Source organism: Nocardioides marmoribigeumensis (assembly GCF_031458325.1).
Taxonomy (GTDB): Bacteria; Actinomycetota; Actinomycetes; order Propionibacteriales; family Nocardioidaceae; genus Marmoricola_A; species Marmoricola_A marmoribigeumensis.
Window position 1 is genome coordinate 2,985,250 of sequence record NZ_JAVDYG010000001.1, and the last position, 55,542, is coordinate 3,040,791.

Consider the following 55,542-nt stretch of genomic DNA (forward strand, 5'->3'; position numbering starts at 1 on the left):
GACCCGCGGGAGCTTGTGCCCCACGATCCCGGGCTGGGTGGCCAGGGCGCGGGTGCCGCCCGAGGCGTCGACCAGGCGACCGCTGACGTTGCCGACGGCGGCGTGGGTGACCGTGCCCCGGTCGGGGTCGACCCGGCTCACCGCCACCGCGGCACCTCGCGTGGCGGCCAGGGCGCGGTGCATGAGCCCGACCAGCTCGACCGGGGACGTGGACGGGCTGGTCCGCAGCACGTGGGCGGCCCGGCCGGAGGCCTCGGCGGCGAGGGGGCCGTGGCCCAGCCCGTCGGCGACCGCGACCAGCCAGGTGGCGCCCACCTGCCGCCACGCGATGGCGTCGCCGCACTCGATCTCGCCGCGCAGGGGACGCAGCAGGTGCCCGACCGGTGCCCGCGGTGCCACGGGTGGCGGCCCGACCTCGGCGACGACCACGGCGCCACGTCCGACCTCGGACCACAGGTCGAGGTGGTCCGCGAGCCGGCCGACGGCGCCGAGCCCGACGCCGAGGGTGCCCGTGGTGGACACCCCGTCACGGACCAGGCCGGCCAGGTCGCGCGTGCCGGGACCGGAGTCGATCGCGAGGAGCTGGACGGTCCCCGCCGCCGTGGTCCGCAGGACGAGGTCGCCGCCGCGGCCGTGCTTGACCAGGTTGGTGGCCAGCTCGCTGGCGATGATCTCGACCTCGCCGAGGACGTCGGCAGGGAAGCCGAGCGTCGAGGCCAGCGAGGCGGCCCGCCGTCGCGCGCCGGGGACGGCCGCGGCGTCGTCCACCGCGACCCACACGGCAGCTGTCGGCGGGACCTGCGGCTCGCCCGGCAAGCTCAGCGCCGCCACTTGAGGATCCGCACGCGGGTGCCCTCGCCGGGCGCGGAGTCGATGGCGAACTCGTCGACCAGCCGCTTGGTGCCGGACAGACCCAGCCCCATCCCACCGCCCGAGGTCCAGCCGTCGGTCAGGGCCAGCTCGACGTCGGCGATGCCGGGGCCCTCGTCGCTGAACACCAGCTCCACGCCGGTGCGCCCCATCCGCTCGACGAGGGTGGCGCGCACCTCGCCGCCGCCGCCGTACACCAGGGTGTTGCGGGCCAGCTCGCTGGTCGCGGTGACCAGCTTGGTCTGGTCGACGATCGAGAGCCGGGCAGTCACGGCCAGGTCGCGCGCCACCTGCCGCACGCGCACGACGTCGGCGTCGCTGGTGACGGTGAGGGCGGTCTGGTCAGCCGCCGGCGCCGTCATCGCCCTCGACCTCGCGAAGCAGGAGCGCTGACCCGCTGGTCCGGGACGCCAGCAGCCGCAGGCCGCGGTCGACGTCGAGCGCGGTGAGGACGCCGTCGAGGGTCAGGCCGAGCTCGACCAGCGTGATCGCCACGGCCGGCTGCATGCCGACGACCACCGTCTCGGCGTCCAGGACCCGCGAGACCGCGGCGGTCGTCGAGATCATCCGGCCCACGAAGCTGTCCACGATCTCCAGCGCCGAGATGTCGATCAGCACGCCCTTGGCGCCGGTCTCGACGATGCGCTGGCTCAGGTCGTCCTGGAGCTGGACGGCGATGTGGTCCTGCAGGTCGACCTGGATCGAGACCAGCAGGACGTCGCCGATCCGCAGGATCGGCACGCGCTCCATCAGGACTCCCCGCGGTAGCCGACGACGTCGAGGCCGGAGCTGCGCAGCGCCGCGAGCAGCGCGTCGGCCAGGCTGGCCTTGGTCTGGATGTCGCCGAACTCGATGCCGAGGGCGACGACGGTCTGGGCGATCTGCGGGCGGATGCCGGAGATGATGCACTCCGCACCGAGCAGGCGCGCGGCCTGCACGGTCTTGAGCAGGTGCTGGGCGACCTGGGTGTCGACGGCCGCGACCCCGGTGATGTCGATGATCGCGTGCTCGGAGCCGGTGTCGACCAGCGCCTGGAGCAGAGCCTCCATCACCACCTGGGTGCGCGCGGAGTCGAGCGTGCCGACCAGCGGCAGCGCGACGATGCCCTTCCACAGCTTGACCACCGGCGTGGAGAGCTCCAGCAGGCTCTCGGCCTGCTCGGAGATCACCGACTCGCGCGTCGCGGCGTAGGTCTCGAGCATGAAGAGGCCGAGGTCGTCGACGATCCGGGACAGGTCGGCGAAGGCGCGGTAGCCCGCGGCGTCCCCGCCGTCCTCGAGGACGTCGAGCACGGCGTCCTTGAGGGCGAAGACGTTGACCGCGGTCTCGGTCGGGGTGAACCCCTGACGGGCCCGCGCGCGGCTGAGGTCGCTCAGCAGGGACCTCAGCCCGTCGTACGAGCCGCCGCGCACGTCGGTGCGGGCGCCCTGCGAGGCGCCCTCCAGCAGGGCCGCGTAGATCTCCCCGATGTCGCGCGAGGACTCGGCGCTCGTCATCCGCCCGGCCAGGGTGCGCTCGACCGTCCGGGTCCACTGGCCGACCACCGCGTCGCGGTTCGTCCTCAGCAGCTCTGGCCAGCCCTGGGTGGTGCTGTCGCTCACGCCGGGTTCTCCTTGGGATGTCGAGGTCGGGGGTGCTCGCGATGTTTCCACACGGTCGGGCGCGGGCGCCGCACTACGGGGCAACCCGGGACGTCGTCTGCCCGAAGGGTGTCGGAGGTCCCGGAAGCGGCGAGTCCCTCACCCCTGGGCCAGGACGTCCAGCGGCAGCAGCGGGTCGGCGGCGTGCGGCACCGAGAGCGTCACCCGGTCGACCAGGTCGCCGAACCGCTCGGTGAGGGCGGTGCGCACGGTCACGGGGTCGCCGCGGACCGCGAAGGTGTCGAGCACCTCGTCGTCCACCATCGCTGCGAGGTCGTCCCACTGCCCCTGCAACGTCGCGCGGTGCGCCTCCTCGTGCAGCTCACCCCAGCCGTGGTGGTCGAGCACCGGACGGTACGCCGGCGTGCTGGCGTAGAAGCCCAGCTGCCGCCGCGCGGCCGCGGTCGCCTCGGCGAGCTCCTCCTCGGTCCGCCCCACCGCGACCACGGCCATGGTGGTGACGGCCAGGTCCCCGGCCCGGTCCGACGACGCCCTGCCCGCTCGGAGCCTCGGCAGGAGCTCGTCCTGCAGGAACGAGCGCGAGACCAGCGGGTGCCCGATGAAGCCGTCCGCGACCCGGCCGGCCGTCTCGACCATCCGCGGACCGACGCCGGCCAGCCAGACCGGCGGGGCGTCGTACCCCAGCGGCCCGGGGTCGAACAGCGGCGGCATCAGCGTGTGGGAGTAGAACTCGCCGCGGAAGTCCAGTCGCTCCCCGGTCTGCCAGGCGGTGAAGATCGCGCGCAGCGCCTCGACGTACTCCGCCATGCGCGCGGCGGGGCGCGACCACGGCATCGAGTAGCGCCGGGTGATGTGCGGCTTGATCTGCGGCCCCAGCCCGAGGACGAGACGGCCCCCGCTGAGCCGGTGCACGTCGTACGCCGAGTAGGCCGTGGCCATCGGCGTGCGCGCGAAGGCGAGCGCCACCGACGTCCCCAGGCGCACGCGGCTGGTCGTGGTGGTCGCCAGCGCGAGGGCGACGAACGGGTCGTGGCTGGCCTCGGCCACCCAGACGCCGGCGTCCGGGGACCGCGGCCGCGAACGCGGGGAGCTGCTCGGGGGAACCGTGGAACGCGAGGTCGATCGGCAGGCTGGTCACCCGCCGATCCTGCCGGGTGGCGATCAGGTTCCGGTCAGGTCTCGCCGGGCAGACTGGCGGGGTCCTGCCCGTGGTGGTCCGTCGGAGGTGTCGTGATCGGTCGTCGTGCCAGGTCCACGCTCGCGGCCCTCCTGGTCGGTCCGCTCCTCGCCGCATGCTCGGGCGGTGCTCCGGCGACGCCGTCGGTGAGCCCGGGCGCTCACGCGGCCCGGGTGACCAAGCTGCTCGTCGTCGTGGTCGAGAACCACTCGCTCGACCAGATGCGCCGCGACCTGCCCTACACGTTCGGGCTGGCGAAGAAGTACGGCTACGCGACCGGCTACACCGCCCTCACGCACCCCTCGGAGCCCAACTACCTCGGCATCGTCGGCGGTGACACGTTCGGCGTCACCGACGACGGGCCGCCGTCCGAGCACGTCGTCCACGGGCGGTCGGTGTTCGGCCAGGCGCTCGCCTCCGGGCACACGGCTCGGGTCTACGCCGAGGGGATGACGAGCTCGTGCGCGCTGACGGACGGCGGCGACCGCTACGCGGTCAAGCACAACCCGTGGGCCTACTTCGTCGACGAGCGCGACGCCTGCTCGGTCGACGACGTCAGCCTCGACCAGCTGTCCCCCGACGTGGAGGCGGGCCACCTGCCCGACGCCGGCCTGCTCGTCCCCAACCTCTGCCACGACGCCCACGACGCCGACTGCGACCTCTCCGACGCCGACGCGTGGATGGAGGAGCAGCTCGGCCTGGTGATGTCCGGCCGCGACTTCGAGTCGGGTCGCCTGGCCGTCGTCGTCACCGCCGACGAGGACGACCACCACCAGGACAACAAGGTCCTCACGGCCGTCTTCCACCCCGGCCTGGACGGCAAGGTGGTCTCGACCCCGTTGACGCACTACAGCCTCACCCGGCTGTACGACGACGTGCTGGGCGTGCCCCACCTGCGCGGGGCCGCCGACGCCCCCGACCTGGCCAAGGCGTTCGGGCTCGACGTGGGTCCTGCCGGCTGAGGGGCTCCCCCCTGACCTCGCCTCCACGTCTCCACAGGATTCGAACTGGTGTGTGTATATCAGCAGGGGTGGGGTAGACTGAGGGCAGAGCCCGGAGATCTCGAGCCAGACGCCGCCGTCAGAGCGGACCACCTGCGCCATCTCGAGGGGGAGGGGCTCGAGCTGCGAGGGTCCGAATGGTGATCTTGCCCCGGAAGTGATCGGGGTCCCCGGAGTGGCGACCAGCCGATGCGCCTGCCTGCGTGTCGTGCTTCGTCGTCGATCCGTGAAGAGGAGCCCGCACCGTGACCGAGTCGTCGCTGGAGTCGTCGCCGTCTGGTGTGCCGGAGCATCCGGTGCTGGCCGCACTGGAGGCGATCGAGGGCGCGCTGGGGTCGGTCGTGCAGGTCAACCCCTCGTTCATGCGCACCGAGACCAAGGCGGAGGCCCTGACGCGGCTGGCTCGGGCCGAGGCCCGGATGGTCGAGCTGCGGATGCGGATCATGGCCGATGCCGACGACGTCGCCGCGGACGCAGCGGCCCGTGACGTCGGCGGCTGGTACGCCCACCAGACGCGCACCGACCCCGCGACCGCGAAGGTCGAGGCAGCCCTCGCCGTGGCCCTGGACCGCCGCTGGACCCAGGTCGCCGAGGCGATGCGTGCCGGGGACCTCTGCCTGGCCCAGGCCCGGGTGATCGCCCGATCGCTGACCGCGCTGGCCCCGTGGGTCGAGGCCGACGTCCTGGCCGAGGCGCAGACCGCCCTGGTGGAGCTGGCCACCGACCACGGTCCCCGCCAGCTGGCCGCCCTCGGTGCGCGGATTGTGACCGTGGTCGCCCCCGATCTCGCCGATGAGATCGAGGCCCTGCGCCTGGAGGCAGAGGAGGCCGACGTCGAGGACAAGATCAGGCTCACCGTGCGCCACCACGCCGACGGCACCATCCGCGGCAGCTTCGTCCTGGACAAGCTCGGCGGCACACGCCTCGCGGTGCTCCTCGACGCCTACACCAACCCCCGCCAGCACCACCACCGCACCGAGACCACCGAGACCACCGACGGCCCCGGCGGCCCCGGCGGCCCCGACGGCCCCTGCTCGGCAGAGGCCGGCTCGGGACAGACCGACCAGGCTGAGCCGGCCACCTCCCTGAGCGGCCCGCACCCCGACCCGGTCGAACGACTCCCACGCGGCCGCACGCTGGGCAAGGCCTTCTGTGCGCTGCTGGAGTCCCTCGACCCAGCCGCACTGCCCCGCCACGGAGGCGACCAGACCCTGCTGCAGATCACCATCGGTCTTGAGGACATCTGCAAGAAGCTCGCCGCCGGCACCATCCTGACCACCGCCGCGATCCCCGGCACCCCCAGCGCGGAGACCGCGGTCGACCGGATCTCCGCCTCCGAGGTCCGCCGTCTGGCCTGCAACGCCCGCATCCTGCCCGTCGTCCTCGGTGGGAAGTCCGAGATCCTCGACCTCGGCCGCGACCGACGGCTGTTCTCCCCCGCCCAGCAACGCGCGATGCTGCTGCGCGACCGCACCTGCCGCGCCGAGGGCTGCACCATCCCCGGCACCTGGGCAGAAGCCCACCACTGGATCCCCTGGGGCAAGCTCGGCGACAGCGACCTCGACGACGGGGTCCTGCTCTGCTCCCATCACCACCACCGCATCCACCAAGAGACCCGATGGAGAGCCGAACGACTCCCCAACGGAGACGTCCGCTTCCACCGCCGACGGTAACCCGTCAGGTCGAGCGTTGGCCCCGTCAGGTCGAGGGTCGACCTCGCAGGCGTGGCTGGCGACTAGGTTCGCTGCATGAGCCACTTCACCTGGCTTCCGGCCAACCAGGCAGCGACGGAGGACGTCGAGGCGGTCTTCGCGACCGGGGGAGCGCACAAGTGCCGGTGCCAGGCGCTGAAGGTTCCGGGCTGGATCTGGCGCGACACCACCCAGGAGGAACGGGACGCCGCCCTGCTGGAGCAGACCGCCTGCGGCACCAGCGGGCCGACGTCGGGCCTGGTCGGCTACGTCGACGGTGAGGCGGCCGGCTGGGTCGCGGTCGAGCCGCGGGAGAACTACCCCAGGCTGTGGAGCCGGAAGCAGGCGTGGATGCGGACGGACCCCGACCTCGAGCGCGTCTGGTCGGTCGTGTGCTTCGTCGTGCGCCAGGGCTGGCGCCGGACGGGACTGATGTACGAGCTCGCCGGCGCCACGGTCGAGTACGGCGAGCAGGTCGGCGCCCGCGTCCTGGAGGGCTACCCGATCGAGCCGCCGCCCGGCGGGAGGGTGATCTGGGACGAGGCCTCGGTCGGGCTGGTGCAGGTGTTCCTCGAGGCCGGCTACGAGGTGGTGGCCTGGCCCACCGTGCGGAGGAGGGTGGTGCGGCGGCAGCTGGCACCGGTCGCTCTCAGTGGCGAGGGTCGTCGGCGCGGAACCGGGCCCGGAGCCAGCTGTTGATCCCCGGTGCCAGGCCCTTGGCCTTCGGCAGGTCGGCGACGGGAGCGACGGTGAGGGCGACGCCGTCGGGCAGGGCCCACTTGAGCTCGTGGTAGACCGCCGACAGCGTGTCGTCGGAGTCCACGAAGGCCAGCCCGCCGGCGGCGACCACGACCTCCCGCCAGGGCCCGGCCAGGTCGGTGGCGGGGTCGAGCTCGTGGAGGTCGGCCGAGGTCCAGGCGACGTACACCGTCATCGCGCCAGTCTGCCCTGCGGAGCGCCGCCGCCCGGGTCAGGCCGCCGTGCGGCCGTTCGGCGTACGACGGAGGGGTGCGAACCGCCACCAGGCGACGGCGGCCAGGACCAGGAGGAGGTTCTGGAACAGGCCGACCTCGCCGGCGAACCAGCCGCTGTGCTCGGTGTCCGTGGTGAGCGGGCCGACCACGTGGTAGAGCCCGGCGTTGACCATCGCGTGCACCACCAGACCCGGCCAGATGCCCCACCGCAGCTGCATGCTCGCGAGGATCGCGCCCAGCGCGGCGGTGCCGATCGTGAACGACGTGAGGGCGAACCACAGGGGCGTCCCGGCCGGTGTGCCACCGAGGAACAGCATGAGCGGCCAGTGGAACATCCCCCAGACCAGGCCGGTGGCGAGCACGACCGTGCGCGGTCCGGCGACCTCCGCGAGGCGGGTGGTCATCAGGCCTCGCCAGCCGAGGTCCTCGCCGAGCGCGAGGACGACGTACGGCAGGCCGAGGACCGTGCAGCCGAGCACCGCCAGCAGGCCGAGCTCGCCGCCGTCGAAGCCGGCCAGTCCGAAGGTCCACACGAGGACGCCTGCCAGGACCGTCGGCAGCAGGCCGACCGCCCACGCGATCGCGAGCGTGCGGGCCGGTGGGCGACGGAAGCCGAGCGGCGCTCGTCGGCCGCGGGGCGTGGTGGCGCGGGCGACCAGGGCACCGATGGTGGGGAAGAGCGCCTGGCCGTACATCGAGAGCTGGCCCAGGGCGCTGGCGTCCTCGATGTGCCGCACGTCCACGCCCTCGGCCAGGCCGGCGGTGGTGCTGAGCGCGAGCAGGGAGAACGTCGTGCCGAGGAAGACCGCCACCTCGCGGGTGGCGTCCGAGCGCGGCGAGGCCGGCGTCTCGTGGCGGGCGGTGTCGAGCTGGGTCATGGTCGTGCCTTTCTTGTCTGTCTGATGAGAAGTGAGGAGCGGTGGGTCAGGGGAGGAGGCCTGGCAGCAGCGCGACGCGGTGCTCCTGGGCCAGGGCGAGCAGCAGGCCCGGGTCCTCGGCGGCGAGACGGTCCTCGTGCAGCAGGAGGTGCTCGGCCCCGGCGGGGGCGACGAGGACGAGGACGACGGAGTCGGTGAGCGCGCGGTAGCGGTGGCTCGTGCCGGGCGGCACGTGCAGCACCGCCGAGGCGCCGACGACCTGCTCGCCGTCGGCACCCGCGACCGCGACCTCGCCCTCGAGCACCACGTAGACGACGTCGTCGTCGGTGTGCCGGCGGGGCGGGACCTCCGCGCCCGCCGCGAGCTCGCGCACGAGCACGGCGAGACGACCTTGCGTCCGGTCGCCCGAGACCAGCAGTCGGTCGCCCGCGCGGGCCGGCCGAGCCGGATAGGGTGACCCGGCCATGCGTGGATCGGTGTCCGGGAGCCAGTTGCTCGCTGCTGCCTGCTCGTCCATGGCCCCACCGTCACGCCTCGCGCTGGGAGCCCACTGGGACGTCACTGGGACGGCGACCGGGACGGGCCGGTCGTGCTGAGCTTCGCGCTGCTCGGACCCCTCGAGGTGCGCCGCGACGGTGTCCCGGTCGACCTCGGGCCCCGCCGCCACGTCGAGCTGCTCTCCCTGCTGCTGGTGCGGCCGCGCACCGTGGTGCCGGCCGACACGCTGGTCGAGCAGCTGTGGGACGGCCGGCCGCCGGCGACGGCGGCCAACACGCTGCAGGGGTACGTCGCGGGGCTGCGTCGCGCGCTCGAGCCCGGCCGTGCGGCCAGGCAGCCCGCGCAGGTGCTGGTGACCCACCCGCTGGGCTACAGCCTCGCGGTGCCGGACGACGCCGTCGACCTCGCCGACTTCCGCCGCGGCGTCGCGGCCGCCAGGGCCTCGGGCGACCCGGCGGCGGTGCGCGAGGCCCTCACGTTGTGGCGCGGGCCCGCCCTCGCCGACGTCGCCGACGCCGCCTGGGCCGCACCCGTGCTGCGCGCCCTGGAGGAGGAGCGGCTCGCCGCGGAGGAGCTGCACGCCGACCTGGCCCTGGCGAGCGCTGAGGACCCCGCCCGCCTCGTGCCGCGGCTGCAGCGCCTCCTCGCCGACCACCCCCTGCGTGAGCGGACCGCGGCGCTGCTGATGCGTGCGCTCTACCGCAGCGGTCGCCAGGCCGAGGCGCTCGCCGTCGCCCGGGAGACCCGCCGGCACCTGGGGGAGGAGCTCGGGCTCGACCCCGGCGCCGAGCTGCGCGAGCTCGAGGTCGCGGTCCTGCGGCAGGACGACGCCCTGCTCCGGGCCGCGCCGGCGAGCCCGCTCGCGACGGCGCCCTCCGGTCCGGCGACGACAGCGACGAGCGACCCCGTGGACGCGGTGCCCGGCCGGACCGGCGAGCTGGCCGCGCTGACGGCCGCCGCCGAGCGGGCCCTCGGGGGCACGACCTCGGTCGTGCTGGTCACCGGCGAGGCCGGGATCGGCAAGACCCGGCTGGTCGAGGGGCTCCTCGGGACGCTGAGGGACGTCCGCGTGCTCACCGGCCGGTGCTCGGACCTGGAGGGGACGCCGGCGTACTGGCCCTGGCGGCAGGTGCTCTCCCGTCTCGGCGGCGCGCCGGGCCCCGCGGGCACCGGCTCCGCAGAGGTCGGCGAGTCCCGCTTCGAGCAGGCCCTGGCGCTGGCCGACCGCCTGCGTGCCGATGCGGCCCAGCAGCCCGTCGTGGTCGTGCTGGAAGACCTCCACTGGGCCGACGCGCCGTCGCTGGAGCTGCTCGAGCTCGTGCTGGCCGAGGTGCGCGGCGCCCGGGTGCTGCTCGTGCTCACCGCCCGCGGACCCTCCGTCGACGCGCGCCTGACCCGCGTGCTCGGTGCGCTCGGCCGTCACCCGCACGCCACTCGGGTCGACCTCGCGGCCCTGGACGCGGACGCCATCGCCGCGGCCGTCCGTGAGGTCGCCGGCGCCGCGCCGCCCGCGGAGGCGGTGGAGGAGATCGGGGAGCGCAGCGGCGGCAACCCGTTCCTCGCCCGCGAGCTGGCCCGGCTGCTCGACGCCGACGGGCGCCTGCGCGCGGGCGTCCCCGTGGCCGTGCGCGACGTGCTCCGGCTGCGCACCTCCGTGCTGCCCGAGCGGGCGCGGGACCTGCTCGCGGCGGGGGCCGTGCTCGGTCGCGACTTCGCCGAGCGCACCGCCGCGGCCATGGTGGACCTCGGACCGGACGAGACGGTCGCCGCGGTCGAGGCGTCCCTCTCGGCGGGGCTGCTGGTCGAGCCGCTGCCGGGTCGTCTGCGGTTCGCCCACGCGCTGACCCACGAGGCCGCCCGCGCCGACCTGTCCGGCGCACGCGCGGCCTCCCTCCACGGACGCGCTGCCGCCGCGCTGGCCGAGCGCGAGCAGCCGCCGGCCGGGGTCCTCGCCCACCACCTCCTGCGCGCCCGTGACCCCGCCGGGGTCGACGCTGCCGTGGCCGCCGCCGAGCAGGACCTCGCCGAGCTCGCCCCGCAGCCCGCCCTCGAGCTGCTCGACCACGCCGCCCTGGTGGCCTCGGGTGTGACCGTCCCGGCCGAGCTCCTCGACCGGGTGACGCTGCTGCGGGGCATCGCCCTGGCCCGGCTCGGCCGGCTCGACGAGAGCCGCGAGGTCCTCATCGCGACCGCCGAGGCCGCCGATGCGCGCGGCGACCACGCCCTGCTCGCCCGCGCCGCCCTGGCGATGGCCGCCGACGGCGAGGTCGCGGGCTACTGGACGATGCTCGCCCCGGTCACCGGTGACCCCGACCGGACGGTCCGCTGGCTCCGACGGACCCTCGATGCCCTTGCCGGCAAGACGATCGAGGGCGACGCAGCGGCTGACCTCGTGTCGCTGCGGTCGGCGCTCGCCACCCAGCTCGCCGTCACCGGGCGGCCCGACCCCGAGCTCGCGGAGCGCGCGCTGGGGGACGCCCACGGGCTCGACGCCGACCACCGCACCCGCGCGCTGACGGCCCGGTGGGCCACGCTGTGGACGCCCGCCCACGTGCCCGAGCGGCTCGCGGTCGCCCGCGAGCTGGTGTCACTGGCCGGCCGCCACGTCCAGAGTCGCCTGGCCGCTCGGCACCTGCTCGGCACGGCGTTGCTCGAGGCCGGGGACCTCGCCGGGAGCGACGCGGAGGTCGCGGCCCTCGCGGCGGAGGTCGAGCGCCTCCGCGACCCCGACTTCGCGCTGCTCGTGGTGTGGTGGCGCGCGATGCGTGCCCTGATGAGCGGCGACCTCGCCGGTGCGGAGGCCACCTCGGCCGAGCTGCAGGCCCGACTCGACGGGGCGCACGGGCAGGCGGCCGCGACCGCGATGCTCAGCCAGGGCACGGTGTCGGGCATCGTCGCGTGGGAGCGCGGGCTCCTCGGCCACGCTGCCGCGGACCTCGATGCCCAGAGCTACACACACCACCCCGGCATGCAGGTCGTGCGGGCGCTCGCCCACGCGCAGGCCGGCGACGCCGCCACGGCCCACCGCATCCTCGACGAGACGCTCGGACCCGACCTGAGCCTCATCGGTGACGACCCCATCTCGGTCTCGCCGCTCGTGCTCGCGACCGAGGTCCTCGCGGTGGCGGGGGACCGCGGACAGGCGGGTGCGCTGCTCGCGCGCCTGTCGTCGTACGCCGGAGCGGTGGTCGTCTTCGCCCCGGGGGCCGTGTGCCTGGGGGCCGGCACGCTCTACACCGGCACCGCGGCCGCGCTGGCAGGTGACCTCGACCGGGCCCGGACCGACCTCGCGGACGCGGTGGCGCGCAACCGCGCCCTCGGCGCCGTGCCGTTCCTGGTCAGGTCGCTGACCCGGCTGGCGTGGGTGCTGGAGCGTCAGGGTGACGGGGACTCGGCGGGCCTGCGCGACGAGGCGACCCGGCTCGCGGGGTCGCTCGGGCTCACGGTGGCGCGCTTCCCGGGCTGAGCGACGCGGTCAGCCCGCGGCGTGGGCGAGGCGGCGGTCGACGTACGCCGGGCTGAGGACGTGCTCGAGCGCGAGGAGCCCCGAGCCGACGAGCCCGGCCATCTCGCCGTGCGTGGACTCGAGGATCGCGAGGTCCTTGGTGGCGAAGGCGGTCGCGTTGGCGTAGAGGGTCTCGCGCAGGCCGGCGGCGAACGTGTCGTAGGCCGGCGCCATGTCGCCGCCGATCACGACGGCCGTCGGGTTGAGCAGCGTCACCGCGGTGGCGAGGACCTCGCCGACCCGGCGCCCGGCGTCGCGGACCAGCGTCCGGGCCACGGGGTCGCCCGAGCGGACCAGCGCCACGAGGTCGCGGACGTGGCCCACCGACCGGCCCTGCTCGTTCATCGTCTGCACGAGCGCCCACCCCGCCGCGACCGTCTCCAGGCAGCCGCGCTCGCCGCACCGGCAGGGGAGGTCGCCGGCTGCTGCGGAGCGGGCGTGCCCGAGCTCCCCGGCCGCGCCGCGCCCGCCGTGGAGGATGCGGCCGCCGGCGACGACGCCGACGCCGAGGCCGGTCGAGGCCTTCACCGCGATCAGGTCGGTGTGGTGTCGCAGGTGGCCGTCGCGCTCGGACAGCGCGAGCACGAGGACGTCGTTGTCGAAGACGGCGGGGACTGCGCCCAGCTCGGAGAGGTACGGCGCCAGCGCCACCCCGTCCCAGCTCGGGAGCAGCGGGGTGGCCGTGCTCGCGCCGCGGTCGCGGTCCACGATGCCCGGCATGCTGCAGCCGGTGCCGCGCAGGTCCTCGGGGGAGCGGCCGACCGAGGCGAGCACGGCCCGCAGCCGGTCGACGACGAGCGCCATCACCCGGTCGGGGCCGACCGTGACGTCGAGCGGCTCCTCGACGTGGCCGAGCAGCGTGCCGCCGAGGTCGCAGACGCCGACCTGCACCCGCGACCGGCCGAGCGCGACCGTGCCGACGACCCCTGCCGAGGTGTCGAGGGCCAGCTGCACGGGCGGCCGCCCGCCGGTCGAGGGGCCGAGCTCGCCCTCGAGCACCAGCCCGAGGTCACGGAGCGCGGCGACCCGCGCGTTGACCGCCGTGCGCGACAGGCCGGTGAGGCGGGTGACCTCGGCGCGCGTGGTCGCCTCGCCGGCACGGATGAGGGCGAGGACGGCTCCGGCGGAGGTCCCGGGGGCATCGGGCATGGAGACATCCAACCAGGGGTGGCGTGCGAACCTCGGAGGCTTCGCACAAAAAAAAGCAGAAGGGGTTACAGAATCGGTCAGAAGTCGTCTAGCGTGGGTGGCTCCACCTCCGTCACCCCTTCGGGAGACTCCGTGCAGGACCCGACCACCCCGATCTCTGCCCCGCCCCGCCCCTGCGACTTCGTCGTCATCGGTGGCACCGGCGACCTGGCGGTGCGCAAGCTGCTCCCCGCCCTCCTCCACTGCGACGACGACGACCGGCTCAGCCCCGACTCGCGCGTGGTCGGCCTCTCCCTCGCCGGCCTCGACACCGCGGCCTACCGCGCCAAGGTGCGCGGCGAGCTCGCCGACGTCGACGTCCCCGACTCGACCCTCGACCGCTTCCTCGAGCGCGTCTCCTACGCCTCCCTCGACTTCCAGGACCCCGCCGGCTGGGAGGTCGTCCGCCCGATGCTGGGCGGCGACGACGGCGACGACTCACGAGTGCGCGTGTTCTACCTGGCCATCGCCCCCGCGCTCTTCGGCCCGGTCTGCCGACGCCTGCGCGAGGCCGGCCTGGTCACCGCCGACAGCCGCGTGGTGCTCGAGAAGCCGATCGGCTCCGACCTCGCCTCGAGCCAGGACATCAACGACGCCGTCGGCGAGGTCTTCGACGAGCAGCAGATCTTCCGCATCGACCACTACCTCGGCAAGGAGAGCGTGCAGAACCTCCTCGTGACGAGGTTCGGCAACACCTTCCTCGAGCCGCTGTGGAACTCCACCTGGATCGACCACGTGCAGATCACCGTCGCCGAGACCCTCGGGGTCGGTGCGCGGGCGGGCTACTACGACTCCGCGGGCGCGCTGCGCGACATGGTGCAGAACCACCTGCTCCAGCTGCTCTGCCTGGTCGCGATGGAGCCCCCGACGTACGTCGACCGCGAGACCGTCCGCGACGAGAAGCTCAAGGTCCTGCAGGCCCTCCGCCCGCTCGACGAGGGGGACCTCGGCGGCAGCGTCGTGATCGGTCAGTACGCCGCCGGCCTGGTCGACGGCCAGGCCGTGCCGTCCTACCTCACCGAGGTCGACGACCCCTCCTCGCGCACCGAGACCTTCGTCGCGATGAAGGCCCACGTCGACAACTGGCGCTGGGCCGGCGTGCCGTTCTACCTCCGCACCGGCAAGCGGATGGACCGCGGCTGCTCGGAGATCGTGATCACCTTCAAGCCCGTGCCGCACCGGATGTTCCCCGGCAACGGCGACCCGGAACCCAACCGCCTGGTCATCCAGCTCCAGCCCGAGGAGGGCATGAAGCTGCACATCACGACCAAGGAGCCCGGCCCCGGCGGCATGCGCCTGCGTCGTGCGTCGCTCGACCTCTCCTACGCCGAGTCGTACGGCGGCCGCCTCCCGCTGGCCTATGAGCGCCTGCTCACCGACGTCGTCCGGGGGAGCACGACGCTCTTCATGCGCCGCGACGAGGTCGAGGCCGCGTGGACGTGGCTCGAGCCGCTGCTCACGGCGTGGCAGTCCCCGGGCCGCACGCGCCCCAAGTCCTACCCCGCCGGCACCCCCGGCCCCATCGCCGCGACCACGCTCATCGAGCGGGACGGCCGCGCCTGGCACGAGAGCGCCACCTCATGACCCACCACCTGCACCCCCTCGTCGAGGAGGTCACCCGGCGCGTCGTCGAGCGCTCGGCGCGTGACCGCCTGACCTACCTCGCCCGGATCCGCGACGCCGCCGACCGCGGCCCCGCGCGCGGCCGGCTCGCCTGCGCCAACCTGGCGCACGGGTTCGCCGCGTCGGAGCCGACCGAGAAGGCCGACCTGCGCGGCACCACCAAGCCCAACGTCGCGATCGTGACGTCCTACAACGACATGCTCTCGGCGCACCAGCCGTTCGAGACCTACCCGCGGCAGCTCAAGCAGGCCGTCCTCCGGGCCGGCGGCATCGCCCAGGTCGCGGGCGGCGTGCCGGCGATGTGCGACGGGATCACCCAGGGCCGCGACGGCATGCAGCTCTCGCTGTTCAGCCGCGACGTGATCGCGATGTCGACCGCGATCGCGCTGTCGCACGACATGTTCGACGGCGCGCTGATGCTCGGTGTCTGCGACAAGATCGTGCCCGGCCTGCTGATCGGCGCCCTGTCGTTCGGCCACCTGCCGACGATCCTCGTGCCGGCCGGCCCGATGGCGTCGGGCCTGCCCAACGCCGAGAAGGCGCGGGTGCGGCAGCTGTTCGCCGAGGGTCGCGCGACCCGCGAGGAGCTGCTCGAGGCCGAGGCCGCCTCCTACCACGGGCGCGGCACGTGCACCTTCTACGGCACCGCCAACTCCAACCAGCTGCTCATGGAGGTGATGGGCCTCCACCTGCCCGGGGCGAGCTTCGTGCACCCCGACACCGAGCTGCGCGGCGCCCTGACCGACGAGGCGGGTCGTCTCGTGACCCACCTGGCCGCCACGGGCGCCGCGCCCCTCGGTGAGCTGGTCGACGAGCGCACGATCGTCAACGCCTGCGTGGCCCTGCTCGCCACCGGTGGCTCGACGAACCACACGCTCCACCTGCCCGCGATCGCCCGCGCGGCCGGCATCACGCTGACCTGGCAGGACCTCTCGGACCTCTCCGCGGTCGTGCCGCTGCTGGCGCGGGTCTACCCCAACGGCAAGGCCGACATCAACCAGTTCCACGCCGCCGGCGGCGTCGGGCTCGTCGTCCGCGAGCTCCTCGACGCGGGGCTGCTGCACGAGGACGTCCTGACCGTCGCGGGTCCGGGGCTGCGCCGCTACACCGAGGAGCCGCGCCTGCTCGCGGGCGTCGAGGGGATCGACGGCACGGTGACGTACGTCGACGGGCCGCGCGGGTCGCTCGACCTGTCGGTGGTCCGCCCGGTCGCGGAGCCCTTCGCCCACGACGGCGGCCTGCAGGTGCTCGAGGGCAACCTCGGCACCGCGGTCGTCAAGACCTCGGCCGTCGCCGACGAGCACCGGGTCGTCACCGCACCGGCGCGCGTCTTCGACGACCAGGCCGACTTCCTCGCCGCGTTCCAGGCCGGGTCGCTCGACGGTGACCTCGTCGCGGTCCTGCGCTACCAGGGCCCTGCCGCCAACGGCATGCCCGAGCTGCACAAGCTGACGCCGGCGCTCGGGGTCCTGATGGACCGCGGCCACCAGGTCGCGCTGGTCACCGACGGCCGCATGTCCGGTGCGTCCGGCAAGGTCCCGGCCGCGATCCACCTCAGCCCCGAGGCCGCGCTCGGCGGCCCGCTCGCCCGGGTGCGCGACGGCGACCTGGTCACCCTCGACGCGACCAAGGGGTCGCTGCGGGTGCACGTCGACGACGAGGAGTGGGCGGCGCGACCCTCCGGCGGTCGCGCGCTGAGCGACGCCGAGTGGACGGGCACCGGTCGCGAGCTGTTCCACGGGATGCGCGCGCTGGCCGGGGGCGTGGCATGAGCCTCCTCGACCGTGACCCCGTCATCCCCGTCGTCGTGGTCGAGGACGCCGGCGACGCCGTCCCCCTCGCCCACGCCCTGCTCGCCGGTGGCGTCACCACCATCGAGGTCACCCTGCGCACCGACGCCGCCCTCGAGGCCGTACGCCGGATCGCGGCCGAGGTGCCCGACATCTGCCTGGGCGTCGGGACGGTGCTGCGACCCGAGCACGCCAAGGCCGCCGCGGAGGCGGGGGCACAGTTCCTCGTCACCCCCGGCACGACCGCATCGGTCCTGGGGGCCGTGGCGGAGACCGGCCTGCCGTGCCTGCCCGGCGCGGCGACGGTCAGCGAGGTGATGGCCCTGGTCGAGCAGGGCTTCACCGAGCTCAAGTTCTTCCCCGCCGAGGCCTCGGGCGGGCCCGCGTTCCTGCACGGCGTGGGTGGCCCGGTCCCGGAGGTGCGCTTCTGTCCCACGGGAGGCATCACCGCGGCCTCGGCGGGGAAGTACCTCGCGCTGCCCAACGTGGGTTGCGTGGGTGGCACGTGGCTCACGCCCAAGGACGCGGTCGCGGCGGGGGACTGGGCGCGGGTCTCACGCCTGGCGGCGGCGACCGCGGAGCTGCGTGGAGGGCTGGACTAGGAGGTGCGCAGCACCTTGTCCATCGGGCGGCCCTTGGCCAGCTCGTCGACGAGCTTGTCGAGGTAGCGGATCTGCTGCATCAGCGGGTCCTCGACCTCCTCGACCCGGACCCCGCAGACCGACCCGGTGATCTGCGACGCGGCCGGGTTGAGGTGCGCGTGGCCGAAGAAGTCCTCGAACGTCGTGCCGTCGGCGAGGTGCTCGCCGAGCTGCTGCTCGTCGTACCCGGTCAGCCAGGTGATCACCTCGTCGAGCTCGGCCTGCGTGCGGCCCTTGCGCTCGACCTTGGAGACGTAGTGCGGGTAGACCGCCGCGACGCTGGTGGTGAAGATCCGGTGCTGCACCCTCGCGAGCCTACGCCGACCGTCCGTCGAGCATTCACCGCGAGTTCGGACACCGCCCGGGGCCCCGATCGGCGTCTCGACCTACTGGATCGACTCGCGCCGCATCCTCGCCGCGCTGACCCGCGCACACCGTCGGGGCGTGGTCGTGCGGGTCGTGGTCGGTGGGTCTGGTCCGAGGGGCCCGCCCGGACAGCGGGTCCCGGCATCCTGCACGAGAAGACCTACCGGCTCTCGCGGGTCCGACAACTGGACCGACAGCGGCGCCGGCCACGACCAGGCGGTGCTCGGGGTCCGCGACGACCGGGTCCACGCGGACGTCGTGCAGGGGTTCGAGGACCTCGCCGTCCGGCCGGGCGGTGTCCTCGGCGAGGCGTGTCCGGCGGACCTGGACCCGTAGCTCACGCGCGCCTGCCTAGGATCCAAGCGTGCTCAACCAGTTCACCTCGTCGCGGCACGACGTGGCCGAGGTGCGCTCCTCGGTGGACGAGGTCTGGGCGCTCCTGGTGCAGCCGGCGGTGCTGGTGCGGCACACGCCGTTCCTCCACGCGATCGACGATCTCGGCGACGGTCGGTGGGTCTGGCGGGTCGGCGGCATCCGCTACCCCGGCGGCGTGTTCACCTCGTCCTTCACCGAGCGGATGACCTTCGACGAGCCGCGCTCGATCACCTTCAGCCACGAGCCGGCCTCCCGCCATGAGCACGCCGGGGCGGAGGGGCGCTACGACCTCTCGCCGGCCCGCGACGGTGGCGCCGGCGCACGGCTCGAGATCGCGCTGAGCGTGACCGCCCGCCTCCCCGCGCCCCGGGCCGGCCGGGCCCTGGTCGGCAAGGCGATGGACCTGGTGCTGGCCCAGATGGGCCGGTCCTTCGCCCACGGGCTGCTCGCGGAGCTGGGGGAACGATGAGGGTGGTCGTGGTCGGGGCCGGCCTGTCCGGTCTCGCGGCCGCCTGCCACCTGCGCGGGGCCGGCCACGACGTGGTGGTGCTCGAGCGCGAGGACCAGGTCGGGGGGCGTGCGGGCACGTTCACCGAGCAGGGCTTCCGCTTCGACACCGGCCCGGTGGTCATGACGATGCCCGACCTGCTCGCCGAGCCACTGCGGGCCGTGGGCGCGGACCCGGCGGCCGCCGTACCCCTGCGACGGGTGGACCCGTCCTACCGCGCGCACTACGCCGACGGCACGACCCTCGACGTGCACGCCGAGATGGACGCGCTGCGCAAGGAGGTCGAGCGCACGTTCTCCGCGGCCGACGCCCAGGGTCTCGACCGCCTGCTCGCGTGGCTCGAGCGGCTGCACGAGACCGAGTTCGACGCCTTCCTCGACACCAACTACGACAGCCCGTTCGACCTCGCGCGGTCGCCGCGCCGCGGCCTCGAGCTGCTGCGGCTCGGCGGCTTCCGCAGCCTCGACCGCGTGGTCTCCCAGCACCTCTCCGACGAACGGCTGCGGCGCGTCTTCTCCTTCCAGGCGCTGTACGCCGGGGTGTCGCCGCAGCAGGCGCGCGCGGTCCTCGCGGTGATCAGCTACATGGACGTCGTGCGGGGTGTGTTCTACCCCGAGGGCGGGATGCACGCCGTGCCGCGGGCCCTGGCCGACGCGCTGGTCGCCGCGGGCGGGACGGTCCGCACCGGCGTGCCGGTCGCCGAGGTGCTGCGCCGCGCCGACGGCTCGGCTGCCGGGGTGCTGCTGGAGTCGGGCGACGTGGAGCTCGCCGACGCCGTCGTCTGCACCGCCGACCTCCCGGTCGCCTACGACCGGCTGCTGCCCGGGCTGCGGCGCCCGCGGTCGCTGCGGCGCGCGGCGTACTCCCCGTCGGCGGTGGTCTGGCACGTCGGCGTCCGTGGGGGCGTGGCGCCCGGGACGGCCCACCACAACATCCACTTCGGGCACCAGTGGCCCGAGGCGTTCGAGGCCCTGGTCGGCCGGGGCGCGCTCATGCCCGACCCGTCGCGCCTGGTGACCGTGCCGTCGGTGAGCGACCCGACGGTGGCGCCCGAGGGCGACAGCGTGTTCTACGTCCTCGAGCCCGTGCCGCACCTCGGCGGCGACGTGGACTGGGCGACCGAGCGGGAGCCGATGCGCGAGCGCCTGCTGGGCTTCCTCGCCGACTCCGACTACCCGACCGACGTCGTCGTCGAGCGGCTCGTGGACCCGGTCGACTGGCGCGACCAGGGGATGGCGCTCGGGACGCCGTTCGCCCTGGCCCACACGTTTCTGCAGTCCGGGCCGTTCCGGCCGCGCAACGTCGACCGGCGGGTCCCGGGGCTGGTGTTCGCCGGCTCGGGCACCACGCCCGGTGTCGGGGTGCCGATGGTGCTGCTCAGCGGCAAGCACGCCGCGCAGCGGGTCGAGGCCCACCTGCGGGGGCGCGGGTGAACGACCACCTCGCCGCGGGCTACGCCCGCGCCCGGGCCATCACGCGGGCGCACGGCACGACGTACTACTGGGGCGCCCGGCTCCTGCCGCGCGAGTCGCGCCGCCACGTGCACGCGATCTACGCCCTGGCGCGGATCGCCGACGACCTCGTCGACTCGTCCTCGCGTGGCGGTCCCGACCGCGCCGCCGCGCTCGACGCCTTCGAGGCCGCCTTCTGGTCGGCGCTGCACAGCGGGACCTCCCCGGACCCGGTCCTGGCCGCGGCCGTGACGTCGGCACGCGAGCACCGGCTCGAGGAGGAGTGCTTCGCGCGCTTCTTCGGCGCGATGCGCACCGACCTCACCCGCACGACGTACGACACGTGGGACGACCTGCTCGGCTACATGGACGGCAGCGCCGCGGTCATCGGCGACCTCATGCTGCCCGTGCTCGGTGCGCCCGAGACGGCCCGCCCGGCCGCGCGGTCGCTCGGGCTCGCCTTCCAGCTCACCAACTTCCTGCGCGACGTCGGCGAGGACCTCGACCGCGGCCGCGTCTACGTGCCCCAGGAGGACCTGCGCTTCTTCGGCGCCGACCCGGGCCGTCGCACGGACGACGAGGCGTGGCGCGCGCTCATGCGCTTCGAGGTGGCGCGCAACCGCCGGCTCTACCGCGAGGCCGACGCCGGCGTCCCCGCGCTCCCGCTGCGGGCGCGGCGCTGCGTGGTCGCCGCGCGACTGCTCTACGCCCGCATCCTCGACGAGATCGAGGATGCCGGCCACGACGTGTTCTCCCACCGGGCGCGGGTGCCGACCTCCCGCAAGGCCGCGCTCGCGGCCCGGGTCGCGGTGAGCGGCAACCCGGCGCGTCTCCTCCCACCAGGCCCGCGCACCGCCGCGGACTGGCCCGACGACGACCGGGTGGTCCTGGTCGACGGGGTGGGCGCCGCGACCGGCGTGGCCGCCAAGTCCGAGGTCCACCACGACGCGACGCCGCGGCACCTCGGCTTCTCCTGCTACCTCCTCGACGACGACGGCCGTCTCCTGGTCACGGTGCGCGCGGAGGACAAGACCTCGTTCGGCGGCGTCGCGACCAACACCGCCTGCGGCCACCCGCGGCCCGGGGAGCGCGTCACCGACGCCGCCCGCCGCCGGCTGTCCCACGAGCTCGGGCTCGAGGTCGACCGCGTGCGGGTCGTGCTGCCCGCCTTCTCCTACGTCGCCCGCACCCCGACGCTGGTGGAGAACGAGGCGTGCCCGGTGACGGTCGCGCGCGTGTCCTCGGCCCGTCCGACGACCCATCCGACGACCCAGCCCATCCCCGACCCCACCGAGGTCGCCGAGGCGTGGTGGACCGACTGGCGCGAGTTCCGCGACGCCGCCCTCGGCCCGGGTGAGATCCGGTCACCCTCGGGCCGCACCTGGCCGTTGTCGCCGTGGAGCGTCGAGCAGGTCGCGCTGCTCGACAAGCTCGGCCCGGATCCCCTTGCCTGGCAGGCGCCTGAGGGCGAGCTGCTGCCGCCGGCCCTGCGGGTCGACGGGGTCGACGATGCCTGACCACTGGCAGTACGCCGCGCTGCTGGCCGCCTGCCTGCTCGTCACGCTGCCGCTCGAGCTGGTCCTCGGCGCGCGGGTCTGGCGCCGTCCCCGCGCCGTGGCCGCGGCCCTGCTCCCGGTGGTCGCGGTCTTCGTGGTGTGGGACCTGGTCGGCATCGCGCGCGACCACTGGTCCTACAGCGCGCGGTTCACCACCGGTCTCGACCTCGGGCCGATGCCGGTGGAGGAGCTGGCGTTCTTCTTCGTCATCCCGGTGTGCGGGCTGCTCACCTACGAGGCCGTCGGCCACGTGCTGGCCCGGCTGCGGCGGCGCTGATGCCGGAGTACACCGTCCTGGCGGTCCTGTCCGTCGTCGCGACGATCGCGGTCGAGCGCTGGTGGCTGCGCACCGGCCTGCTCCGCACGGCGCAGTACTGGCTGTCGATGGCGATCGTGGCGTTCTTCATGGTCCTGACCGACGGCTGGCTGACCAAGCTGTCCGCGCCGATCGTGCGCTACGACGAGGCCCAGACCCTCGGGGTCCGCGTGCCCTGGGACATCCCGGTGGAGGACTTCCTGTTCGGCTTCAGCATGGTGACGCTGACGATGCTGCTGTGGGTGCGGCGGACGCGTGCCGACGGGACGACTCAGGGCTCGAACCGGTAGCCCAGCCCCGGCTCGTTGAGCAGGTGGCGCGGGTGCGCCGGGTCCGGCTCGAGCTTCTTGCGCAGCTGGCCGACGTAGAGCCGCAGGTTGCCCTGCGCGGTCTCGTAGCCCGGCCCCCACACCTCGGCCAGCAGCGTGCGCTGGCTGAGCAGCTCGCCGGGGTGGCGCACGAGCACCTCGAGCAGGCGCCACTCGGTGGGTGTCAGCCGGACGTCACGGCCCTCGACGCTCACCCTCCGCGAGGCGAGGTCGACGGCCGCCCGGCCGACCCGCACCACCGGCTGGTCCTCGGCCGGCCCCGACCGGCGGCCCAGCGCCCGCAGCCGGGCGAGCAGCTCGTCCATCCCGAACGGCTTGGTGACGTAGTCGTCGGCGCCCGCGTCGAGCGCCTCGACCTTGTCGCCGCTGTCCGAGCGCCCCGACAGCACGAGGATCGGCACCGAGGTCCAGCCCCGCAGCCGGCGCACCAGCTCGGTGCCGTCGAGGTCGGGCAGGCCGAGGTCGACCACGACGAGGTCGGGCGGCTCGGCGGTCGCCGCCGCGATGGCCGCAGCGGCGCTGGGAGCCGTGCGGACGTCGTACCTCCTGGCCCGGAGGGTGATCTCCAGCGTGCGCAGCAGCTGGGGCTCGTCGTCGACGACGAGCACGAGCGGCGCGGCCGGGAGGCCGCTCACGGCGCGACCTCCAGCCGCACGACCATGGTCAGCCCGCCGCCCGGGGTCGGCATCGGCGCGAGCGTGCCGCCCATCGCCTCGGTGAGCCCGCGCGCGACGGCGAGACCGAGGCCGAGGCCCTCGGTGGTCGAGGTGTCGCCGTGGCGCTGGAACGGCGCGAACATCGCCTCCCACTGGCTGGACGGCACCCCCGGGCCGTGGTCGACCACGCACACCTCGACGTGCCCGTCGCGGGGGCGGGCCACGACCGAGGTGGGGCCGTGTCGCACGGCGTTTGAGAGCAGGTTGGCCAGCACCCGCTGGAGGAGCGCGGCGTCGCCGAGCACGTCGGGCAGGTCCTCGGGCAGGTCGACCCGGACCGGTGCGGGGGTCTCGTCGAGGGCGCGCACGACGACCTCGTCGACCGCAGTCGCGCGTCGTACGACGGGCAGCGCGTCGAGCTGGAGGCGGCTGAGGTCGAGCAGGTCGGTGACCAGCGCGGACAGCCGGTCGAGCGAGGCGTCCGCGCTGCCGAGCAGGTCGCGCTGGTCGGCCTCGTCGAGCTCGACGTCGTCGCTGCGCAGTCCGGAGACCGCGGCCTTGGCGGCGGCGAGCGGGGTCCGCAGGTCGTGGCCGGCAGCGGCCAGCAGGGCGGTGCGCACGTCGGTCGCGGCCTGGAGGGTGGCCGCGCGGATCGTCGCGCTGCGGCGGCGCTCGACCTCGCCCAGCCCCCAGCTGACCAGGGCGGCCGCCGCGGCGAAGACGACCAGCGAGACGACGTTGTCCGCCGAGGCGACGCGGAGCGTGTGGAAGGGCGGCGTGAACAGGTAGTTGAGCAGCGCGGTCGCGACCACGCCCGCCACCAGGCCGGGCAGGAGCCCGCCGACGAGCGCCGCGGCCACGACCGTGAGCAGCAGGAGGAGGGCGTCGCTGACCAGCGACAGCCGGTCGCGCAGCGGGAAGAGCACCGCGGCGACGGCGAGGGGCAGCAGGCACGCGAGCGCGAGGCCCTGCAGTCGCCTGCCCAGACCCAGCCCCTGGCTCACCGGTCCGTCCACACGGCCCAGTGTGCCGTGCTGCCCACCGCCACGAGCAGCGCGAGCCGCGCCAGGTCCGGGGACCGGAAGGTGAGCTGGCCGAGGCGGTTGGTGACGAAGCCGGTGAAGAACGCCCAGGCGACCAGGCCCAGCAGCGCCGCCCAGCGCACCGGCAGGACGAGGGCGGCGGCCGAGGTCACCAGGCACACGACGACGAGGGTCGGGTGCTCGCCCAGGCGCACGGCGGCGGAGGCGACGAGGACGGCGATGATCGCGCACTGCGCGAGGCCGAAGCGGACGGCGGAGATCCCGGTCACGACACCAGTGAAGCCCGCACCGCGCCGGGTTCTTGTCGTCCTGACAGGATCCTGACGGGTCGAGGCGTCAGGATCCTGTTAGCAGCCGGGATCCGGCCGCAGACCGGTGGTTGCGTGGGCTCGTGACCCTGATGTCCAGCACCCGCACCTGGCTGTTCGCCACTCCCGAGGAGGTACGACGGCCGGAGGGGCCCGGCTCCCTCCCCGACGCGGGCGAGGACCGCCACCCGTGGTGGAAGGTGATGTGCCTGACCGGCGTCGACTACTTCTCGACCCTCGGCTACCAGCCGGGCATCGCGGCCCTGGCCGCCGGGGCGCTCGCCCCCGTCGCGACCCTGGTGCTGGTCGCGCTGACCCTGCTCGGAGCCCTGCCGGTCTACCGCCGGGTCGCGCAGGAGAGCCCGCACGGGCAGGGCTCGATCGCGATGCTCGAGCGGCTGCTGCCGTTCTGGCGGGGCAAGCTGTTCGTCCTGTGCCTGCTGGGGTTCGCCGCCACCGACTTCACCATCACGATCACCCTGTCGGCCGCCGACGCCGCCGCCCACGTGGTCGAGAACCCCCACGTGCCGGCGTACCTCCACGGCCAGGAGCTCTGGGTGACCCTCGCGCTGGTCACGCTGCTGGGGGCGGTGTTCCTGCGGGGGTTCGGCGAGGCGATCGGTGTGGCCGTGGCGATGGTGACGGTCTACCTCGCGCTCAACGCGGTCGTCATCGTCGTCGGCCTCGTCCACGTGGCGCAGTCGCCGTCGGTGATCGGCGACTGGAAGGACGCGATGCTCACCGAGCACGGCGACCCGGTGATGATCCTCGTGGTCGCGCTGCTGGTCTTCCCCAAGCTCGCGCTGGGCATGTCGGGGTTCGAGACGGGCGTCGCGGTCATGACCCACGTGGAGGGCGACCCGGGCGAGCCGGAGGAGCTGCCGGTCGGGCGGGTCCGCCACACGCAACGCCTGCTGGCCACCGCCGCGGTGCTGATGAGCGTCTACCTCGTGGCCAGCAGCCTGGTGACGACGTGGCTCATCCCCGCCAGGGAGTTCGAGGACGGCGGAGCGGCGTCCGGCCGCGCGCTGGCCTACCTCGCCCACGGCTACCTCGGCGACGTCTTCGGGAGCGTCTACGACCTGTCCACGATCGCGATCCTGTGGTTCGCCGGGGCCTCGGCGATGGCCGGGCTGCTCAACCTGGTGCCGCGCTACCTGCCGCGCTACGGGATGGCGCCGGAGTGGACCTCCGCCGTGCGCCCGCTGGTGCTGGTGATCACCGCGATCGCGGTCGTCGTGACGTGGGTGTTCGACGCCGACGTCAACGCCCAGGGGGGCGCCTACGCCACGGGGGTGCTGGTGCTGTTCAGCTCGGCGGGGGTCGCGGTGACGCTGGCCGCGCGGAGGGCCGGGCAGGCCCGGCTGGCCGCGGCCTTCGCGGTGATCACGCTGGTGTTCGTCTACACGACCGTGGCCAACGTCGTCGAGCGTCCCGACGGGGTGAAGATCGCCGGCCTCTTCATCCTGGCGATCGTGACCGTCTCGCTGGTCTCACGCCTGCGGCGGGCCTTCGAGCTGCGCACCACCAGCGTGGTCCTGGACGCGCGGGCGGAGGTGTTCGTGCGGGACTGCGCGCGGCGCACGATCCGGTTCGTGGCCAACGAGCCGGACCTGCGCGACCAGGGGGAGTACCGCGCGAAGGCGCACCAGATCATCGAGGACAACGACCTGCCCGCCAACGCCGACGTGATCTTCGTGGCGGTGACGGTCACCGACCCCTCGGACTTCGAGTCGGTGGTCGAGGCGCGCGGGCACGTGCTGCACGGGAAGTACCGCGTGATCACGCTCGAGGCGTCCTCGGTGCCCAACGGCCTGGCGGCGCTCCTGCTGCACGTGCGCGACCTGACCGGCGTGCGACCGCACGTCTACTTCGAGTGGACCGAGGGCAACCCGGTGCCCCAGCTGCTGCGGTTCCTGATGTTCGGTGCCGGCGAGATCGCGCCCGTGACCCGCGAGGTGCTGCGCCGGGCCGTCCCCGACCCCGCCGACCGGCCGCGCGTCCACGTCGGCTGAGGCCGACAGGGTCCTGCTCGACGGAGCCAGGAGAGTCCTGGCGGCGGAACCGGAAATGTCGGTGGCCGCTGGTGTGATGGCTTCATGACCGCAGCAGCCGCCACCGACCTGGGCCCCGAGTGGGTGCAGGCGTCCCTGGCTGCCGACGAGACCTCTCGTGACGCGCGGTCCACGCTGCGGCGGGGCCTGCTGGACCGGGTCGCCCAGCGCCGGGCCGACATCCGCGCGGCTGAGGCCGACGAGCTCGTCGCGGTCACCGAGTGGGCCGACCTGCACCGCACCGATGCCGCTGATCACCTGCTGAGCGTCGCGGCGGGGATGCTCCCGGCTCCGCGACTCGCCGCCTGGGCCACCTGCCCGGTCGACATGTCGGGGGTCCCGGTCGACGAGTACGCCCTGGCCGAGCTCGCCACCACCCTCCAGGTCCCCGACACCTGCGCCCGCGAGCTGGTCGAGGACGCCTTGGAGCTGCGCGAGCGCCTCCCCCGGTCGTGGGCGCGGGTCATCGCTCTCGCGGTCCCGGTGTGGAAGGCCCGCCTCCTGGCCCGCCGCACCCGCACCCTGTCCCCGGAGGCCGCCGAGCACGTCGACCGGCACCTGGCCGCCCACCTGCACAAGCTGTCGACCACCCGGATCAAGGCCGCCGTCGACGCCGCGGTCCTGCGCTTCGACCCCGACCGTGCCCAGGCCGAGGCCGACCAGGCCGGCGAGAGCCGCGGCGTGTGGTTCGAGTTCGAGCCCGGCTCCCTCGAGCAGAGCACCGGCACCGGTGGCACCGCGCGCTTCGGTGGCGTGGCCGACACCCCCGACGTCCTGGCCTTCAAGGACGCCCTCACCACCAAGGCCGCCGAGCTGGAGGTCCTGGGCGATGAGTCGTCGGAGCAGGTCCGCATGGCCAAGGCGGTCGGGATCATCGCCGACCCGCAGTACTCCCTCGACCTCAGCGCCGCCGCCCACGACGCCCTCGAGACGCAGGGCGACGGCGATCGCCGACCCCCGAAGCGGCGCGGTCCGCTCGGCCTCGAGCGCCCGATCCACATCCACCTCCACACCAGCACCGAGACCGCCCGGGTCCAGACCTCCGGCCTGCCCTGGGCCGCGTCCCCGGTCTCCACGACCGCGATCGAACGCTGGATCTCCGAGCTCGCCCCCGGGGTGAGGGTCAAGGTCACCCCGGTGGTCAACCTCAACGACCACCACGCCGTCGACGAGCACGAGGCCCCCGCCCACATCAAGGACAGGGTCGACCTGCGCGACCACCTCTGCGTCTTCCCCTTCTGCAACCGACGGGTCCGCGCAGACCGCGACCACATCGACCCCTTTGTGCCCATCGACGACGGCGGACCACCCGGCCAGACCGGCGACCTCACCCTCGCCCGCCTCTGTCGCTACCACCATCGCGTGAAGACCCACGGCGGCTGGCGATATCGACGACTCACCCACGATCCCGGCGCCTACCAGTGGGTCTCACCCCTGGGTGACCACTACCTCGTCGACGGCACCGGCACCACACCCCTCACCTGACCCAGCTGTTCGCCCGACCTCGAGTGGATCGGGCGTTCGGCTGCGCCCTCACGGCCCGCCGCTCGGTGTGTGCCGGTTGGAAAGGCACTGAGAAGGCGGACTGCTGAGGCGCTGGACGCCCGTCGGGGTCTCGGTGAGGATGACCGGATGCCGCGCCCCCTCAACCTCGCCGACGTCCTCGAGGCGATCGCCGACGCCGTGCCGGACCGCCCCGCGGTCGTGACGCTCGACCGCACCTGGACCTACCGCGAGGTCGACGAGCGGGCCACCCGCCTGGCCGACCACCTGCGGGGCCTCGGCGTGCGGCCGGGCGACCACGTCGCGGTCCACTCGGCCAACCGGATCGAGTGGGTCGAGGCGTTCTACGGCTGCTTCAAGGCGCGGGCGGTGCCGATCAACGTCAACTACAAGTACCTCCGCGACGAGCTCGCCCACGTCTACGGCGACGCCGGCTGCGTCGCGGCGGTGGTCGCGCCCGAGCACGCCGAGGACGTCCGCGCGGTCGCACCGCCGGCGCTGCGGCACCTGCTCGTCCTGGGGGAGGAGTACGACGCCGCGCTGGCCGCCGCGTCCCCCGAGCGGCCGGCGGACCCCGGCCGCAGCGAGGACGACCACTACACGCTCTACACCGGCGGCACGACCGGCAAGCCCAAGGGCGTGGTGTGGCGCCACGCCGACATCATCCGGGCGGCGCTCAACGCCAGCCGCCTCGGCGCCCCGATCGAGAGCGTGGAGCAGCTGGCCACCGAGGCCGCCGCCAACCAGAGCCCGATGGTGCTGCTCGCCTGCGGGCCGATGATGCACGGCGGCAGCCAGTGGATCCTCGGCAACGCCCACGTCTCCGGCTCGACGGTCGCGTTCTACGACCGCCCGAGCTTCGACCCCGAGACGATCCTCGACCTGGTGCAGCACGCCCGCGTGGTCTCGCTGACCTTCCTCGGCGACGCGATGGGCCGGCCGGTGGCGGAGGCGATCCTCGCCGAGCCCGACCGCTGGGACCTCTCCTCCCTGGTCGCCGTGTCCAACGGTGCGGCCCCGTTGTCCGACGGTGTGCGGGAGGAGATCCGCCGGGCGCTGCCGGGTCGCTTCATCCTCGACACCTACGGCTCCTCGGAGTCCGGGGCGACCGCCTCACGCGTCGACGACGGGTCGGAGGGCCCCGTCGGAGCGCCGCGCTTCAACCCCTCGCCCGACGTCGAGGTCTTCGACCACGAGCTGCGGCCCTGCCCCGTGGGGGTCGACGGGATGCTCGCCCGCAGCGGCCCGATGCCCCTGGGCTACCACAACGACCCGGCCAGGACCGCGGCCACGTTCAAGGAGGTCGACGGCCGGCGGTGGTCGATCCCGGGCGACGTCGCCCGCCGCGAGGAGGACGGCTCGATCACCGTGCTGGGCCGCGGCTCGGTGTGCATCAACACCGGCGGCGAGAAGGTCCACCCCGAGGAGGTCGAGGCCGTCCTGCTGCGGCACGACGACGTCTTCGACGCGGTGGTCGTCGGCACCCCGCACGAGCGGTGGGGCCAGCAGGTCACCGCCCTCGTGCAGCGCCGCGAGGGCTCCGCCGTGGACGATGAGCAGCTCCGGACCCATGTGCGGACGCTGCTCTCGTCGTACAAGGTGCCCAAGGAGGTGCGCTTCGTCGACCAGGTCCCGCGCACCGCGGTGAGCAAGGTCGACTACGCCGCCAGCCGCGAGCTGGCGCTCGAGCTGCTGGACCGACCGGAGGCCGGGCGCAGCAGCGCCCACCCCGCCACGAGGTAGGCCAGCACCACGACCGGCTCGGCGGCGTCGGACGACACCGCGCCCTCGACGCCGGCCGCGACCTGCATCGGCATCGCGACGAGGTAGTCGACCTGGTGGACCAGTCCGGAGAGGACCGAGACGACCGTCAGCACGCGACCCCAGGCGGCGCCCCGCCACAGCAGGACGCCCGAGGCGAGGTAGAGGGGCACCAGCAGCAGGAGGTCGAGCGCCATGCCGAGCCGCACGACCGTCACCGTCTCGACGAGCCGGCTCCCGACGGGCACCGTGCCGTCGACCGCCTGCACCACCGCCGCGACGACCCACATGGCACCGAGCCCGACGGCCAGCGCGACCAGGAGGCCGGCCGCGAGACGCGGGTGCCGGGCCTCACCGACCCGCAGCGCGCTCCGGGCCGGGTCGGAGGGATCGGCGAGAGCGGCGACGTGCAGGCCCAGGGCGACGAGCGCGGTGCCGAGGACCGCGACGTGCAGGAGGAACAGGTCGTTGAAGCCGGTCCCGAAGACGTAGAACGCCGAGGTGTAGACGAGGCTCGCGACCACGGCGACCTCGACCAGGCGCGCGCCCGCCGAGCCGCGTGCCGAGCGCCACGCCGCGACCAGGAGGGCGACCGACAGGGGGACCCCGACGAGGTCCCACGCGCGGAGGGTCTCGGCCGTCGCCGCCGGCCCGGTGTAGACGTCCGGCACGATCAGCCCGAGCAGGGCGGCGGCTCCGACGAGCACCGCGAGACCACAGGTGACGCGGTCCGCGAGCAGGCTGGTGGTCCTCGACAGGGTCGGGGGCCGGTCGACGGTGGTGGCGGTCATGACGCCCTCCTGCGGGCGGACTGCCGTCGTCCTTCGAGCGGAGCACCGCCCTCACTCCGACCGTACGCCGGAGCGCGCGGCACGGCGCTCGGCGCTGCGGTCTTGTGCGTCACACTGCGGAGGTGGACCTGGTCGACCGGTGGCCGCTGCCCGCGGGGACGGACGAGCGCGACGCCCTGCTCGCGGCGTACGCCGACCCGGCGCGCGGCTACCACGACACCCGTCACCTGACCGAGGTGCTCGACCGGCTCGACGAGCTGGCGGACGCGGGGGAGCCCTTCGACCGGCGCACGGTCGCCCTCGCCGCGTGGTTCCACGACGGGGTGCACGACGGTGCTCCGGACGACGAGGAGCGCTCGGCGGCGTGGGCCGAGGACGCGCTGCGCGGGCTGGTGCCGGACGACGTCGTGGCCGACGTGGCCCGGCTGGTGCGGATGACCGCCGAGCACCGCCCCGACGACGCCGACGCCGACGGGTGCGCGCTGTCCGACGCCGACCTGGCGATCCTGGCGGCTGACGAGGCCCGCTACGCCGACTACGTCGCGACCGTGCGGCAGGAGTACGCCCAGGTGCCCGACGCGGCGTTCCGGTCCGGTCGCGCGACGGTCCTGCAGGCGCTGGCCGACAAGCCGCACCTGTTCCACACCTCCCACGCGCGGGCGCACTGGGAGCCGGCCGCACGGGCCAACCTGGCGGTCGAGCTCCGGGCGCTCAGTCCGGGTGGTCCGACATAGCGCGCTTGTGACGTCGCAGCCCGGCCGCCCGCAGCCGCGAGACCAGCTCGCGCGAGGACACCGGGTGCGCGCCCGCGGCGACCACCGCGTCGTACCACTCCTGCGGCACGTCGTAGTGGTCGCGGTCGAACCCGCGCTCCGGGATGTCGAGGGCGCGCGCGAACGCGTGCAGCTCGTCGTACGACGTGTCGCTGGCCAGGTGCGACCACAGCCGTCCCCGCCACGGCACGCGTGGCGGGTCGATGAGGATCACGCGGCCAGGGTATTCAGACGCGCCGGAGCCCGGCCTCCGCGCAGCCCTCGGCCAGCGCGTCGAGGCCGAAGGCCTCGACGGGGCCGCGGGCGCCGGTCGCCTTGAGCCCGCCCTCGGCGGCGGTCGTCGCGCCCCAGGCCAGGATCTCGGCGGTGAAGTCGTAGGGGTCGGTGCCGCGCAGGTGCGACCGGCCGACGACGCGGCCGTCACGGCTCGCCTCGCCGACCACCTCGACGCCGGTGCGCGACCGCTGCTCCTCGCTGGGTCCGCCGGTCGAGCCCTTGACCAGCCGGTCGGCCAGCCCGCTCGCCACCGCGCGCAGGGGGGCGATGCGCCGCACGGGCGTCATCGCCAGCCCGGAGAGGGCGAACGCGCGCGCGGCCCGCGACGGGACGGCGAGGAAGACGCCGACGTCGCGCAGCCCGGCGTACGACGCGGGGAGGCCGAGCTGCTCGGTGCCGGAGACCGAGATGCCGCTCACCGCGCGACCGGAGACCTCGAAGCGACGCACCTGCGACCCGGGGCGCACGGCGCGCAGCCGGCCGCCGCTGAAGGCGTAGCCGTCCTCGAGCATGACGCCGACGACCGAGGCGCGGGTGCCGCCCGAGGTGCCGAAGTCGCGGACGAGGTAGCAGACGTCCACCCCGGTCGCGTCCGGTGCGTCCTCGAGGGCCAGCGCGCCGGCGAGGTTGCCGGGCACGAAGTCGTAGCCGAACCCGGTGAGCAGCGTCGCGCCGTTGCGCTCCGCGACCGGGCCGTGCTGCTCGAAGACCGAGCGGATGAAGGGCCCCTCGCCGGTCGAGTCGAGGTAGTGCGCGCCCACCTCGGCCGCCGCCGAGACCGCCGCCTGCCCGAGCTTCAGGAACGGGCCGACCGTCGAGACGAGCACGTCGCCGGGCTGCAGGAGCGCGCGGACGGCCGCCGGGTCGGTGGCGTCGGCGACCGCGGTCTCGGTGTCGCCGAACTGCTTGGCCAGGCGGGCGAGGGCCGCGCCGTTGCGCCCGGCGAGCACGGTCGTGGCGCCGCGCCTGGCAAGGGCGCGCGCGGTCAGCTCGCCGGTGTAGCCGGTGGCTCCGAACAGGACGATGCGAGAGGTCACGGAGCTCATTCTGGTCGGCCGCTGCTCCGCCGCGCGACGAGGTACGACGGGCGGCGCAGCCGCCGCACCCAGTCGTAGTTGTCGAGCCCGGGCAGCGGGTGCTCGACCGGGTCGAACGAGACCGGCTCGTCGTCCCCCGGCTCCTCGTCGAGCGTGAGCCGACCGAACACCGTCCAGTCGCCGGTCGGCCGCGCCCAGGCCAGCTCGTAGTGCTCGTCGCTCGTGCGCCGCGCCCCGAGGACGACCGGTCCCGTGGCGGAGCGGTAGGGCAGCAGCGAGGTGAAGACGCGCTGGTGTCCCTCCCGGTGCCAGGTGAGCAGGAAGCGGGTGGGCACCGCCTGACCGGTCGTGGCGAGCAGGAGGTCCGAGGGCCGCCCGTCCCGGGCCCCGGGGACCCGCAGGGCCAGCCCGAAGATGTCGGGCAGCGGGCGCGGCAGCCCGACCGCGCGCGAGAGGCGCACGAGCACCTCGTCCTCGCCGGCCTCGTCGAGCCAGGGCACGCCGCTGGGCTCGGCACCGCCGTGCCGGGTCAGCAGCCCGCGGAGCACGGTGCCGCGGGGGTGGAACGGCTTGGCGGCGGGACGCACGGCCGCCAGTGCACGGACGACGGTGGCCAGGGCCGTGCCGCCGGCGTCGGCGGAGGTCTCGGCGAGGGTGTCGGGGTCGGGGCTCATGGCCCCGGCGTACCCGCCCGCCCGCGGGAGCATGTGCCTGGGACCGCTTGCGTGACGTTCGCCCCGTCCGACTCGATACGAGGGCCTCTTGTGGTCACCGGGCGGACCCGCTTCGTTCGTGATGGACGGGAAAGCAAAGGAGGGGTTGCGATGTCCCACTCACGCATGCTGGTCGCAGGGGCAGCTCTCGTCGTGCTCAGCTCGGCGTGGACCACGCCCGCCCTGGCCAGGACGATCGTCGGCACCGACGGTGACGACGTGCTCCACGGGAGTGCCGGCAACGACGCCATCCGGGGCCGCGCCGGCGATGACCGGATCCGGTCGGGGGCGGGCCGAGACAGGGTCTACGCGGGGCTCGGCGACGACCTGATCTGGACAGGCCGGGGCATCGACCGACCGCGGGGCGGGCCGGGCGACGACGTCATTCGGTCAGGGCCCGGCACGGACGTCGTCGAGGGCGGTCTGGGCAGCGACCACATCGCGACCGGCGGTGGAGCGGACTACGTCGACGCGGACCCCATCTCCTACGGGCCACCGTACGAGCGACCTCTGGACGGCGACGACGTGGTCTTCACCGGCGACGGACCCGACACCGTCCGGCTCTTCACGGGGACCAACATGGCCCACCTGGGCGCCGGGAACGACCGTTTCTCCAACGCGTTCTATCCCTCGGACGACACCGTCTATCTCGGGCCTGGCAACGACACGGCCGAGAGCGAGGGGAACGGCGCCCTCACGGTGTTCGGCGGGGCAGGGCGCGACGGGCTGCGCGCCTGCGGTGGCCTGCTCAACGTCGACTTCTTCGGCGGCAGCGGAGCGGACCGGTTCTGGATGGAGTGCAACCTCGGGAAGGTGCGAGTGGACGGCGGCCCCGGTCCGGACCAGTTGAGCCTGGACGCGGTCTCCGCTGACGACGAGGTCATCGGCGGCGACGGTGACGACGTGATCAGGTACTACCAGAACTACGACGACAGGGACCCGAGCGGCGCCCCGCTCGTCGACTGCGGGCCGGGCTCCGACTCGCTCACGATCGTCGACCTCGGCACTCCGGCGACGACCCCACGGCTGAGTGGCTGTGAGACCGTCACCGTCACCGGCCCGTCCACCTGAGCAGCATCCGGCAACGGGTCCACCGGGTCCGGTGGCACGATCGGGGGATGACGTTCACCACCGGCACGTTCACCTCACCGACCGACGGGCTCGCGCTCGCGACGTACACCTGGGCCCCCGGCGACACCGTGGGCTCCCCGCGCGCCGTCGTCCAGCTCGCGCACGGGCTCGCGGAGCACGCCGCGCGCTACGACCGCCTCGCGACCGCCCTCAACCAGGCGGGCTTCGTCGTCCAGGGGATCGACCACCGGGGCCACGGCCGGTCGATCCACGCGGCCCCCGGCGACTTCGGCGAGGCGGGCTTCGACGGCCTGATCGCCGACGTCGCGGCGTACGGCGCGTCGCTGCGCTCCGAGCTGCCGCTGTTCCTGCTGGGCCACTCCATGGGCTCCTTCGCCGCCCAAGCGGTCGTGATCGACCACTCCGACCAGTACGCCGGCCTGGTGCTGTCCGGCTCGACGGCGCTCGACGTGCTCGCCGCGGGGATGGCCGACCAGCCGGACGACGCGCCCGCCGGGCTGGAGGCGTTCAACGCCGGGTTCGAGCACCGCACCGGCTACGAGTGGCTCTCGCGCGACGAGGCGGAGGTCGACCTCTACGTCGCCGACCCGCTGTGCGGCTTCGACCTGCCCGAGTCCACGGTGCCCTCGCTGTTCGCCCCCGCGGCCCGGCTCGCCTCGCCCGACGGCGTCCGCCCCGACCTGCCGATCCTCATCGCCTCCGGCACCGCCGACCCGCTCGCCGGCGGCGGGCAGCTGGTCGAGCTGCTCGGGCAGCGCTACCGCGACGCCGGGGTCACCGACGTGACCGTGCGGACCTACCCCGACGCCCGCCACGAGATCTTCAACGAGACCAACCGCGACGAGGTGACCGCGGACGTGGTGGCGTGGCTGGTCGCGCACGTGCAGTGACCCCCCGGCCCGTACCCGCCCCCGCCGGCGGGGGGTACGGCGGAGCACGCGCGGCGGGGGCGCCCGGTCAGGGCAGGTAGTACATCGGGTTGGGCACGCGGAAGGTCCGGTCGGCGAAGCCGCCGGTGAAGTCGCTGGGCTGGTCGCCGAAGTTCGCGACGACGTCGTAGCCGAGGTCCTTCTCGAGGTGCTCGCGGGTCAGCGCCTTGTACTGCGCGGAGGAGCACGTCGGGGCGCAGCTGCTCAGCCAGGGCAGGGTCTGGTCCTTGAGGAACAGGTGGTCGGCGGCCGGGCCGGCATAGCCGGCGCCGGTGAGGTTGGCCTGCGTGCCCGGGCGCTGGTTCTCCGGGCGGCCGGTGAGGAAGAACAGCTCGTAGCCCTGCGCCGCGGCGGCCTGGGTGAGCTGCGGCATCGTCGGCACGGCGGGGAAGACGCCGGCGTTGACGAACGCGGCGTTCACCGTCGGGTCGTAGGCGAAGTTGCTGTAGACCTCGTAGTTGTAGGTGGTCAGCGTCGTGTCGTCGATGTCGAGGATGATCGCCGGCCTGCCCTCGAGGTGCTGGGGCTGGGCGACGCGGCGGGCGAGGTACTTCCCGGCCTCGGCGGTGAGGTCGCCGACCTCCTGGGCGTAGGCGCTGTCGGGGGCGAAGGTGTGCAGCTTCACGTCCTTGCCGTCGCCGGCGTAGGGGTCGACCTGGTCGGTCGGGGTGTCGCCGTAGTAGCCCTTGATCGCGGTGCGGACCTGGTCGATGTTCTGGATCTGGTCGACGCTGGTCGGGTGCTCCGGCGGGGCGGGGGCCGGCCGGAGCCCGCCGGGGGCGGCGGAGCTGGTGGCGACCAGGCCGAGGCTGGCGCCGAGGGCGAGGGTGGCGACCGACGTGCTGAGGGTGGTGCGCAGCTTCACGGGCAGGGACCTTCCGAGACAGGTGGGGCGGGGGGAGCCGAGCCAACCTCACACACGCCGCTGGACGGGGGCAAGACACGGTTCGGCAACGATCCCGGGCGGCCGACGGGTGTGACCCACCAGACGTCCTGCGCGCGGCGATTAGGGCCGAAAGACCACTGATCTGCGCCCACCCGAGGAGGAGGCTGAGGGCATGAGGAGCACATCACGAAAGATCGTGGTCGGGTACGACGGCTCCGACCTCGCCGACCTCGCCCTGCGCTGGGCGGTGGACACCGCTGCCCTGAGACACGACCCGGTGGAGGTCCTGGTGGCCGCCGCCCTGCCCTCGACCCTGGCCGCCTGGACCCCGGTCGACAGCTCCTACCTCGACGGCATGCGCCAGGTCCTCGACGCCGCCGAGAAGCGCGTCAGCGACCTCGGGTACGCCGAGGCCGAGGCCCGGCTCGTCGAGTCCGACGCGGTCACGCTGCTCACCGACGCCACCGCCGACGCGGCGGCCGTGGTGGTCGGCGCGACCGGGCACGGCCGTCTGGCCGGTGGGCTCATCGGCTCGGTCAGCCGCCACCTCGCGACCTACGCGACCGGGCCGGTCGTCGTCGTACGCCCGCAGGCCTCGAAGCACGCCACCCGGGTGGTCGTCGGCGTCGACGCCGGACCCTCGAGCGTGGCCGCGCTGCGCTACGCGCTCGAGCGTGCCGACCTGATGGGCGTCCCGCTGACCGTGGTGAACGCCTTCGACGCCGACCTGCCGCACGGCGGCGAGCTCGCGCTGCCCTCGCGGATGCGCGTGGACAGCGCCGACGCCGACCGGGCCCTGTCCGAGGCGCTCGCCGGTGTCGAGGAGGACTTCCCCGACGTCGAGGTCACCCGCGAGACGGTCCCGCTGCGCGCCGAGCGCGTCCTGGTCGACGCCTCGGAGTCCGCGAGCCTGGTCGTCGTTGGTGCCCGCGGCCGCAACGTCTTCGCCCGGATGCTGCTCGGCTCAGTCAGCCAGCACGTGCTCCAGCACGCGCACTGCCCGGTCGCGATCGTCCGGTGACCGATCTCGACGTTCAGGCCCAGCCGGCCCCCCTCCTGGGGCCGGTCGGCCCTGTCCGGGGGCAGCGCCTGGTTCGCTACCTTCGTGGCGTCCGATCTCGGGGTTCAGCCCAGCCTTCGGGAGTGCCTGTGACCAGACCGATCGACGACGTGCCCACCTCCGCCGGCCGCTGGCGCTACCGCAGCGCGCTCGACGTGGCCCGGGAGATGGCGGGCGCGGCGGCATTGGCATCGTGTCCGGAGCGGGACTCCCGGGGGCGCTGCCGCGTCGACCGCACCCTCTGCCTCCCGCACCGCGGTTGCCGCGCCGGGAGCGAGGGAGTCGAGGACGTGCGCTGCTGACCGGACCTGCGAGGAGGGGCCACCTCGGCCCTGGGGTCGTCAACTGCCGGGAGGTCCCGGGGCCGTCACGCACTGGCCCCGAGGCCCCTCCTCGCTCGACTCTCAGACGGTGACGCGCTCCTGCTCGGGCGCGTGCGGGGCGTGCCCCTCGCGGAAGCCGTGGCGCTCCCACCAGCGGGCCATCGGTGCCGGCGCCCACCAGTTCCAGCCGCCGAGCAGCTTCATTGTCGCGGGGACAAGAAGTGCGCGTACGACGGTCGCGTCGATCAGCAGCGCGACCAGCATCCCGATGCCGAGCATCTTGATGAAGACGATGCCGCTGAGCCCGAAGGCGCCGATCACGACGCCGAGCAGGAGGGCGGCGCTGGTGATGATGCGACCGGTCTTCTGCACCCCGGTCGCGACCGCGAGCTCGTTGCGCTCGCCCGCGGCCATCGCCGAGCCCTTGGTGGCGTCCCACTGCTCACGCACCCGGGACAGCAGGAAGACCTCGTAGTCCATCGAGAGCCCGAAGAGGATCGCCAGCATCACGATCGGGTTCGTCGCGTCCAGGAAGCCCTGCGGGGTGAAGTCGAGCGCGTCGGCGAGGTGGCCGTCGCTGAAGATCCACGTGACGACACCGAAGGACGCGGTGATCGAGAAGCTGTTCATCACCACGGCCTTGATCGGCAGCACGACGGACCCGAACGCCAGGAACAGCAGGACGAGCATCACCGCCACGACGATCAGCGCCATCCACGGCAGGTGCGACCGGACCGAGGAGAGCAGGTCCACCGTGTCGGCGGTGAGACCGCCGACCAGCACCTCGCCGTCGGCGGGGCGGACCTGCCGGAGGTCCTTGACGACCGCCTGCGAGTGCTCGGACTGGCTGTTGCCCTCCCAGGACGCGCGCAGCAGGGTCACCCCGTCGGCACCGCCCTCGCGGGCGACCGGGAGGACCTGCATGGTCGGGTCGACCTGCTCCACGGCCCGGGAGTACGACGTCACCGTGGCCTGGTCGGCCCCGCGCAGCACGAGGCTCGCGCCGGAGCGCTCGGGCCCGAACTCCTCGCTGAGCAGGGCAGCCGCCCGGTGCGCGGGGGCGTCGTCGGGCAGCACGCGGTAGTCGACGCTGCCCCACCGCACCCCGAGGAACGGCGAGGCGATGGCGAGCAGCGCGATCACGACCGTCGCGGCCACGACCACCGGGCGACGCATCACCCCGCGGGCCAGCGCGTGCCAGCGACCGCGAGCGTCCTCGACCGCCACCGCGCGACCGCGTCGCCAGGGCAGGCGGCCGGCGTCCACGCGGTGGCCGAGCACCTTGAGCAGCGCGGGGAGGATCGTCAGCGCGGCGGCCATCGCCACGAGCACCGCGGCCATTCCGCCGAGGCCCATGCTGCGGATGAACGACTGCGGGAAGATCAGCAGGCTCGCCAGCGCGGCCGCGACCGTGAGGCCGGAGAACAGCACGGTCCGCCCGGCGGTCGCCAGCGTCCGCTCGATCGCTTCTGCAGCCGCATCGGTGCTCGATCCTGTCGAGACCACCGCCAGCTCCTCCCGGAACCGGCTGATCACGAAGAGCGCGTAGTCGATCGCCAGGCCGATGCCCAGCAGCGAGATCACGTTGACCGAGAACACCGAGACCTCGGTGACCTGGGCGATCAGCCGCACGATCGCCAGGGCGCCGACCATCGCGACGGTGCCGACCAGCGCGGGCATCGAGGCCGCGACGAGGCTGCCGAAGATCAGCAGGGCCAGCAGGATGACCACCGGCATGGAGATCAGCTCCGCGCGCTCGAGGTCCTCCGAGGTCAGCCGGTTCACGTCGTCGTACACCGCGAAGGAGCCGGTGACGTCGGTGGTCAGGCCGTCCGCCGCCTGCAGGTGGGGCGAGATCCGGTCGTAGTTGGTGAGGTAGTCGTCCTGCGAGTGGCCGGCCAGGGAGATCAGCACCTGCGCGTGGTGCCCGTCCTGGCTCACCAGCGAGGGCGCGATCGCGCGCGGGGCGGCGTAGTAGGGCACGACGTGGGCGACCGTGCCGGCCGGGAGCGCGTCGACCACGTCGGCGACCGCGCGGCGGAAGGCCGGGTCCTGGGCGGTGAGGTCGTCGCTGGAGTAGATCGCGACGACGTCGGCGCTCTGGTTGCCGAAGGTGTCCTGCTCCAGCCGCAGCGCCCGCGCGGCCTCGGAGTCCGGGTCGTCGAAGCCGCCCTGGGAGAGCGACCCGAACACGCCGGCGCCGTACACCGCGGCGAGGACGGTGACGAGCAGGCCGAGCAGGAGGACGGTGCGCGCACGGCGGGCGACGAGGCGGGCCCAGCGATCGATCATGGGAGGCTCCAGTGAACATGTCCAACTTAGTTAACGCCGTAAACCGTAAACGGTGTAAACTCGCGCCGTCAACTCCGCTGACCCCCGGAAGGCAACGCCCGTGACGCTGGTCGACCCGACCCCCACCCGCCGCGAACGGCAGCGGGAGGCGACGTACGTCGACATCGTGCGCGTCTCGCGCGAGCTGCTCGCCGAGGGCGCCGAGCTGTCGTTGCGCGCGGTCGCGGGGCGGATGGGGATGACCGCGCCGGCGCTCTACCGCTACGTCGCCAGCTACCAGGAGCTGGTCGACCTGGTCGCCTTCGAGATCGACAAGGCCGCGACCGAGCAGTTCGCCGCGGCGGCCGACCGGCTGCCCCAGGACGACCCGGCGGGGCGGCTGGTGGTGGCGGCGACGGAGTTCCGGATGTGGGCGCTGGCCCACCCGCGCGAGTTCGCGACCGTCTTCGCCAACCCGGTGGCCGACACCTCCTGCGCCCGGCGGGAGCTGCTCACGCTGGCCTCGTCGGGACTGCTGATGACCGGACTGATCCACCGCATCTTCCACGAGCGCGGCTTCGCGATCCCGTCTCTCGACCAGCTGGCCGAGCCGGTCCGCGAGGCGATGCTCGACCCCCTCATCCCGGCCCCCCACGAGGACCTCGCCGACGAGGAGCGCGGGCTGCTCTGGGTGGACATGCAGGGCTGGACGGCGCTCTACGGGGTCGTGGTGCTCGAGGTGATGGGCCACATCGACCCCCGCGTCATCGAGAGCGGCGAGATGTTCCTCGACACCGTGCGGCGCTTCGCGCCCCTGCTCGGCCTCGAGGACGACGTCGAGCGGCTGCTCGACCTCGCGCGGGCGCGGATCGGTCGTGGCGCGGAGACCGCCGCGGGGTCCACGCCCTAGATTGTCGCCATGTCCGAGACACCGCTCGTCCGTCCGCGGGGCCTGCGCTGGGAGCCGCTGACGGTCGGCATCGACATCGGCGGCACCAAGGTGCTCGCGGCCGTGGTGGACTCGTTCGGCCACGTGGTCGAGGTCGACCGGCGCCCGACGCTGGGGCACGACGTGAGGCTGGTCGAGGACACGATCGTCGACCTGGTGACCTCGTTCGCCCAGCGCCACGACGTGGGGGCCGTCGGCATCGGGGCGGCGGGCTTCGTCGACGCGACCCGCACGACCGTGATGTTCTCCCCGCACCTCGACTGGCGCAACGAGCCCCTGCGTGCCCGCGTCGCGGAGCGCGTGCGGCTGCCCGTGGTGGTCGACAACGACGCCAACATGATGGGCCTGGCCGAGACCCGCTTCGGGGCCGGCCGGGGTCACCGCTACGTCCTCTGCGTCACCTTGGGCACCGGCATCGGCGGCGCGCTGGTGATCGACAACAAGGTGTTCCGCGGGGCCAACGGCATGGCCGGCGAGTTCGGCCACATGCAGGTCGTGCCCGACGGCCACCGCTGCGAGTGCGGCAACCGCGGGTGCTGGGAGCAGTACGCCTCGGGCAACCGCCTGGTCCGCGAGGCGCGCGAGCTGATCGCCGCGGGCTCGCCCATGGCGCGCCACCTGCGCGACCTGGTGGACGGCGACCCCGAGCGCCTCCACGGGCCGCTGATCACCCAGGCCGCACGCGACGGCGACCCGCTGTCCATCGAGCTGCTCAACGACGTCGGCGACTGGCTCGGCGTCGGCCTCGCCGGGCTCACCGCGGCCTTCGACCCGAGCTGCGTCATCATCGGCGGCGGAGTCTCCGACGCCGGCGAGCTCCTGCTCGAGCCCGTGCGTCGCGCCTTCTCACGTGCCCTGACCGGGCGCGGGCACCGCCAGGAGCCGGTCATCGTGCGGGCCGAGCTCGGCCCCCAGGCCGGCATGATCGGCGCGGCCGACATGGCCCGCTCCGCTGCCCGTCGGTCCCGCCGGGGCCGCGTGCGCCAGGCCCGCCGCGACGCCGCCGGCCGGCGCCGGCTCTTCGCCCGCCCCGACTGATCGCCCCGACCGAGCGTCCCGGGGACTCACCCCCCGAGACGCCCTGTGGCCTGGACCCGTCCCCGCGCCACCGCGATCTCGGGACCTTTGCTCTTGAGGCACCGCAGCCGTCCGCGCGCACGATGGCCGCATCGGGGCCGGGCCGACCCTTCCCGTCTCGGCGCTCGGGCTCCGGGACCGAGGAGGGACACCATGAGACTGCTCCGCGCGACGGCCGCCACCGCGGTGGCCGGACTGCTCGTCTGCCTGCCGGGGGTCGACGCCACTGCTGCCGACGGCCCGTCCACCAGGACGTTGTCCGGTGACTGGGTGGTCGGCACCGAGGAGCCCGCACCCGGCACCTGCGCCGACACGACCGACGTCCAGGGCCGGTGGAGCGTGACGCTGAGGAACGACGGGACCGCCAACCTCAGCATCACGGTGCTCTACCACGGCCAGATCCACGCCGCCTGGGGCGGACGGGCCTACGGTGAGAGGGCCACGTGGACGGCCACCGACACCGGCTACGTGCTCACGCGCCTGGGAGGTGGGTTCGACTGGACCTTCACCGTCGACGGCGACACCGCCACCTTCGTCGTCCCCGAGGCCTTCCCGGACTGTGACCCGAGCACGGGCACGCTGGTCGGCACGGTGCGGTGAGGAGATCGCGATGACCGACGCAGCCACGATCCGCACGGCGACGAGTGTCGCCTCGCTCGCCTTCGGCGCCGTGGGCGCGCTGGCGCCCCGAGCCCTGGCCCACGCCTACGGCGCCGCCGACCCGACCCCGGAGCACATCTACACGGTGCGGCTCTGGGCCGGCGCGACTGCCGCGATCGGCGCCATCGGGCTCCTGCCGGACGGGATCGACGACCGTCGCTTCTTCCAGCTGGGGCTGGCGCTCAACGTCTTCGACACCGTCATCGGCCTCACCTCCCAGGGGACGACGCGGACGCGCGTGCTCACGACCGCGACGGCAGTGGTGTTCGCCGCGGCCGCGGGCGCCGGGCTCGCCGGCGACTGAGGAGGAGCCATGACGGTCCTGGTCGTCGGGGGCAACGGACAGCTGGGAGCCGCGTGCTGCCGCGAGCTGCGGTCCCGTGGGGAGGCGGTCCGGGCCACGGTCCGTGACCGCTCGCGCGGGGCCGACCTCGAGGGGGTCGAGCTGGTCGAGCTCGACCTGGTGCACCACACCCCGGCCGACGCCGCCGCGGCGCTGACGGGCGTCGACGCGGTCGTCCTGAGCGCCAACGCCGTGGCGCCGCGGGCCGGCGACGACGTGGGCGCCTTCGCCGAGGGCCTCAGCCGCTTCGTGGACGCGGCCGCCTCCCACGGCGTACGACGGGCGGTGCTGCCCTCGGTCCCGATGCCGCCCGGCCCACCGACGGCAGCGGTCGTCCGGGCCAAGCAGGCGCTCGAGCTGCAGCTCACCAGGTCGCCCCTGCAGGGCCGGCTGCTGCGGCTCCCACCGTTCATGGAGGCGTGGTTCGCGCTCGTCGGCTCCTCCCTCCCGCTCCGTGGCGAGGCGCACGCGACCATCGACCGCCCCTCGCCGTTCCTGCAGAGGTTCCGGGCCGCGACCGGGACCCTCGTGGAGGACCGAGGCGTGATGCTGGTGCCGGGCAGCCCTCGTCACCGCCACGCCTTCCTCTCGGTCGCCGACGCGGCACGAGCGGTGGCCGAGGCAGCCGTGCGCGAGCGTGTGACGGCGGCGCCGATCGAGGTCGCGGGCCCCGAGGTGCTGAGCTGGCAGGACGTGGCCGCCCTGTTCGCCGACGTCCTCGGCCGGCGCGTCCGGGTGCTGTCCACCCCGGGGTTGGTCTATCGCGGGATGGCCGTCGCGCTCCGGCCGGTCGCGGCGGTGCCGGCGCTGACGATGGAGCTCAACGCCTACATCGCCGGGGTCGAGTCGCCGTGGACCGACGTGGGTGGTGGCCTGGTCGACCCAGCCACGATGCACACCGCCGAGGCCTTCTTGCGGGCCAAGGCCGCGCTGCCCGCGGCCTGACCGTCGAGGTGACGGCCAGGCCGGGGCAGGGGGTCAGCCGCGGCGGGAGCGCCGGCGGCTGATGGCGTCGACCGAGGCGGCGATCGAGCAGACCGCTGAGCCGTCCGACGGCGTCGGTCGGACGGGTCGGGACGTCGTCGATCCGCACGACCACCGGCAACACCTTGCCGGTGGTCTCGAGCAGCAGCGGCCAGAGCGTCGTGCGACCGAGGCCCAGGTCTCCCATGAGCCGGTGCCACCGCGCCTCGAGCTCGGCCTGGGTGCGGACGGTGGCCCGCTCGCGTCATCCACCGGCACACTGGCCGCGTGACCCACGACGACTTCGTCATCGCACGCAACGACGAGGAGGGATCGAGCCTTCCCTACCTGCTGCGGGTGCCGCTGGGTGAGCACGGGATCGTGCTCAAGGCACGCGAGCCGTGGCCGCGGACCGGCAAGGTCTACTGCCACCGCGCCGACGGGTGGCCCGACGACGCCGAGGTGCTCGAGCGCGTGCCGGTCCGGTCGTGCGTGCGACGCGGCGCAGCGGTCGACCTCGTCCTCGACCGGGGCCGCGAGAACCGCTCGCAGTTCGTGATGACCACGGTCCGCGGTGGCCGGCAGGTGATCTTCTGGCAGACCGCTCGCACGGCCAAGCAGGCGAGGCCGCGCGTCGCCGTACCGTCGGCGCGGGCGCAGGGGGTCCGCGACCTCGAGATCGTCGTGGACACGCACGAGCGCTACGCCTACACGTTCAAGGACAGCCAGGTTCGGCTGGTCAAGGAGGCGCTGCCCGCCGGGGACTACGCCGTACGACGCGAGGGTGGCGTCCTCGCCGCGGTCGAGCGCAAGAGCCTGGCCGACCTGGTCAGCGGGCTGACGACAGGGCGGTTGAAGTACCAGCTGACCGAGCTGGCCTCCCTCCCTCGGGCGGCCGTGGTCGTCGAGGACCGCTACTCCCGGATCTTCCAGCACGAGGTGGTGCGGGGGTCGGTCGCCGCCGATGCGCTCGCCGAGCTGCAGGTGGCGTGGCCCGGCGTCCCGGTGGTGTTCTGCGAGACCCGGGCGCTGGCACAGGACTGGACCTACCGCTTCCTCGCGGCGGCGTCCGTGGCCGCCGACCTCGAGTCCGGGGCGGCTGCGGTCGTGGCGGACCTGGTGCCCGGCGCGCCGTTGCCCCGTCGCGAGCCGACGGCGGCGGAGGTGCGGGCCTGGGCGGCAGGGGCCGGGATCGACTGCCCGGCGAAGGGCCGAGTGCCCAAGGCGGTGCGGGCGGCGTACGACGAGGCGCAGCTCCCGGAGTAGCCGACGGCCCGTCGTCGTGCTCCCTCCCAAAGGGGCGCGACACGGGCCGCGGGACTCGGGGTTCCGAGCCGGGTGAGGCTGGGTCAGACGGGGCGTTGCGCGAGGGCCAGACAGCCCTTGACCACGTCACGGACCAGCAGCGTCATCTCACGGAACAACACGGGAGTCTCCTCCGGGACGGGGGTGCGAGGGGCACCTGGCTTCGTGTGCGGTGGTTGTACCCCCCACGGGACAATCTGACACGTCGCCGCACCACGTTTTACTTTGGGGTCCTCTCAGGAAGGGATCGAGGCCCGCCCCAGGGGTCTGCGAGGCGCGCACCGACCTCACTTCACCTCCGCCCGCACGAGCCGCGCGAGGCCCCACGCCAGCGGGAGCGCGAGCCAGACGATGCTGGTCACGGCGAGCTGCTGCCACTGGTCGGACCCGAGGGCGGCCGGGCCGAACAGCGCGTTCTGCGGGACGGTCGGGTCGACCCACGGGTGCAGGTCGTGGAACCACGCCTGGCTGGTCGCCAGGAGCATGAGCAGCGGCGGCGCGACGAACGTGATCACGAAGTACGACGCCAGCGCGGCGGCCGTGCTGCGGACCAGGAGGCCGAGGGTGAAGCCGACCAGCACTCCGAGCACGTTGCCGAGGGCGAACTGGCCCACGCTGGCCCAGGTCAGGTTCCACACAGGCTCGGTGCCGCGGATCGCCGTCCCGACGAGGTGACCGAGGGCGCCGACGCCGAACGCCAGCAGCATCGACGGGGCCGCGACGAGGGCCAGCGCGAGAGCCTTGGCCAGGACGACGCGTCGCCGGTGGGGCACCAGGCTGAAGGTGGTGAGCCCGCTGCGCTGGCTCCACTCGGAGGTCACCGTGAGGGTCGCGATGATCGGCAGGACGATCGAGAGCGGGCGTCCGATCGCGAGGGTGAAGGTCTGGTAGGTCTGCTCGCCGGCCGAGGACCACGCGATGACGGCGCCGGTGGTGAGCAGCGACAGCAGCCCGATGCTCGCCAGGAGCCACAGGCCGGCCGTGGTGTCGAAGGACTTGCGCAGCTCCACCTTCACCAGGCGGGCAAGGGGGATCGGGACGGCAGCGGCGGTCCGGGTCCGGGTCGGGGTCTGCGTGGTGGTGCTCATGCCACTCGTCCTTCTCGTTGGGTCTCGGCGGTGAGGCGGAGGAACATCTCCTCCAGGCCCGCGCCCTCGGCGGGGCGGAGCTCGAGGAGCGGGGCTCCGGCGGCGAACGCGATCTCGCCGACGCGGCCGGTCTCGGCGTGGACGACCAGGCTGTCGTCGTCGTTGGTCGACCAGCGGATGCCGGCGCGGTCGAGCGCGGGCCGCACGGCGTCGACGTACGCCGTCCGGACGAGCGTCCCTGCGGAGCGCAGCAGGTCGTCCTTGGCGCCCTGGGCGACGATCCGCCCGTTGCCGATGACGACCAGGTCGTCGGCGATGACCTCGATCTCGTGGAGGAGGTGGGAGGACAGCAGGACGGTGCCGCCGCGGTCGGCGAACCCGCGCAGCAGGCGGCGCATCCAGCGGATGCCGGCCGGGTCGAGCCCGTTGGCCGGCTCGTCGAGGACCAGCACGTGCGGGTCGCCCATGAGGGCGGCGGCGATGCCGAGCCGCTGACGCATCCCGAGGCTGTAGTCGCGCACGCGGCGGCGCGACTCGGTGACGGTGAGGCTGACCACCTCGAGCATCTCGTCGACGCGGCGGCGGGGGAGCCCCATCACCTCCTGGGCGATGACCAACGTCTCGCGGCCCGTCCGGCCTCCGTGCTGCGCGGAGGCGTCGAGCAGGACGCCGACCTCGACGCCGGGGTTGACCAGGTCGTGGTAGTCGCGGCCGTCGACGGTGGCGGTGCCGGCGTCGGGCCGGGTGAGGCCGACGAGGACGCGCATGGTGGTCGACTTGCCGGCGCCGTTGGGGCCGAGGAAGCCGGTGACCCGGCCGGGCCGGGCGGTGAAGGAGACGTCGTCGACGGCGACGAAGTCGCCGTAGCGCTTGGTGACCGACTCGAGGGTGATCATGGGGTGGGCTCCTCGGTGCTCTGGGTGGCCTGGGTGGTCTGGGGGTCGTGGGCGTCCGGGCTCACGGAGAGCAGCGGCAACCCGAGGTCGCGGATGGTCTGCAGCAGGCCGTGCAAGGCCGACTGGTCGGCGACCGGGCCGACCAGGACGGTGGTGCCGTCCGGCTCGGCGCTGAGGGTCATCTCGCCGAACCACGCGGCCCACCTCTGGTCGAGGTGGCCGCCGATCCGGATCCGGTAGCAGGTGCTGCTCATGTCCCGGACGCTAGGGAGCGACCGGGTGAGCGGTCCTCACCAGACCTGGTGAACCTGCTGGTGAACCCCGTCAGAGCAGGTCGAGCTCGCGCGCCCGGCGTACGGCGGCCATGCGGCTGTTGACGCCGAGCTTGAGGTAGACGTTCTTCGTGTGCGTGCGCACGGTGTTGAGCGACACCACGAGGTGGCGGGCCATCTGCGGTCCGGTCAGCTCGCTGGCGAGCAGCCGGAGGATGTCCAGCTCGCGTGCGCTGAGCGGGTCGACCAGGCGCTGGGCCGGCACGGTGCCGGGCGCGCGCCCGGGGGCCGCACCGCGCAGCGACCGGGCGTACGTCGTGAACGGCGAGCCGGAGGGCACGGCCTCGAGCAGCCGCGCCATCGCCGGCCCCTCGTCGACGAAGACGCGGACGTGGCCCTCCGGCTCGGCGATGCGCAGCGCCATCTCCAGCGCGGACAGCGCCGCCGTCCGGTCGCCGGCCGCGTCGAGCAGCAGCGCCTGCGCCACGCAGATGTCGAGCAGGGAGCCGGGCCGGTCCGCCGCGGCCTCGCGGAGCCGGGCCAGGAGGGCGAGCGCCTCGTCGAGCCGGGCAGGGTCCGTGGCGGCGGTCGCCTGGGCGAGCGTGACCAGCTCGTGCTCGCGGAGGTACGACGGCTCGTCGGCGAGCGTGAGGTCCGTGGTCGCCAGCCACGGCTCGACCTCGGACAGCCGCTGGTGACGCAGCGCGACGCGAGCCCTCCGGGCGGGCACCGGCCGGGCGTTGGGGGAGAAGTCGCCGTTGTAGAGCGCGATCGCCTCGTCCAGCTTGGCCAGCGCAGCGTCCACGTCGCCCCCGGCCTCGAGGACGTGCGCCATCGCGACGCGGCAGCGGTAGGGGCTCTGCGGCAGCCCGGCGTGGTCACCGAGCTCGCGGGCGAGGTTGAGCCCCCGGCGTGCGGTCTCGGGGTCGCCGAGCTCGACCTGCAGCGCCGCGCGGGCGATGTGCATGTCGGCGATGCCCCGGACGACGCCGTCCTGCCGGGTCGCGAGCGCGATCGCCGCCTCGACGGTCCGGAGCGCGGAGCGCGGACGTCCCTGCGCGACCTGGATGTCGGCCAGGCCGAGGGAGCAGCCCATGACGTCGGCGACGTGGCCCGCGGCCTCGAAGTGCGGCAGGCAGGCGGCGTAGCGGTCGTGCGCGACCTCCAGGTCGCCGACCGCCCACGCCGCCAGCCCGATGATCGCGGAGGCGCCGCCGCGTGCGATGTGGTCGTCCGCCGGGGCGAGGTCGATCGTCTTGTGGGCAAGGGCGGTCGAGCCCGGGAGGTCGCCGTGCGCGAGCGCGTGGCCGGATCGGTGCAGCATGATCCAGGCAGGCAGGCGGGGGAGCTCGGACCGGTCGACGACGACCGCGCCCTCCTTCACGACCCGGTCGGGCGACGGGTCCAGCCAGGCCTCGGCGGCGTCCAGCCACGCCTCGACCCCGGCCACCGCGCCGGTGATGAGCATCGAGCCACCGAGCCCGTTGGCCAGGGCGGGTCGGGACCTCACCACGTCCGGGGGCAGCTCCTCGAGCCATTGGCGCAGGGTCCGGTCCTTCCGGTCGCGTCGTAGTGCGGGCATCTCGAGCTCGATCAGGTCCGCCACCCGCTCGACGTCGCCGGCCAGGCGCGCGTGCCGGATCGCCTGGGCGCGGTCGCGGTTGGCCTCGAACCACGTGCTCGCACGCTGGTGCAGCGAGGGCACGACGTCGGGCTCCAGCTCGAGGAGCCGCGCGCGCAGGACGTCGGCGAAGAGGTGGTGGTAGCGGTACCACTGGCGCCGGTCGTCCAGCGGGACCAGGAACAGGTTGGCCCGGTCCAGGCCCTCGAGGGTCGCGCGGGCTCCGCTCGTGCCGACCACGGCGTCGCACAGCGGTCCGCTGAGCCGGTCGAGCACCGAGCTGCGGAGCAGGAAGTCGTGGGTGTCGGAGGGCTGGCGCGCCAGCACCTCCTCGACGAGGTAGTCCACGAGGTAGCGGTCGTCCCCGGCGAAGTCGGCGATGAACGCCCCGGGGTCCTCGCGCCCCGTCATCGACAACGCGGCGAGCTGGAGCGCCGCGATCCAGCCCTCGGTGCGGGCCTCGAGCGTCGCCACGTCGGCCGGGGAGAGGCTCAGCCCCATCGGGCCGGTGAGGTAGGCCGCGGTCTCGTCCTCGCTGAACCTCAGGTCCGCAGCCCGGATCTCCACCAGGTCGCCGCTCGCGCGCAGCCGGGCCAGCGGGAGGGGCGGATCGGCCCGCGTGACCAGCACGAGGTGCAGGCGATCGGGAGCGTGGTCGAGCAGGAACGCCAGCTGGGTGTGGACCTCCAGGGAGCCGACGACGTGGTAGTCGTCGAGCACGAGCACCACGTCGCCCTCGCCGTGCCCGAGCTCGTTGAGCACCGTGGTCAGGACGACCTCGAGCGGCGGGGGATGCGGGTCGGCGAGCAGGGCGAGGGCGTCCGACCCGAGGTTGGGCACGGCGGTCCGCAGCGCCGAGACGACGTAGGTCCAGAAGGTCGCCGGGTCCTCGTCACCCGGGTCGAGCGAGAGCCAGGCGACCGCGGCCGAGCGGGGCGGCTGGGTCGCCGCGCGCAGCCGGTCGACGACCATGGTGGTCTTGCCGAACCCGGCCGGTGCGGAGACCAGCAGCAGCCGCGCGCCGAGTCCGCGATCGACCTGCTCGGCCAACCGTGCGCGGGGGACCAGCTGCGCGCGGGGACGCGGCAGGAAGAGCTTGGTCCCGAGCAGGGGCACGGCCATGCGGCCACGCTAGCCCCGCCGGGTCTCAGCCGATCGCCTTCCCGGTCTCGGCAACAACAGTTGAGGGCCTTCGTCCTCAAGCGCACAGTCGTGGCATGACCGACAACCAGCCCACGACCGCCAGCGCGTACGACGTCGTCGTGGTCGGCGGCGGCGCCGCCGGACTCTCCGCGGCCCTCGTCCTCTCCCGTGCGCGGCGCTCGGTCGCGGTCGTCGACGCGGGCCACCCACGCAACGAGCCGGCCGCCCACATGCAGGGGTTCCTGTCGCGCGACGGGATGCCGCCCGCCGAGCTGCTCGCGGTGGGCCGCGCCGAGATCCAGTCGTACGGCGCCCAGGTCGTCCCCGGGACCGTCTCGGCGGTGACCGCTCACGACGGTGGCTTCGAGGTCACGCTGAGCGGGGGCGGGTCGTTGCGGGCTCGCCGGCTGCTGGTGGCCACGGGCCTGCGCGACGAGCTGCCCGCCGTACCCGGGGTGCGGGAGCGGTTCGGGCGGGACGTCCTGCACTGCCCCTACTGCCACGGCTGGGAGGTCCGCGACCAGCGGCTGGCGGTGCTCGGCGGGACTCCGGGGGCGGTGGACCACGCGCTGCTGCTGCGGCAGTGGTCCGCGGACCTCGTCCTCCTCCCGCACGACGACGTGGTGGGCGATCTCGACCGCGCCCGGCTCGCCGCCCGCGGTGTCGAGGTCGTGGACGGGCCGGTGGCGCGCGTGGTCGTCGCGGGCGATGCCGTCCGGGGTCTCGAGCTCGCCGACGGCCGCACGATCGAGCGCGACGCGGTGTTCGTCCGCCCTCGCTTCCACCCGCACGACGGGCTCCTGCGCGACCTCGGCTGCGCCGTGGACGAGCAGGGCTGGGTCGTCGTCGACGGGACGGGCCGCACGAGCGTGCCCGGCGTCTGGGCGGCCGGCAACGCGGTCGACCCCCGCGCCCAGGTGGTCACCGCCGCCGGCCAGGGCTCTGCCGCCGCCATCGCCCTCAACGCGGACCTGGTCGCCGACGATGTCGACCGCGCCCTCTGACCTCTCCCTCCCGGCTCTCGAAAGGAACCGTCATGCCCACACCCCCGCCCCCGCCCACCAAGCACCAGCTCGCCCTGATGATCTGGCTCGCGGTCTTCCCGACCCTCCTCGTGCTCAACGTGCTGCTCGGCGACGTGCTGCGCGACCTGGGCACGGTGCCGCGCACGTTCGTGCTCGCCACGATCGCGGTGCCGATCGTGATCTACGGCCTGATGCCGCGCCTGCACCGGGTCCGTGCCCGGCTGCTCACCCGGGCCGGCGCCTCTCGGTGATCGAGGCCGCCCACCGGCGATCGAGCTCAGTCGAGATCACCCGCCCGGATCACCACACATGGTGATCCGGGCTCACCACGTCGCTGCCTAGCGTCACGGCCGTTCAGGGGCTCATGCACCGGACCGGGCCCCTCTGACGGAAGGCAACGACCATGGACAGGTTCACCCGCGGCATCGCCCGCACCAGCGCCCGGCACCCGTGGCGCACGCTCGGCAGCTGGGTCCTCGTGCTCGTCGGGCTCTTCGCCCTGGCGGGCGCGGCCGGCGGCACGTTCGCCGACGACTTCGCCTCGCCCGGCAGCCAGAGCGCCCGGGCGATGGAGCTGCTCGACCAGCACTTCCCGGAGGCAGCGAAGGGCTCGGTCCTCGTCGTCCTCCAGTCCGAGGACGGCTCACCGCTGGTCACCAGGCGGACCCAGGTCGAGAGCGTGCGCGAGCGCGTCGACGAGCTCCACCACGTCGAGACCGTGTCCGACCCGTTCGCGGCCGGCACGGTCTCGCCCGAGGGGACCATCGCCTACGCGGTGGTGACCCTCGACGTCCCCGAGCGCGAGATGGGCAAGCCCGCGTTCGCCGTACTCTCCGACGCGGTGTCCGGGATGCACGCCGACGGCGTGCGCGTCGAGCTCGGCGGGGACGAGGTCTTCCTCAACTCCGGTGGAGGCGACTCCGGCCACGTCGGCATCGGCCTGCTCGTGGCGCTGCTGGTGCTGCTGGTCGTGTTCGGCACGCTGGTGTCCGCGGTCCTGCCGATCGGCCTCTCGCTCGTCGCGGTGGGCGGTGGCGTCGGTGCGATCTCCCTGCTCGCCTCGGCCATGACGGTCTCGGTGTCCGCGATCTCGGTCGCGGGGCTGGTGGGCCTGGGCGTCGGGGTCGACTACGCGCTGTTCATCGTGGCCCGCTACCGCGAGCACCGCAGCGCCGGTGAGACCAACGAGCACGCCCTCGCCGAGGCGATGGGGTCCTCGGGTGCCGCGGTGGTGTTCGCCGGCGGCACCGTCGTGGTGGCCACGGCGGCGCTCGCGATCACGCGCCTCGGTGTGCTGACCTCCATCGGCATCGCCACCGCACTCATGGTCCTCGCGGCCGTCGCGGCGGCGGTCACCCTGCTGCCCGCGCTGCTGACCCTCCTCGGCGACCGGATCGACAAGGGCCGGCTGGGTCTGCGGCACCGCACGGTCAAGGGTGCCCACGAGACCGTGTGGTGGCGGTTCGGCCACCGGGTGTCCGCTCGGCCGTGGCCCTACCTGCTCGGCGCCGTGACCACGCTGCTCGCCATCGCCGCCCCGGCGCTGTGGATGCAGACCGCGTTCCCCGCCGCGGGCGACGCGCCGGTCGAGACGACCCACCGGCAGGCCTACGACCTGCTCACCGAGGGCTTCGGCACCGGCATCAACGCTCCGCTCACCCTGGTCGTCGACCTGTCCGCCTCGGGGGCGTCCCGGGCCGACCTGACCGACCTCACCCGGACGATCGCCGCGGTCCCGGGCATCGCGTCGGTGCGGCAGACGGTCTTCTCGGCCGATGGTGGGACCGCCGTGGTCACGGCCCTGCCGACCTCAGGTCCCGCGGACCTCGACACCTCGGCGACGATCGAGCGGGTGCGTGAGGTGGTCCCGGACAACGTCTACGTCACGGGTGTCACCGCGATCACCGACGACCTCAACGCCCAGCTCTCCCGGACCCTGCCGTGGTTCATCGGCGCGGTCGTCGGGGTGTCGTTCCTGCTGCTGATGCTGGTGTTCCGCTCGATCGCGGTGCCGGCCAAGGCGGCGGTGATGAACGTGCTGTCGATCGGCGGGGCGTACGGCGTCCTCGTCGCGGTCTTCCAGTGGGGCTGGGGCGCGGAGCTGCTCGGGCTCGACGGTCCGACGCCGATCACGTCCATGATCGTGGTGATCATGTTCCCGATCCTGTTCGGGCTGTCGATGGACTACGAGGTGTTCCTGCTGTCGAGGATCCGCGAGGAGCACGCGCGGGTCGGCGACAACGCCGAGTCCGTCGCCCGTGGGCTTGCCGGCACGGGCCGCGTGGTCACCTCGGCCGCGCTGATCATGGTCGCGGTGTTCCTCAGCTTCGTCGCGAGCCCGATCCCGTCGCTGAAGATGCTGGGACTCGGCCTGGCCGTCGCGGTCGCGATCGACGCGACGCTGGTCCGGATGCTCCTCGTGCCTGCGACGATGGCCCTGCTGGGCAAGGCGAACTGGTGGCTGCCCTCCTGGCTCGACCGGGTGCTCCCGCGGGTCCAGGTCGAGGGCTCCAGCCCCTCGGTGCCCGTGGTCCCGGTCGCGGTCCTGGCCACCCAGGAGTCGTGATGACCACGACGCTCACCACCACCGGGGTGACAGGCGAGAGCCTGTCGCGGCGGCGGGTGGCACTGCTCCGCGCGGCGTACGGCTTCGTCGGTGTCGGTCTGGTCGTCGGCCGCTGGCCCCGGCTCCTGGACGCCTCGGACCTGCCGCGCTACGAGGGCACGACCCTCGCCCTGCTCGGCGGGATGTCGGTGCTCATGCTGCTGGGGCTGCGCCACCCGACCCGGATGCTCCCGATGCTGGTCTTCGAGTCGCTGTGGAAGCTGATCTGGCTCGGCCTCGTCGGCCTGCCGCTGCTCCTGTCCGGTGACCTGGACGACGGCACCTCCGAGACCCTGGTCAACTGCCTGTTCGTCGTGCCGGTCCTCGTCGCGGTCCCGTGGGGTCACGTCTGGCGGACCTACGTCGTCGCGCGCGGTGAGGCGTGGCGGTGACGGCCGCGGTCGGTGCCCGCGTGCGGGACCTCCGCACGCGGCGCCGGCTCACCCTGGAGGACGTCTCCGCGCGGACCGGGATCTCCCGCAGCACCCTGTCCCGCCTCGAGAACGACCAGCGACGCCCGACGCTCGAGCTGCTGCTCGCGCTCGCCGCGGCGTACCGGGTCTCTCTCGACGACCTGGTCGGCGCCCCCGAGACGGGGGACCGGCGCCTCCGACCTCGGCCTCGGCGGGTGAAGGGCCGCGCGGTCGTGCCGCTGACTGCTGACCCGCACGGGGTGCAGGCGTGGAAGATCGTGATCCCCGCTTCCCTCCGCGAGCCCGCACTCCGCGCGCACGAGGGCCGGGAGTGGCTCTACGTCCTCTCCGGACGTCTGCGTCTCGTGCTGGGTGGCGAGGACCTCGTGCTCGGCCCCGCCGAGGTCGCAGCGTTCGCCACGACGACCCCGCACTGGTTCGGGAGCACGGGTGAGAGCGACGTCGAGGTGCTCAGCCTCTACGACCGGCACGGCGACCGCGGCCACCTGCGGCCGGTGGTGGAGGTTGGCGGTGGGCGGCGAGGGTAAGGGGCCTAGTGACCCACGTCACCCACTCTCGGAGGCCTTCGTGCCGAACCTCGCCACCCACCTGACCACGACAGCGGAAGCGCACGGCGACCGTCCCGCCGTGAAGCTCGACGACACGGTGCTCACCTACGACCAGCTGCTCGACGGGGCGCGCCGCGTCACCTCGCTGCTCAGGTCCAAGGGCATCGAGCCGGGGGACCGCATCGGCCTGGTGCTCCCCAACGTGCCTCACTTCCCCGTGCTCTTCTACGGCGCGGTCGCGGCCGGCGCGGTCGTCGTACCGATGAACCCGCTGCTCAAGGCGCGCGAGGTGGAGTACTACCTCGAGGACTCCGGCGCCTCGCTGGTGTTCGCCTGGGAGGAGATGGCCGACGAGGCGACCAAGGGCGCGAAGGCGGTCGACATCGAGTGCATCCCGGTCGAGGCCCAGGGGTTCCTCGGGCTGCTCGCCGAGCACGAGCCCGACGACGAGGTGGTCGAGCGTGCCGACGACGACACCATGGTCCTGCTCTACACCTCGGGCACCACCGGGCAGCCCAAGGGCGCCGAGCTCACGCACCACAACATGGTCACCAACGCCCTCACCAGCGCCGAGACCCTCGTGGAGCTGAGCGAGGAGGACGTCGTGATGGGGTGCCTCCCGCTGTTCCACTGCTTCGGCCTGACCTGCGGGCTCAACGCGGCGGTGGCCAAGGGCGCCTGCCTCACCCTCATCCCGCGCTTCGACGCCGCCAAGGCGCTCAAGGTGGTCGGCCGCGACGGCGTCACCGTCTTCGAGGGCGTCCCGACGATGTACGCCGGCATGCTGCACGCGGACAAC

At 74.0% G+C, this 55,542-nt stretch carries 55 protein-coding genes (2 of these 55 cut by a window edge); 32 read left to right on the top strand and 23 right to left on the bottom strand.

The features are described 5' to 3' along the window. From J2S63_RS14325 to J2S63_RS14345, 5 genes are all read right to left on the bottom strand, one after another. Window positions 1-831 carry the 5' portion of an ATP-binding protein gene (locus J2S63_RS14325; protein ID WP_310303543.1) on the bottom strand. 228 nt of this gene lie to the left of the window's left edge, so 831 of the gene's 1,059 nt are visible here — the first part of the coding sequence; its start codon is at window positions 829-831; the stop codon falls past the left edge of the window. Then, on the bottom strand, window positions 819-1,232 hold the full coding sequence (locus tag J2S63_RS14330; protein WP_310303545.1) for an anti-sigma regulatory factor: 414 nt from the start codon (window positions 1,230-1,232) through the stop codon (window positions 819-821). The genes J2S63_RS14325 and J2S63_RS14330 overlap by 13 nt, the downstream gene beginning before the upstream one ends. After that, window positions 1,213-1,620: an STAS domain-containing protein gene (locus J2S63_RS14335; RefSeq protein WP_310303547.1), complete on the bottom strand. Its 408-nt coding sequence runs from the start codon at window positions 1,618-1,620 to the stop codon at window positions 1,213-1,215. The genes J2S63_RS14330 and J2S63_RS14335 overlap by 20 nt, the downstream gene beginning before the upstream one ends. After that, complete coding sequence (locus J2S63_RS14340) at window positions 1,620-2,471, bottom strand: STAS domain-containing protein (protein WP_310303548.1); 852 nt, start codon at window positions 2,469-2,471, stop codon at window positions 1,620-1,622. Before J2S63_RS14340 ends, J2S63_RS14335 begins: the two co-directional genes overlap by 1 nt. Before the next feature lie 138 nt (window positions 2,472-2,609). Beyond that, window positions 2,610-3,518 carry a TIGR03617 family F420-dependent LLM class oxidoreductase gene (locus tag J2S63_RS14345; protein ID WP_310303550.1) on the bottom strand — a complete coding sequence of 303 codons (909 nt, stop codon included), beginning with the start codon at window positions 3,516-3,518 and terminating at the stop codon, window positions 2,610-2,612. Between the two features lie 183 nt (window positions 3,519-3,701). Between J2S63_RS14345 and J2S63_RS14350 the strand changes: the two genes are divergently transcribed. From J2S63_RS14350 to J2S63_RS14360, 3 genes are all read left to right on the top strand, one after another. After that, entirely contained in the window at window positions 3,702-4,610 is a 909-nt protein-coding gene (locus tag J2S63_RS14350; protein ID WP_310303552.1) for an alkaline phosphatase family protein, read from the top strand. A gap of 284 nt (window positions 4,611-4,894) precedes the next feature. Next, the gene (locus tag J2S63_RS14355) at window positions 4,895-6,322 is read left to right on the top strand and encodes an HNH endonuclease signature motif containing protein (RefSeq protein ID WP_310303554.1); all 1,428 of its coding nucleotides are present in this window, start codon (window positions 4,895-4,897) and stop codon (window positions 6,320-6,322) included. A gap of 75 nt (window positions 6,323-6,397) precedes the next feature. Then, entirely contained in the window at window positions 6,398-7,039 is a 642-nt protein-coding gene (locus J2S63_RS14360) for a GNAT family N-acetyltransferase (protein WP_310303556.1), read from the top strand. Here the strand turns inward: J2S63_RS14360 and J2S63_RS14365 are convergent. From J2S63_RS14365 to J2S63_RS14375, 3 genes are read right to left on the bottom strand one after another with little or no spacing between them, the layout of a single operon-like run. Beyond that, window positions 6,990-7,274, bottom strand: coding sequence for a hypothetical protein (locus J2S63_RS14365; protein WP_310303558.1), 285 nt, complete (start codon window positions 7,272-7,274; stop codon window positions 6,990-6,992). The genes J2S63_RS14360 and J2S63_RS14365 overlap by 50 nt on opposite strands. A gap of 36 nt (window positions 7,275-7,310) precedes the next feature. After that, window positions 7,311-8,192 carry a CPBP family intramembrane glutamic endopeptidase gene (locus J2S63_RS14370; protein WP_310303560.1) on the bottom strand — a complete coding sequence of 294 codons (882 nt, stop codon included), beginning with the start codon at window positions 8,190-8,192 and terminating at the stop codon, window positions 7,311-7,313. Between the two features lie 46 nt (window positions 8,193-8,238). Next, the gene (locus tag J2S63_RS14375) at window positions 8,239-8,709 is read right to left on the bottom strand and encodes a cupin domain-containing protein (RefSeq protein ID WP_310303562.1); all 471 of its coding nucleotides are present in this window, start codon (window positions 8,707-8,709) and stop codon (window positions 8,239-8,241) included. 72 nt (window positions 8,710-8,781) lie between these two features. Between J2S63_RS14375 and J2S63_RS14380 the strand changes: the two genes are divergently transcribed. Then, window positions 8,782-12,156: an ATP-binding protein gene (locus J2S63_RS14380; protein WP_310303564.1), complete on the top strand. Its 3,375-nt coding sequence runs from the start codon at window positions 8,782-8,784 to the stop codon at window positions 12,154-12,156. Between the two features lie 9 nt (window positions 12,157-12,165). Here the strand turns inward: J2S63_RS14380 and J2S63_RS14385 are convergent, their stop codons facing one another. Further along, window positions 12,166-13,344 (bottom strand): ROK family transcriptional regulator, encoded by a 1,179-nt coding sequence (locus J2S63_RS14385; protein WP_310303566.1) that lies wholly within the window; start codon window positions 13,342-13,344, stop codon window positions 12,166-12,168. A gap of 132 nt (window positions 13,345-13,476) precedes the next feature. Between J2S63_RS14385 and zwf the strand changes: the two genes are divergently transcribed. Genes zwf through eda form a run of 3 tightly spaced genes read left to right on the top strand, consistent with a single transcriptional unit; the run spans window position 13,477 to window position 17,398 of the window. After that, window positions 13,477-14,967, top strand: a complete 1,491-nt coding sequence (zwf, locus tag J2S63_RS14390) for a glucose-6-phosphate dehydrogenase (protein WP_310303567.1) — start codon at window positions 13,477-13,479, stop codon at window positions 14,965-14,967. Continuing rightward, entirely contained in the window at window positions 14,964-16,778 is a 1,815-nt protein-coding gene (gene edd, locus J2S63_RS14395) for a phosphogluconate dehydratase (protein WP_310303569.1), read from the top strand. Before zwf ends, edd begins: the two co-directional genes overlap by 4 nt. Continuing rightward, window positions 16,775-17,398, top strand: coding sequence for a bifunctional 4-hydroxy-2-oxoglutarate aldolase/2-dehydro-3-deoxy-phosphogluconate aldolase (gene eda, locus J2S63_RS14400; protein WP_310303571.1), 624 nt, complete (start codon window positions 16,775-16,777; stop codon window positions 17,396-17,398). The genes edd and eda overlap by 4 nt, the downstream gene beginning before the upstream one ends. On the opposite strand, the gene J2S63_RS14405 is transcribed toward eda, so the two are convergent. Further along, on the bottom strand, window positions 17,395-17,742 hold the full coding sequence (locus J2S63_RS14405) for a DUF2200 domain-containing protein (protein ID WP_310303573.1): 348 nt from the start codon (window positions 17,740-17,742) through the stop codon (window positions 17,395-17,397). The two genes, eda and J2S63_RS14405, sit on opposite strands and share 4 nt — an antisense overlap. A 425-nt stretch (window positions 17,743-18,167) precedes the next feature. Here J2S63_RS14405 and J2S63_RS14410 point away from each other — a divergent pair, with 425 nt between their 5' ends. Genes J2S63_RS14410 through J2S63_RS14435 form a run of 5 tightly spaced genes read left to right on the top strand, consistent with a single transcriptional unit; the run spans window position 18,168 to window position 22,299 of the window. Continuing rightward, window positions 18,168-18,647 (top strand): SRPBCC family protein, encoded by a 480-nt coding sequence (locus tag J2S63_RS14410; protein WP_310303577.1) that lies wholly within the window; start codon window positions 18,168-18,170, stop codon window positions 18,645-18,647. Next, entirely contained in the window at window positions 18,644-20,119 is a 1,476-nt protein-coding gene (gene crtI / locus J2S63_RS14415) for a phytoene desaturase family protein (RefSeq protein ID WP_310303580.1), read from the top strand. Before J2S63_RS14410 ends, crtI begins: the two co-directional genes overlap by 4 nt. Continuing rightward, window positions 20,116-21,654, top strand: a complete 1,539-nt coding sequence (gene idi / locus J2S63_RS21320; RefSeq protein WP_374725115.1) for an isopentenyl-diphosphate Delta-isomerase — start codon at window positions 20,116-20,118, stop codon at window positions 21,652-21,654. The genes crtI and idi overlap by 4 nt, the downstream gene beginning before the upstream one ends. Continuing rightward, a complete protein-coding gene (locus J2S63_RS14430; protein WP_310303582.1) occupies window positions 21,647-21,970 on the top strand; it encodes a lycopene cyclase domain-containing protein in 324 nt (107 codons plus the stop codon). Before idi ends, J2S63_RS14430 begins: the two co-directional genes overlap by 8 nt. Beyond that, window positions 21,970-22,299 (top strand): lycopene cyclase domain-containing protein, encoded by a 330-nt coding sequence (locus J2S63_RS14435; protein ID WP_310303584.1) that lies wholly within the window; start codon window positions 21,970-21,972, stop codon window positions 22,297-22,299. Before J2S63_RS14430 ends, J2S63_RS14435 begins: the two co-directional genes overlap by 1 nt. Here J2S63_RS14435 and J2S63_RS14440 read toward each other — a convergent pair. Genes J2S63_RS14440 through J2S63_RS14450 form a run of 3 tightly spaced genes read right to left on the bottom strand, consistent with a single transcriptional unit; the run spans window position 22,281 to window position 24,306 of the window. Further along, window positions 22,281-22,973 (bottom strand): response regulator, encoded by a 693-nt coding sequence (locus J2S63_RS14440; RefSeq protein WP_310303587.1) that lies wholly within the window; start codon window positions 22,971-22,973, stop codon window positions 22,281-22,283. The two genes, J2S63_RS14435 and J2S63_RS14440, sit on opposite strands and share 19 nt — an antisense overlap. Then, a complete protein-coding gene (locus J2S63_RS14445) occupies window positions 22,970-24,010 on the bottom strand; it encodes a sensor histidine kinase (protein WP_310303589.1) in 1,041 nt (346 codons plus the stop codon). Before J2S63_RS14445 ends, J2S63_RS14440 begins: the two co-directional genes overlap by 4 nt. Then, window positions 23,995-24,306 carry a hypothetical protein gene (locus tag J2S63_RS14450; protein ID WP_310303591.1) on the bottom strand — a complete coding sequence of 104 codons (312 nt, stop codon included), beginning with the start codon at window positions 24,304-24,306 and terminating at the stop codon, window positions 23,995-23,997. The genes J2S63_RS14445 and J2S63_RS14450 overlap by 16 nt, the downstream gene beginning before the upstream one ends. Before the next feature lie 131 nt (window positions 24,307-24,437). On the opposite strand from J2S63_RS14450, the gene J2S63_RS14455 reads away from it, so the two are divergent. From J2S63_RS14455 to J2S63_RS14465, 3 genes are all read left to right on the top strand, one after another. Next, a complete protein-coding gene (locus tag J2S63_RS14455; protein ID WP_310306711.1) occupies window positions 24,438-26,360 on the top strand; it encodes an APC family permease in 1,923 nt (640 codons plus the stop codon). 84 nt (window positions 26,361-26,444) lie between these two features. Next, window positions 26,445-27,884: a 13E12 repeat family protein gene (locus J2S63_RS14460; RefSeq protein ID WP_310303594.1), complete on the top strand. Its 1,440-nt coding sequence runs from the start codon at window positions 26,445-26,447 to the stop codon at window positions 27,882-27,884. 147 nt (window positions 27,885-28,031) lie between these two features. Then, window positions 28,032-29,645, top strand: coding sequence for an AMP-binding protein (locus tag J2S63_RS14465; RefSeq protein ID WP_310303596.1), 1,614 nt, complete (start codon window positions 28,032-28,034; stop codon window positions 29,643-29,645). On the opposite strand, the gene J2S63_RS14470 is transcribed toward J2S63_RS14465, so the two are convergent. Next, entirely contained in the window at window positions 29,561-30,454 is an 894-nt protein-coding gene (locus J2S63_RS14470; RefSeq protein ID WP_310303598.1) for a hypothetical protein, read from the bottom strand. The genes J2S63_RS14465 and J2S63_RS14470 overlap by 85 nt on opposite strands. 122 nt (window positions 30,455-30,576) lie before the next feature. Here J2S63_RS14470 and J2S63_RS14475 point away from each other — a divergent pair, with 122 nt between their 5' ends. Next, window positions 30,577-31,188 (top strand): HD domain-containing protein, encoded by a 612-nt coding sequence (locus J2S63_RS14475; protein ID WP_310303601.1) that lies wholly within the window; start codon window positions 30,577-30,579, stop codon window positions 31,186-31,188. Here J2S63_RS14475 and J2S63_RS14480 read toward each other — a convergent pair. The 3 genes from J2S63_RS14480 to J2S63_RS14490 are packed head-to-tail and all read right to left on the bottom strand — an operon-like array spanning window position 31,166 to window position 33,214. Further along, a complete protein-coding gene (locus J2S63_RS14480; RefSeq protein ID WP_310303603.1) occupies window positions 31,166-31,441 on the bottom strand; it encodes a DUF4031 domain-containing protein in 276 nt (91 codons plus the stop codon). The genes J2S63_RS14475 and J2S63_RS14480 overlap by 23 nt on opposite strands. Before the next feature lie 13 nt (window positions 31,442-31,454). After that, on the bottom strand, window positions 31,455-32,540 hold the full coding sequence (locus J2S63_RS14485) for a saccharopine dehydrogenase family protein (protein ID WP_310303605.1): 1,086 nt from the start codon (window positions 32,538-32,540) through the stop codon (window positions 31,455-31,457). A 5-nt stretch (window positions 32,541-32,545) separates the two neighbouring features. Beyond that, complete coding sequence (locus J2S63_RS14490) at window positions 32,546-33,214, bottom strand: hypothetical protein (protein ID WP_310303607.1); 669 nt, start codon at window positions 33,212-33,214, stop codon at window positions 32,546-32,548. Between the two features lie 51 nt (window positions 33,215-33,265). Between J2S63_RS14490 and J2S63_RS14495 the strand changes: the two genes are divergently transcribed. Together J2S63_RS14495 and J2S63_RS14500 are read left to right on the top strand one after the other, a co-directional pair. After that, a complete protein-coding gene (locus J2S63_RS14495) occupies window positions 33,266-34,324 on the top strand; it encodes a calcium-binding protein (RefSeq protein ID WP_310303610.1) in 1,059 nt (352 codons plus the stop codon). 47 nt (window positions 34,325-34,371) lie between these two features. Further along, entirely contained in the window at window positions 34,372-35,235 is an 864-nt protein-coding gene (locus J2S63_RS14500) for an alpha/beta fold hydrolase (protein WP_310303613.1), read from the top strand. A 67-nt stretch (window positions 35,236-35,302) separates the two neighbouring features. Here the strand turns inward: J2S63_RS14500 and J2S63_RS14505 are convergent, their stop codons facing one another. After that, on the bottom strand, window positions 35,303-36,139 hold the full coding sequence (locus tag J2S63_RS14505; protein WP_310303615.1) for an HAD family acid phosphatase: 837 nt from the start codon (window positions 36,137-36,139) through the stop codon (window positions 35,303-35,305). 193 nt (window positions 36,140-36,332) lie between these two features. Here J2S63_RS14505 and J2S63_RS14510 point away from each other — a divergent pair, with 193 nt between their 5' ends. After that, window positions 36,333-37,181 (top strand): universal stress protein, encoded by an 849-nt coding sequence (locus tag J2S63_RS14510; RefSeq protein WP_310303618.1) that lies wholly within the window; start codon window positions 36,333-36,335, stop codon window positions 37,179-37,181. Window positions 37,182-37,624: 443 nt separating this feature from the next. On the opposite strand, the gene J2S63_RS14515 is transcribed toward J2S63_RS14510, so the two are convergent. After that, a complete protein-coding gene (locus J2S63_RS14515) occupies window positions 37,625-39,835 on the bottom strand; it encodes an MMPL family transporter (RefSeq protein ID WP_310303620.1) in 2,211 nt (736 codons plus the stop codon). 100 nt (window positions 39,836-39,935) lie between these two features. On the opposite strand from J2S63_RS14515, the gene J2S63_RS14520 reads away from it, so the two are divergent. From J2S63_RS14520 to J2S63_RS14550, 7 genes are all read left to right on the top strand, one after another. Continuing rightward, the gene (locus J2S63_RS14520) at window positions 39,936-40,724 is read left to right on the top strand and encodes a TetR/AcrR family transcriptional regulator (RefSeq protein WP_310303623.1); all 789 of its coding nucleotides are present in this window, start codon (window positions 39,936-39,938) and stop codon (window positions 40,722-40,724) included. A gap of 9 nt (window positions 40,725-40,733) precedes the next feature. Further along, on the top strand, window positions 40,734-41,801 hold the full coding sequence (locus J2S63_RS14525; RefSeq protein ID WP_374725116.1) for an ROK family glucokinase: 1,068 nt from the start codon (window positions 40,734-40,736) through the stop codon (window positions 41,799-41,801). A 192-nt stretch (window positions 41,802-41,993) separates the two neighbouring features. Then, complete coding sequence (locus tag J2S63_RS14530) at window positions 41,994-42,440, top strand: hypothetical protein (RefSeq protein WP_310303625.1); 447 nt, start codon at window positions 41,994-41,996, stop codon at window positions 42,438-42,440. A 10-nt stretch (window positions 42,441-42,450) separates the two neighbouring features. Then, window positions 42,451-42,804 carry a hypothetical protein gene (locus J2S63_RS14535; protein WP_310303626.1) on the top strand — a complete coding sequence of 118 codons (354 nt, stop codon included), beginning with the start codon at window positions 42,451-42,453 and terminating at the stop codon, window positions 42,802-42,804. Window positions 42,805-42,813: 9 nt separating this feature from the next. Continuing rightward, window positions 42,814-43,788, top strand: a complete 975-nt coding sequence (locus tag J2S63_RS14540) for an SDR family oxidoreductase (RefSeq protein ID WP_310303628.1) — start codon at window positions 42,814-42,816, stop codon at window positions 43,786-43,788. A 61-nt stretch (window positions 43,789-43,849) separates the two neighbouring features. Beyond that, the gene (locus J2S63_RS14545; protein ID WP_310303632.1) at window positions 43,850-44,098 is read left to right on the top strand and encodes a hypothetical protein; all 249 of its coding nucleotides are present in this window, start codon (window positions 43,850-43,852) and stop codon (window positions 44,096-44,098) included. Next, window positions 44,095-45,072: an ERCC4 domain-containing protein gene (locus J2S63_RS14550; RefSeq protein WP_310303636.1), complete on the top strand. Its 978-nt coding sequence runs from the start codon at window positions 44,095-44,097 to the stop codon at window positions 45,070-45,072. The genes J2S63_RS14545 and J2S63_RS14550 overlap by 4 nt, the downstream gene beginning before the upstream one ends. A gap of 326 nt (window positions 45,073-45,398) precedes the next feature. On the opposite strand, the gene J2S63_RS14555 is transcribed toward J2S63_RS14550, so the two are convergent. The 4 genes from J2S63_RS14555 to J2S63_RS14570 all read right to left on the bottom strand — a co-directional run bounded on the left by J2S63_RS14555 (window position 45,399) and on the right by J2S63_RS14570 (window position 50,110). Continuing rightward, a complete protein-coding gene (locus tag J2S63_RS14555) occupies window positions 45,399-46,199 on the bottom strand; it encodes an ABC-2 transporter permease (protein ID WP_310303638.1) in 801 nt (266 codons plus the stop codon). Then, window positions 46,196-47,095, bottom strand: coding sequence for an ABC transporter ATP-binding protein (locus J2S63_RS14560; protein WP_310303640.1), 900 nt, complete (start codon window positions 47,093-47,095; stop codon window positions 46,196-46,198). Before J2S63_RS14560 ends, J2S63_RS14555 begins: the two co-directional genes overlap by 4 nt. Continuing rightward, complete coding sequence (locus J2S63_RS14565; RefSeq protein ID WP_310303643.1) at window positions 47,092-47,349, bottom strand: DUF8691 family protein; 258 nt, start codon at window positions 47,347-47,349, stop codon at window positions 47,092-47,094. Before J2S63_RS14565 ends, J2S63_RS14560 begins: the two co-directional genes overlap by 4 nt. A gap of 70 nt (window positions 47,350-47,419) precedes the next feature. Continuing rightward, complete coding sequence (locus J2S63_RS14570) at window positions 47,420-50,110, bottom strand: winged helix-turn-helix domain-containing protein (protein WP_310303646.1); 2,691 nt, start codon at window positions 50,108-50,110, stop codon at window positions 47,420-47,422. Window positions 50,111-50,205: 95 nt separating this feature from the next. Here J2S63_RS14570 and J2S63_RS14575 point away from each other — a divergent pair, with 95 nt between their 5' ends. From J2S63_RS14575 to J2S63_RS14600, 6 genes are all read left to right on the top strand, one after another. Then, window positions 50,206-51,135 (top strand): NAD(P)/FAD-dependent oxidoreductase, encoded by a 930-nt coding sequence (locus J2S63_RS14575; RefSeq protein WP_310303647.1) that lies wholly within the window; start codon window positions 50,206-50,208, stop codon window positions 51,133-51,135. A gap of 32 nt (window positions 51,136-51,167) precedes the next feature. Then, window positions 51,168-51,407: a putative antibiotic biosynthesis monooxygenase gene (locus J2S63_RS14580; RefSeq protein WP_310303649.1), complete on the top strand. Its 240-nt coding sequence runs from the start codon at window positions 51,168-51,170 to the stop codon at window positions 51,405-51,407. Between the two features lie 152 nt (window positions 51,408-51,559). Continuing rightward, the gene (locus J2S63_RS14585) at window positions 51,560-53,722 is read left to right on the top strand and encodes an MMPL family transporter (RefSeq protein WP_310303652.1); all 2,163 of its coding nucleotides are present in this window, start codon (window positions 51,560-51,562) and stop codon (window positions 53,720-53,722) included. After that, entirely contained in the window at window positions 53,722-54,153 is a 432-nt protein-coding gene (locus J2S63_RS14590) for a hypothetical protein (protein ID WP_310303654.1), read from the top strand. Before J2S63_RS14585 ends, J2S63_RS14590 begins: the two co-directional genes overlap by 1 nt. Then, on the top strand, window positions 54,150-54,722 hold the full coding sequence (locus J2S63_RS14595; protein ID WP_310303656.1) for a helix-turn-helix domain-containing protein: 573 nt from the start codon (window positions 54,150-54,152) through the stop codon (window positions 54,720-54,722). The genes J2S63_RS14590 and J2S63_RS14595 overlap by 4 nt, the downstream gene beginning before the upstream one ends. A 40-nt stretch (window positions 54,723-54,762) precedes the next feature. Further along, on the top strand, window positions 54,763-55,542 hold the 5' portion of the coding sequence (locus J2S63_RS14600) for a long-chain-fatty-acid--CoA ligase (protein WP_310303659.1). The gene runs 729 nt beyond the window's last position; the window shows 780 of its 1,509 coding nt (coding positions 1-780); the start codon lies at window positions 54,763-54,765; its stop codon lies off the right edge, out of view.

What these genes read in the sequence shown, in the direction of transcription:
- J2S63_RS14330 (WP_310303545.1), bottom strand. Translation starts at nt 1,232, where the DNA reads ATGACGGCGCCGGCGGCTGACCAGACCGCCCTCACCGTCACCAGCGAC.
- J2S63_RS14335 (WP_310303547.1), bottom strand. Translation starts at nt 1,620, where the DNA reads ATGGAGCGCGTGCCGATCCTGCGGATCGGCGACGTCCTGCTGGTCTCG.
- J2S63_RS14360 (WP_310303556.1), top strand. Translation starts at nt 6,398, where the DNA reads ATGAGCCACTTCACCTGGCTTCCGGCCAACCAGGCAGCGACGGAGGAC.
- J2S63_RS14365 (WP_310303558.1), bottom strand. Translation starts at nt 7,274, where the DNA reads ATGACGGTGTACGTCGCCTGGACCTCGGCCGACCTCCACGAGCTCGAC.
- J2S63_RS14370 (WP_310303560.1), bottom strand. Translation starts at nt 8,192, where the DNA reads ATGACCCAGCTCGACACCGCCCGCCACGAGACGCCGGCCTCGCCGCGC.
- J2S63_RS14375 (WP_310303562.1), bottom strand. Translation starts at nt 8,709, where the DNA reads ATGGACGAGCAGGCAGCAGCGAGCAACTGGCTCCCGGACACCGATCCA.
- J2S63_RS14385 (WP_310303566.1), bottom strand. Translation starts at nt 13,344, where the DNA reads ATGCCCGATGCCCCCGGGACCTCCGCCGGAGCCGTCCTCGCCCTCATC.
- edd (WP_310303569.1), top strand. Translation starts at nt 14,964, where the DNA reads ATGACCCACCACCTGCACCCCCTCGTCGAGGAGGTCACCCGGCGCGTC.
- eda (WP_310303571.1), top strand. Translation starts at nt 16,775, where the DNA reads ATGAGCCTCCTCGACCGTGACCCCGTCATCCCCGTCGTCGTGGTCGAG.
- crtI (WP_310303580.1), top strand. Translation starts at nt 18,644, where the DNA reads ATGAGGGTGGTCGTGGTCGGGGCCGGCCTGTCCGGTCTCGCGGCCGCC.
- J2S63_RS14430 (WP_310303582.1), top strand. Translation starts at nt 21,647, where the DNA reads ATGCCTGACCACTGGCAGTACGCCGCGCTGCTGGCCGCCTGCCTGCTC.
- J2S63_RS14435 (WP_310303584.1), top strand. Translation starts at nt 21,970, where the DNA reads ATGCCGGAGTACACCGTCCTGGCGGTCCTGTCCGTCGTCGCGACGATC.
- J2S63_RS14455 (WP_310306711.1), top strand. Translation starts at nt 24,438, where the DNA reads ATGTCCAGCACCCGCACCTGGCTGTTCGCCACTCCCGAGGAGGTACGA.
- J2S63_RS14460 (WP_310303594.1), top strand. Translation starts at nt 26,445, where the DNA reads ATGACCGCAGCAGCCGCCACCGACCTGGGCCCCGAGTGGGTGCAGGCG.
- J2S63_RS14465 (WP_310303596.1), top strand. Translation starts at nt 28,032, where the DNA reads ATGCCGCGCCCCCTCAACCTCGCCGACGTCCTCGAGGCGATCGCCGAC.
- J2S63_RS14470 (WP_310303598.1), bottom strand. Translation starts at nt 30,454, where the DNA reads ATGACCGCCACCACCGTCGACCGGCCCCCGACCCTGTCGAGGACCACC.
- J2S63_RS14490 (WP_310303607.1), bottom strand. Translation starts at nt 33,214, where the DNA reads ATGAGCCCCGACCCCGACACCCTCGCCGAGACCTCCGCCGACGCCGGC.
- J2S63_RS14500 (WP_310303613.1), top strand. Translation starts at nt 34,372, where the DNA reads ATGACGTTCACCACCGGCACGTTCACCTCACCGACCGACGGGCTCGCG.
- J2S63_RS14510 (WP_310303618.1), top strand. Translation starts at nt 36,333, where the DNA reads ATGAGGAGCACATCACGAAAGATCGTGGTCGGGTACGACGGCTCCGAC.
- J2S63_RS14515 (WP_310303620.1), bottom strand. Translation starts at nt 39,835, where the DNA reads ATGATCGATCGCTGGGCCCGCCTCGTCGCCCGCCGTGCGCGCACCGTC.
- J2S63_RS14525 (WP_374725116.1), top strand. Translation starts at nt 40,734, where the DNA reads ATGTCCGAGACACCGCTCGTCCGTCCGCGGGGCCTGCGCTGGGAGCCG.
- J2S63_RS14530 (WP_310303625.1), top strand. Translation starts at nt 41,994, where the DNA reads ATGAGACTGCTCCGCGCGACGGCCGCCACCGCGGTGGCCGGACTGCTC.
- J2S63_RS14535 (WP_310303626.1), top strand. Translation starts at nt 42,451, where the DNA reads ATGACCGACGCAGCCACGATCCGCACGGCGACGAGTGTCGCCTCGCTC.
- J2S63_RS14540 (WP_310303628.1), top strand. Translation starts at nt 42,814, where the DNA reads ATGACGGTCCTGGTCGTCGGGGGCAACGGACAGCTGGGAGCCGCGTGC.
- J2S63_RS14545 (WP_310303632.1), top strand. Translation starts at nt 43,850, where the DNA reads ATGGCGTCGACCGAGGCGGCGATCGAGCAGACCGCTGAGCCGTCCGAC.
- J2S63_RS14555 (WP_310303638.1), bottom strand. Translation starts at nt 46,199, where the DNA reads ATGAGCACCACCACGCAGACCCCGACCCGGACCCGGACCGCCGCTGCC.
- J2S63_RS14560 (WP_310303640.1), bottom strand. Translation starts at nt 47,095, where the DNA reads ATGATCACCCTCGAGTCGGTCACCAAGCGCTACGGCGACTTCGTCGCC.
- J2S63_RS14565 (WP_310303643.1), bottom strand. Translation starts at nt 47,349, where the DNA reads ATGAGCAGCACCTGCTACCGGATCCGGATCGGCGGCCACCTCGACCAG.
- J2S63_RS14570 (WP_310303646.1), bottom strand. Translation starts at nt 50,110, where the DNA reads ATGGCCGTGCCCCTGCTCGGGACCAAGCTCTTCCTGCCGCGTCCCCGC.
- J2S63_RS14575 (WP_310303647.1), top strand. Translation starts at nt 50,206, where the DNA reads ATGACCGACAACCAGCCCACGACCGCCAGCGCGTACGACGTCGTCGTG.
- J2S63_RS14580 (WP_310303649.1), top strand. Translation starts at nt 51,168, where the DNA reads ATGCCCACACCCCCGCCCCCGCCCACCAAGCACCAGCTCGCCCTGATG.
- J2S63_RS14585 (WP_310303652.1), top strand. Translation starts at nt 51,560, where the DNA reads ATGGACAGGTTCACCCGCGGCATCGCCCGCACCAGCGCCCGGCACCCG.
- J2S63_RS14590 (WP_310303654.1), top strand. Translation starts at nt 53,722, where the DNA reads ATGACCACGACGCTCACCACCACCGGGGTGACAGGCGAGAGCCTGTCG.